At 57.6% G+C, this 54,670-nt stretch carries 54 protein-coding genes, 1 tRNA gene and 2 pseudogenes (1 of these 57 only partly in view); 17 read left to right on the top strand and 40 right to left on the bottom strand.

Annotated features, from left to right (window positions below; translation table 11 throughout):
• The 6 genes and pseudogenes from NKH91_RS13355 to NKH91_RS13330 all read left to right on the top strand — a co-directional run.
• Nucleotides 1-778: pseudogene (locus tag NKH91_RS13355) on the top strand (phosphohexomutase domain-containing protein); the annotation flags it as partial.
• 12 nt (nucleotides 779-790) lie between these two features.
• Entirely contained in the window at nucleotides 791-3,091 is a 2,301-nt protein-coding gene (locus NKH91_RS13350) for an AGE family epimerase/isomerase (protein WP_352885235.1), read from the top strand.
• Nucleotides 3,092-3,163: 72 nt separating this feature from the next.
• Nucleotides 3,164-3,358, top strand: a complete 195-nt coding sequence (locus NKH91_RS13345) for a hypothetical protein (protein WP_352885234.1) — start codon at nucleotides 3,164-3,166, stop codon at nucleotides 3,356-3,358.
• Complete coding sequence (locus tag NKH91_RS13340) at nucleotides 3,349-3,477, top strand: hypothetical protein (RefSeq protein WP_352885232.1); 129 nt, start codon at nucleotides 3,349-3,351, stop codon at nucleotides 3,475-3,477. The genes NKH91_RS13345 and NKH91_RS13340 overlap by 10 nt, the downstream gene beginning before the upstream one ends.
• A 417-nt stretch (nucleotides 3,478-3,894) precedes the next feature.
• Nucleotides 3,895-4,833 (top strand): PA3715 family protein, encoded by a 939-nt coding sequence (locus NKH91_RS13335; protein ID WP_352885231.1) that lies wholly within the window; start codon nucleotides 3,895-3,897, stop codon nucleotides 4,831-4,833.
• Nucleotides 4,834-4,957: 124 nt separating this feature from the next.
• Nucleotides 4,958-5,506, top strand: a complete 549-nt coding sequence (locus NKH91_RS13330; RefSeq protein ID WP_156948240.1) for a class I SAM-dependent methyltransferase — start codon at nucleotides 4,958-4,960, stop codon at nucleotides 5,504-5,506.
• Nucleotides 5,507-5,818: 312 nt separating this feature from the next.
• Here the strand turns inward: NKH91_RS13330 and NKH91_RS13325 are convergent, their stop codons facing one another.
• Both NKH91_RS13325 and NKH91_RS13320 read right to left on the bottom strand, forming a co-directional pair.
• The gene (locus NKH91_RS13325; protein WP_023721790.1) at nucleotides 5,819-6,085 is read right to left on the bottom strand and encodes a DUF6429 family protein; all 267 of its coding nucleotides are present in this window, start codon (nucleotides 6,083-6,085) and stop codon (nucleotides 5,819-5,821) included.
• A 118-nt stretch (nucleotides 6,086-6,203) separates the two neighbouring features.
• Nucleotides 6,204-6,440, bottom strand: a pseudogene (locus NKH91_RS13320) (inositol monophosphatase family protein); the annotation flags it as partial.
• 321 nt (nucleotides 6,441-6,761) lie between these two features.
• Here NKH91_RS13320 and NKH91_RS13315 point away from each other — a divergent pair.
• A complete protein-coding gene (locus NKH91_RS13315) occupies nucleotides 6,762-8,348 on the top strand; it encodes an adenylate/guanylate cyclase domain-containing protein (protein ID WP_352849689.1) in 1,587 nt (528 codons plus the stop codon).
• 251 nt (nucleotides 8,349-8,599) lie between these two features.
• Here the strand turns inward: NKH91_RS13315 and NKH91_RS13310 are convergent, their stop codons facing one another.
• The 15 genes from NKH91_RS13310 to NKH91_RS13240 all read right to left on the bottom strand — a co-directional run bounded on the left by NKH91_RS13310 (nucleotide 8,600) and on the right by NKH91_RS13240 (nucleotide 23,122).
• Nucleotides 8,600-8,749 (bottom strand): type II toxin-antitoxin system VapB family antitoxin, encoded by a 150-nt coding sequence (locus NKH91_RS13310; RefSeq protein ID WP_352549073.1) that lies wholly within the window; start codon nucleotides 8,747-8,749, stop codon nucleotides 8,600-8,602.
• 234 nt (nucleotides 8,750-8,983) lie between these two features.
• Nucleotides 8,984-9,772 carry a 3'(2'),5'-bisphosphate nucleotidase CysQ gene (gene cysQ, locus NKH91_RS13305; RefSeq protein ID WP_352549127.1) on the bottom strand — a complete coding sequence of 263 codons (789 nt, stop codon included), beginning with the start codon at nucleotides 9,770-9,772 and terminating at the stop codon, nucleotides 8,984-8,986.
• 10 nt (nucleotides 9,773-9,782) lie between these two features.
• Nucleotides 9,783-11,720 carry a sulfate adenylyltransferase subunit CysN gene (gene cysN, locus NKH91_RS13300; protein WP_352885229.1) on the bottom strand — a complete coding sequence of 646 codons (1,938 nt, stop codon included), beginning with the start codon at nucleotides 11,718-11,720 and terminating at the stop codon, nucleotides 9,783-9,785.
• Nucleotides 11,721-11,722: 2 nt separating this feature from the next.
• Complete coding sequence (gene cysD, locus NKH91_RS13295; RefSeq protein ID WP_352592078.1) at nucleotides 11,723-12,628, bottom strand: sulfate adenylyltransferase subunit CysD; 906 nt, start codon at nucleotides 12,626-12,628, stop codon at nucleotides 11,723-11,725.
• A gap of 378 nt (nucleotides 12,629-13,006) precedes the next feature.
• Complete coding sequence (locus tag NKH91_RS13290) at nucleotides 13,007-14,323, bottom strand: O-antigen ligase family protein (RefSeq protein WP_352885227.1); 1,317 nt, start codon at nucleotides 14,321-14,323, stop codon at nucleotides 13,007-13,009.
• Nucleotides 14,320-15,501, bottom strand: a complete 1,182-nt coding sequence (locus NKH91_RS13285; RefSeq protein WP_352950975.1) for a tetratricopeptide repeat protein — start codon at nucleotides 15,499-15,501, stop codon at nucleotides 14,320-14,322. The genes NKH91_RS13290 and NKH91_RS13285 overlap by 4 nt, the downstream gene beginning before the upstream one ends.
• Nucleotides 15,467-17,851: a GumC family protein gene (locus NKH91_RS13280; protein ID WP_352885223.1), complete on the bottom strand. Its 2,385-nt coding sequence runs from the start codon at nucleotides 17,849-17,851 to the stop codon at nucleotides 15,467-15,469. Before NKH91_RS13280 ends, NKH91_RS13285 begins: the two co-directional genes overlap by 35 nt.
• A 46-nt stretch (nucleotides 17,852-17,897) precedes the next feature.
• Nucleotides 17,898-18,686 carry a polysaccharide biosynthesis/export family protein gene (locus tag NKH91_RS13275; RefSeq protein WP_352885221.1) on the bottom strand — a complete coding sequence of 263 codons (789 nt, stop codon included), beginning with the start codon at nucleotides 18,684-18,686 and terminating at the stop codon, nucleotides 17,898-17,900.
• On the bottom strand, nucleotides 18,686-19,495 hold the full coding sequence (locus NKH91_RS13270) for a tyrosine-protein phosphatase (protein ID WP_352885219.1): 810 nt from the start codon (nucleotides 19,493-19,495) through the stop codon (nucleotides 18,686-18,688). The genes NKH91_RS13275 and NKH91_RS13270 overlap by 1 nt, the downstream gene beginning before the upstream one ends.
• Before the next feature lie 126 nt (nucleotides 19,496-19,621).
• Nucleotides 19,622-19,879, bottom strand: coding sequence for a hypothetical protein (locus tag NKH91_RS13265; RefSeq protein WP_352885217.1), 258 nt, complete (start codon nucleotides 19,877-19,879; stop codon nucleotides 19,622-19,624).
• Between the two features lie 139 nt (nucleotides 19,880-20,018).
• The gene (locus NKH91_RS13260) at nucleotides 20,019-20,507 is read right to left on the bottom strand and encodes a hypothetical protein (protein WP_352885215.1); all 489 of its coding nucleotides are present in this window, start codon (nucleotides 20,505-20,507) and stop codon (nucleotides 20,019-20,021) included.
• A gap of 277 nt (nucleotides 20,508-20,784) precedes the next feature.
• On the bottom strand, nucleotides 20,785-21,255 hold the full coding sequence (locus tag NKH91_RS13255; RefSeq protein ID WP_352885213.1) for a hypothetical protein: 471 nt from the start codon (nucleotides 21,253-21,255) through the stop codon (nucleotides 20,785-20,787).
• Nucleotides 21,256-21,292: 37 nt separating this feature from the next.
• Nucleotides 21,293-21,913: a class I SAM-dependent methyltransferase gene (locus NKH91_RS13250; protein ID WP_352885212.1), complete on the bottom strand. Its 621-nt coding sequence runs from the start codon at nucleotides 21,911-21,913 to the stop codon at nucleotides 21,293-21,295.
• 63 nt (nucleotides 21,914-21,976) lie between these two features.
• Nucleotides 21,977-22,906 (bottom strand): glycosyltransferase family 2 protein, encoded by a 930-nt coding sequence (locus tag NKH91_RS13245; RefSeq protein ID WP_352885210.1) that lies wholly within the window; start codon nucleotides 22,904-22,906, stop codon nucleotides 21,977-21,979.
• Between the two features lie 42 nt (nucleotides 22,907-22,948).
• Nucleotides 22,949-23,122 (bottom strand): acyltransferase, encoded by a 174-nt coding sequence (locus NKH91_RS13240; RefSeq protein ID WP_352885271.1) that lies wholly within the window; start codon nucleotides 23,120-23,122, stop codon nucleotides 22,949-22,951.
• Nucleotides 23,123-23,494: 372 nt separating this feature from the next.
• On the opposite strand from NKH91_RS13240, the gene NKH91_RS13235 reads away from it, so the two are divergent.
• Entirely contained in the window at nucleotides 23,495-24,403 is a 909-nt protein-coding gene (locus NKH91_RS13235; protein WP_352885208.1) for a hypothetical protein, read from the top strand.
• A 12-nt stretch (nucleotides 24,404-24,415) separates the two neighbouring features.
• On the opposite strand, the gene NKH91_RS13230 is transcribed toward NKH91_RS13235, so the two are convergent.
• From NKH91_RS13230 to NKH91_RS13170, 13 genes are all read right to left on the bottom strand, one after another.
• Nucleotides 24,416-24,757 (bottom strand): LbetaH domain-containing protein, encoded by a 342-nt coding sequence (locus NKH91_RS13230; RefSeq protein ID WP_352885270.1) that lies wholly within the window; start codon nucleotides 24,755-24,757, stop codon nucleotides 24,416-24,418.
• A 212-nt stretch (nucleotides 24,758-24,969) separates the two neighbouring features.
• Nucleotides 24,970-26,154, bottom strand: coding sequence for a glycosyltransferase family 4 protein (locus NKH91_RS13225; RefSeq protein ID WP_352885206.1), 1,185 nt, complete (start codon nucleotides 26,152-26,154; stop codon nucleotides 24,970-24,972).
• Nucleotides 26,151-27,359, bottom strand: coding sequence for an O-antigen ligase family protein (locus NKH91_RS13220; RefSeq protein ID WP_352885204.1), 1,209 nt, complete (start codon nucleotides 27,357-27,359; stop codon nucleotides 26,151-26,153). The genes NKH91_RS13225 and NKH91_RS13220 overlap by 4 nt, the downstream gene beginning before the upstream one ends.
• A 158-nt stretch (nucleotides 27,360-27,517) precedes the next feature.
• Nucleotides 27,518-28,927: an oligosaccharide flippase family protein gene (locus NKH91_RS13215; protein ID WP_352885202.1), complete on the bottom strand. Its 1,410-nt coding sequence runs from the start codon at nucleotides 28,925-28,927 to the stop codon at nucleotides 27,518-27,520.
• A gap of 96 nt (nucleotides 28,928-29,023) precedes the next feature.
• Nucleotides 29,024-29,914, bottom strand: a complete 891-nt coding sequence (locus NKH91_RS13210; protein WP_352885200.1) for a hypothetical protein — start codon at nucleotides 29,912-29,914, stop codon at nucleotides 29,024-29,026.
• Nucleotides 29,915-29,942: 28 nt separating this feature from the next.
• The gene (locus tag NKH91_RS13205) at nucleotides 29,943-30,680 is read right to left on the bottom strand and encodes an FkbM family methyltransferase (protein WP_352885198.1); all 738 of its coding nucleotides are present in this window, start codon (nucleotides 30,678-30,680) and stop codon (nucleotides 29,943-29,945) included.
• A 144-nt stretch (nucleotides 30,681-30,824) separates the two neighbouring features.
• Nucleotides 30,825-31,442: an rRNA adenine N-6-methyltransferase family protein gene (locus NKH91_RS13200; protein ID WP_352885196.1), complete on the bottom strand. Its 618-nt coding sequence runs from the start codon at nucleotides 31,440-31,442 to the stop codon at nucleotides 30,825-30,827.
• 154 nt (nucleotides 31,443-31,596) lie between these two features.
• Nucleotides 31,597-32,370 (bottom strand): glycosyltransferase family 2 protein, encoded by a 774-nt coding sequence (locus tag NKH91_RS13195; protein ID WP_352885194.1) that lies wholly within the window; start codon nucleotides 32,368-32,370, stop codon nucleotides 31,597-31,599.
• A gap of 21 nt (nucleotides 32,371-32,391) precedes the next feature.
• A complete protein-coding gene (gene gmd / locus NKH91_RS13190; protein ID WP_352885192.1) occupies nucleotides 32,392-33,486 on the bottom strand; it encodes a GDP-mannose 4,6-dehydratase in 1,095 nt (364 codons plus the stop codon).
• A 153-nt stretch (nucleotides 33,487-33,639) separates the two neighbouring features.
• The gene (locus tag NKH91_RS13185) at nucleotides 33,640-34,917 is read right to left on the bottom strand and encodes a sugar transferase (RefSeq protein WP_352549040.1); all 1,278 of its coding nucleotides are present in this window, start codon (nucleotides 34,915-34,917) and stop codon (nucleotides 33,640-33,642) included.
• Between the two features lie 40 nt (nucleotides 34,918-34,957).
• Entirely contained in the window at nucleotides 34,958-36,277 is a 1,320-nt protein-coding gene (locus NKH91_RS13180; protein ID WP_352885190.1) for a UDP-glucose dehydrogenase family protein, read from the bottom strand.
• Between the two features lie 146 nt (nucleotides 36,278-36,423).
• Nucleotides 36,424-37,083: a transcription termination/antitermination protein NusG gene (gene nusG, locus NKH91_RS13175; protein ID WP_352950974.1), complete on the bottom strand. Its 660-nt coding sequence runs from the start codon at nucleotides 37,081-37,083 to the stop codon at nucleotides 36,424-36,426.
• Between the two features lie 365 nt (nucleotides 37,084-37,448).
• Nucleotides 37,449-38,039, bottom strand: coding sequence for a biotin transporter BioY (locus NKH91_RS13170; RefSeq protein ID WP_352885186.1), 591 nt, complete (start codon nucleotides 38,037-38,039; stop codon nucleotides 37,449-37,451).
• 113 nt (nucleotides 38,040-38,152) lie between these two features.
• Between NKH91_RS13170 and NKH91_RS13165 the strand changes: the two genes are divergently transcribed.
• Complete coding sequence (locus NKH91_RS13165; protein ID WP_352885184.1) at nucleotides 38,153-39,061, top strand: MBL fold metallo-hydrolase; 909 nt, start codon at nucleotides 38,153-38,155, stop codon at nucleotides 39,059-39,061.
• Between the two features lie 12 nt (nucleotides 39,062-39,073).
• Here the strand turns inward: NKH91_RS13165 and NKH91_RS13160 are convergent, their stop codons facing one another.
• The gene (locus NKH91_RS13160; RefSeq protein ID WP_352885182.1) at nucleotides 39,074-39,859 is read right to left on the bottom strand and encodes a DUF1499 domain-containing protein; all 786 of its coding nucleotides are present in this window, start codon (nucleotides 39,857-39,859) and stop codon (nucleotides 39,074-39,076) included.
• An 83-nt stretch (nucleotides 39,860-39,942) separates the two neighbouring features.
• Nucleotides 39,943-41,571: a fatty-acid--CoA ligase gene (locus NKH91_RS13155; RefSeq protein WP_352885181.1), complete on the bottom strand. Its 1,629-nt coding sequence runs from the start codon at nucleotides 41,569-41,571 to the stop codon at nucleotides 39,943-39,945.
• Between the two features lie 177 nt (nucleotides 41,572-41,748).
• On the opposite strand from NKH91_RS13155, the gene NKH91_RS13150 reads away from it, so the two are divergent.
• Complete coding sequence (locus NKH91_RS13150) at nucleotides 41,749-42,135, top strand: hypothetical protein (RefSeq protein WP_352885180.1); 387 nt, start codon at nucleotides 41,749-41,751, stop codon at nucleotides 42,133-42,135.
• Nucleotides 42,136-42,260: 125 nt separating this feature from the next.
• Nucleotides 42,261-42,650 carry a DUF427 domain-containing protein gene (locus tag NKH91_RS13145; RefSeq protein WP_352885179.1) on the top strand — a complete coding sequence of 130 codons (390 nt, stop codon included), beginning with the start codon at nucleotides 42,261-42,263 and terminating at the stop codon, nucleotides 42,648-42,650.
• On the opposite strand, the gene NKH91_RS13140 is transcribed toward NKH91_RS13145, so the two are convergent.
• Both NKH91_RS13140 and NKH91_RS13135 read right to left on the bottom strand, forming a co-directional pair.
• Nucleotides 42,651-43,388: a polysaccharide deacetylase family protein gene (locus tag NKH91_RS13140; protein WP_352885178.1), complete on the bottom strand. Its 738-nt coding sequence runs from the start codon at nucleotides 43,386-43,388 to the stop codon at nucleotides 42,651-42,653. It abuts the gene before it with no gap.
• Between the two features lie 139 nt (nucleotides 43,389-43,527).
• Nucleotides 43,528-44,307: a glycosyltransferase family 9 protein gene (locus NKH91_RS13135; RefSeq protein ID WP_352885269.1), complete on the bottom strand. Its 780-nt coding sequence runs from the start codon at nucleotides 44,305-44,307 to the stop codon at nucleotides 43,528-43,530.
• On the opposite strand from NKH91_RS13135, the gene NKH91_RS13130 reads away from it, so the two are divergent.
• Nucleotides 44,306-44,713, top strand: coding sequence for a hypothetical protein (locus tag NKH91_RS13130; RefSeq protein WP_352885176.1), 408 nt, complete (start codon nucleotides 44,306-44,308; stop codon nucleotides 44,711-44,713). The two genes, NKH91_RS13135 and NKH91_RS13130, sit on opposite strands and share 2 nt — an antisense overlap.
• A gap of 385 nt (nucleotides 44,714-45,098) precedes the next feature.
• Here the strand turns inward: NKH91_RS13130 and NKH91_RS13125 are convergent, their stop codons facing one another.
• From NKH91_RS13125 to NKH91_RS13115, 3 genes are all read right to left on the bottom strand, one after another.
• Nucleotides 45,099-45,269, bottom strand: a complete 171-nt coding sequence (locus tag NKH91_RS13125; RefSeq protein WP_352484421.1) for a hypothetical protein — start codon at nucleotides 45,267-45,269, stop codon at nucleotides 45,099-45,101.
• 168 nt (nucleotides 45,270-45,437) lie between these two features.
• Complete coding sequence (locus NKH91_RS13120; RefSeq protein WP_352484420.1) at nucleotides 45,438-45,605, bottom strand: hypothetical protein; 168 nt, start codon at nucleotides 45,603-45,605, stop codon at nucleotides 45,438-45,440.
• 180 nt (nucleotides 45,606-45,785) lie between these two features.
• Nucleotides 45,786-45,968 carry a hypothetical protein gene (locus NKH91_RS13115; RefSeq protein ID WP_031194824.1) on the bottom strand — a complete coding sequence of 61 codons (183 nt, stop codon included), beginning with the start codon at nucleotides 45,966-45,968 and terminating at the stop codon, nucleotides 45,786-45,788.
• A 58-nt stretch (nucleotides 45,969-46,026) separates the two neighbouring features.
• On the opposite strand from NKH91_RS13115, the gene NKH91_RS13110 reads away from it, so the two are divergent.
• On the top strand, nucleotides 46,027-46,173 hold the full coding sequence (locus tag NKH91_RS13110; RefSeq protein ID WP_352885174.1) for a hypothetical protein: 147 nt from the start codon (nucleotides 46,027-46,029) through the stop codon (nucleotides 46,171-46,173).
• Between the two features lie 114 nt (nucleotides 46,174-46,287).
• On the opposite strand, the gene ppdK is transcribed toward NKH91_RS13110, so the two are convergent.
• Nucleotides 46,288-48,984, bottom strand: coding sequence for a pyruvate, phosphate dikinase (ppdK, locus tag NKH91_RS13105; protein ID WP_352885172.1), 2,697 nt, complete (start codon nucleotides 48,982-48,984; stop codon nucleotides 46,288-46,290).
• 192 nt (nucleotides 48,985-49,176) lie between these two features.
• On the opposite strand from ppdK, the gene NKH91_RS13100 reads away from it, so the two are divergent.
• The 4 genes from NKH91_RS13100 (at nucleotide 49,177) to NKH91_RS13085 (ending at nucleotide 53,869) form a co-directional block, all read left to right on the top strand.
• A complete protein-coding gene (locus NKH91_RS13100; protein ID WP_352885170.1) occupies nucleotides 49,177-49,515 on the top strand; it encodes a VOC family protein in 339 nt (112 codons plus the stop codon).
• A 121-nt stretch (nucleotides 49,516-49,636) separates the two neighbouring features.
• A tRNA-Gln gene (locus NKH91_RS13095) sits at nucleotides 49,637-49,711 on the top strand.
• Nucleotides 49,712-50,345: 634 nt separating this feature from the next.
• Nucleotides 50,346-52,535, top strand: coding sequence for a calcium-binding protein (locus tag NKH91_RS13090; protein WP_352885168.1), 2,190 nt, complete (start codon nucleotides 50,346-50,348; stop codon nucleotides 52,533-52,535).
• A 446-nt stretch (nucleotides 52,536-52,981) separates the two neighbouring features.
• A complete protein-coding gene (locus NKH91_RS13085) occupies nucleotides 52,982-53,869 on the top strand; it encodes a LysR family transcriptional regulator (protein WP_352885166.1) in 888 nt (295 codons plus the stop codon).
• Nucleotides 53,870-53,909: 40 nt separating this feature from the next.
• Here the strand turns inward: NKH91_RS13085 and NKH91_RS13080 are convergent, their stop codons facing one another.
• Nucleotides 53,910-54,158, bottom strand: coding sequence for a DUF2274 domain-containing protein (locus NKH91_RS13080; RefSeq protein WP_502898987.1), 249 nt, complete (start codon nucleotides 54,156-54,158; stop codon nucleotides 53,910-53,912).
• A protein-coding gene (locus tag NKH91_RS13075) for a hypothetical protein (protein ID WP_352885164.1) crosses the window boundary here: on the bottom strand, nucleotides 54,091-54,670 show its 3' portion. The gene runs 122 nt beyond the window's last position; 580 of the gene's 702 nt are visible here — the last part of the coding sequence; its start codon lies beyond the right edge, outside the window; the stop codon is at nucleotides 54,091-54,093. Before NKH91_RS13075 ends, NKH91_RS13080 begins: the two co-directional genes overlap by 68 nt.

Raw genomic sequence — 54,670 nt, 5'->3', positions numbered from 1 at the left:
CGCCATTCGCGACAAGGTGCTGGAAACTGGCGCCGATGTCGGGCTCGGCTTCGACGGCGACGGCGACCGCTGCGGCGTGGTCGACGGAAGGCAACGAGATCTTCGCCGACAAGGTCGGCGTCATGCTCGCGCGCGACATCTCACACCTCTATCCCGGCTCGACTTTCGTCGTCGACGTCAAGTCGACCGGATTGTTCATGACTGACAAGGTGTTGCAGGGAAATGGCGCGGTCACCGACTATTGGAAAACCGGTCATTCCTATATCAAACGGCGGGTCGCCGAACTCGGCGCTGTCGCCGGTTTTGAGAAATCGGGCCACTTCTTCTTCTTCAATCCGCCGATTGGCCGCGGCTATGACGATGGCCTGGTCACGGCCATCGCCATCTGCCAGATGCTGGACCGCAGCCCGCAAAGCAGCATGGCCGATCTCTACCGCGATCTGCCGCTGACCTTCGGCACGCCGACCATGTCGCCACATTGCGCCGACGAGGTGAAATGCGGCGTGGTCGCGAAAGTTGTCGGGGAATTCACGAAAATGAAGGCGGACGGGATCGAGTTCGCTGGCCAGCCGCCGGCCAATCTCGTCACCGTGAATGGGTGCGTGTCGTTGCCCAAGACGGCACCTGGGGTCTGGTCAGGGCCTCGTCGAACAAGCCGGAAACTGTTGTCGTCGTGGAAAGCCCTGTCTCGCCGGAACGACGTCGCGAGATGTTCGAGGCTGTCGATGCCGTGCTGCGCCGCAATCCAGAGGTCGGAGCCTACAACCAGACATTTTGAGAGGACTGGATCATGCCGGAGCGGATCGTCAGTTTTGTGATGAGCGGGGGCGTCGGGTCACGGCTGTGGCCGCTCTCGCGCGAAGACAATCCCAAGCAATTCCACGACCTTTCGGGCGACGGCTCCATGCTTGCGAAGACTGTCCGACGCCTCAAGGCGCGCTCGGACGGCGAGACGCCGATCTATCTGATAGCCTCCGAACGGCATGCCGACCGCGTTATCTCGGACATCGGTCCGCTCGGTCTGAACGGCGGCAGACCGATTTTCGAGCCCGTCGGCCGCAATACCGCCGCTGCGGTGGCCACAGCCACCTTGCACACGATCTCCGAATATGGCGGCGCCGCGCTTGTGCTCGTGGTCCCTTCCGACCATCAGATATCCACCGAAACGCAATTCTGGGAAACCGTCGAGGCGGGCATGCCTGCCGCCGAATCAGGCAGCATTGTCGTGCTCGGCATCAAGCCGACGCATCCCGAAACCGGCTACGGTTACATCGAGGTTGGGGCAACTGGTGACGGAGTGGCCGCCGTTTTGCACTTTGTCGAAAAGCCCAATGCCGAGACGGCCCGCAAATATGTGGCTTCGGGAAGATTCTACTGGAACGCCGGCATCTTCCTGTTTCGTGCCGACACGATGCGGAAGGCATTTCTCGAGTTCCGGCCAGACATCTGGGACACCGCGGAACGGGCCTATAAGGCTGCACGGACCGACGTCTTGGGCATCTACCTGCCCCAGGGCTTCTATTCGGCTGTCCCGTCGACGTCGATCGACTACGCAGTCATGGAGCATGCACGCGGTATTGCGATGGTTACGGCTTCCTTCCGCTGGAACGACCTTGGATCGTGGCAATCGCTGCTCGAAGCCAGCCCGACGGACCGCGACGGCAATGTCGTAATGGGCGACGTGCTCGCCATGGATTGCGGCAACTCCTATCTCAGAAGCCAGGGCAGACTGCTGACAGTCATTGGAATGAAGCATGTGGCGGTGGTGACGACACCGGACGCGGTATTCGTCGCTCCTGTCAGCCACAGCCAGAACGTGAAGAAAGTCGTCGAACAACTCGAGAAGAGCGGACGCCTTGAAACGAAGTTCACGGGGTCGGACGACCGGGTCATCATCAGCGGGTCATGGCGCAAGCGGGTCGAGCACTGGCTCTTCAACGAAACCCTGCCGCTGAGGTCCACTGCAGGTGTCGACGATGCGTATGGCGGCTTCCACGAGGCGCTCGGTTTCGATGCAAGGCCGTTGGGCAAACCCAAGCGCACGCGCACGATGGCTCGCCAGATTTACGCGTTCGCGGTGGCCAAAGAACGCGGCTGGATTGGACCGGCCGACAAGCTCATCGACCACGGCATCGAGTTCATCGCCAGACACGGCCGCACCGATCGCGGTGGCTGGGTGCGCACCCTTAATTGCGACGGCAGCGTGGCTGACCCGACGGAGGACGCCTACGACCATTCCTGCGTGCTCCTGGCGCTTGCCCATGCTCACCGATGCGGCCATCAGGATGCCCTGCAGCTGGCACAAGAGACGTTCTATTTCATCGACACCCATCTCGAGGACGTCAGCCTGAACGGCTTCCTCGAGACCCCCGGCTGGAAGGGGGTGCGGTTCTCGAACCCGCACATGCACATGCTGGAATCCTTCCTTGCCTGGCATGGCGTCACCGGCGAGCGTGCATATCTCCGTCGGGCGGCACGCGTCGTCGATCTCTTCCGGTGCCATTTCTTCGACCAGGAGAGCTGGACGCTTGGGGAACATTTCGACGTCGATTGGCTACCGTTGCCGGGAGACGAGGGACAGTGGACCGAACCGGGGCACCATTTCGAATGGGCTTCGCTCCTCGTCGAGTTCGCGCGGGCAAGCGGGCAGAAAGACTTGGCAGCCTACGCCAGGAAGCTCTATTCGTCGGCGATCGCCAGCGGATTGAACCGGGCCACGGGCCTGGCTTATGCAGCCGTGTCGCGGCAGGGAATTCCCTTCGACCGGCTCTCCCGCAGCTGGCCGCAATGCGAAGCCGTCAAGGCGGCTGTCGCCCTGGACGGCATCGGCGGGCCTGATCTGAAGCCCGAGATCGAAGCTCGTGTCGCCCGCCTCTTCAAATGGCATATCGATCCCGCACCGCTTGGCTTGTGGATCGACAGGATTGACGAGCGCGGAAGGTCACTGGCAACGGAGGTTCCCGCGAGCATTTTCTACCACCTCGTGACGGCCTTGATGCAGTATCTGGACAAGACCGCAGGGCAGGTCGAACCTTTCCCGCTGCCAGCTTTGGATACGAGCAAGAGCGTTGCGATGCAGGGTTACGGCTGACCCAACTGTCCACCATAGCTCCGTGTTGGAAGGATCAATAACTAAACTAGTACAAGATAGGGAGGAATACCCATGAAAGTGACAATACTGGCAAACTATCCGCCCCATGCCTATAAGGGATTGATACAGGGCTCAGACCGGGAAGCTGCAATCAAGGCGCTTTTTGAAAGCGTTGGCGGCAAGGTGTCCGGCATGATGTTTACTCGCGGCGCCTTGATATTGTCATCAATGCTGAAGTTCCGGACCAGGCCGATGGGATGGACCTAGCATTGGCGGTGCGGGCAAGCGGCTGGGTAAACGACCTCGTTGTCCTCGAAGAACTCGACATGAAGGCGGTGCTCGCAGTTGCCAAAAAGGCTGCCGGCGTTTACAAGCCCGCCGGCTGATTGGACTGGCTGTACATTGAAGGTAGCACGGTTCCGTTGAACGCGCCGTGCTGCCAAGTCTCAAGGAAAGACAAGCTGGGGTCTCGGAAAGCCGAAGCAGGCGCCGCATTGGTTCTGCTTCGGATACCGCGCCGACAGCGAACGCGCCCGGCTCAGGGGGTCAGAAACGGAGGTCATGCCGAGTTAATTTTGGAATGTACACCCTAGAAGCTGCGCCCGACGGTCCGGTTTTGAAGAGGTTTCTTGTCCAAGCGCTTCTTTATCTAGTCGGAGCGCGACAAGGCAACCGAGATCACATTGTCAGTATCTGTTTCAGGTAGCTCGAACAGCATTGGCAAAAGCCGCTCGGGCGGCGTTCTCATGGTCACCGTTCCTAAGCGAGCTCGGAGTTTACGACTTTCCAGGATACCTATGGTCATGACGCAGCGGGTGGAGCTGGCCGTCACTTCCCTACACCCTGTGCGCCGCCACCAATCTCGCGTAGAAGGGCCCTGGCCGAACCCACCCCTGCGACGCGAGAACTCCATGCGAATAGTGTTGCCTGTCCTGTTGCTCGGCGCCGCCCTCGCCAGCCTGTCGCCCGCCCTGGCAGCGGCCGGCGATTGCGGCGATGCCGCCGCCCTGGTGCAGCAGGCCTATCCCAAGGCCCGAAAGAGCGCCGACGGCGCCTCGTTCACGCTTGAACCCCATACCAGCATCGTCTCAACGCTCCCGGAGAGCGATGCGCCATTCGGCCTGGCCTGCAAGATCTGGCCGGCTCATGATGACCTGCTTTTGGTCGCGGTACCGCTGATCGACAGCGCTAACAGCGACCACCTTCATGTCGGCGATATCGAGCTACTGGTCGTCGATAGAAAGAGCCTGCGGGTGCGCCAGCGCCTGCTCCAGCCTGGACTGATGACCGATGATGCCATCGCGATCCGTAAGGTGGAATTCGACACCGGCCGCTATGCACTGGCCCCTGAGGTCACCGCCTTCGGCCTGCGCATCGAAATGGCAAACCATTCGCAGGCCAATCCCTTCACTGAAACCGACCTGCGGCTCTATGCCGTCGCCAGCGATGCGCTGCGCTTGGTGCTCGACGGCTTCGTGGTGGCTGGCCATGGCGGCGAAGGCGATGCCAGTTGCGCTGGATCGTTTCATTCCAGCCAGGTCAGCCTGGCGATGAGCCCGGCGCGCCACCACGGCTATCGTGACATCATTGCGGTCGAGCGGACGGATACCGACAATCCCTCCCCCGACAAAGATGGCGAATGCAAGTCCCATCCCGCCAAGTCTGTGAAGCGGACCTACCGGCTGCGCTATGACGGCAACCGCTATCCGGTTCCGGCGGCACTCAGGGTGATGGGGTTGTGACGCGGCCGCACACGTCCCTGCCTTGGTTCGTCAATGTGATCAATTCCAGTTGAATGGGTATCGACCATTAATTCTCTCGTGGTAGGAGGCGCTCAAGGGGGCTCTTCCCAAAGGAGCTGATGATTTGTGGTGGTCAAGATTCAAAAGGGGTTTTGCCGGAACGTGGGACGACAGACTGGACGGGCTATTCTCCGCAAAGGTCGACTACGCTGGAAAATCCATTCTCGATGTTGGCTGCAATATGGGTGTTGTCGCCTATGAGATATCCAAGCTGAAACCCAGTTCGATCCATGGGATCGACATTGCCAAGCCGCATATCGAGACTGCAAAGATGTTGTTGAGCGGCTCCCCGGTACATGCCCGGTTCGATCGCCTGAATCTTGGCAGCCGGCGCCTCGGCAATATCCTTCTACCGAAATACGATATCGTCCTGCTGCTGGCCGTCTATCAGCACATGCAGCGCAACATCGGCCCAGGCAAGGCGCGAAGGGTGCTTTCCAATATTGTGAGGCGCACCTCAAACGTTGTTGCCCGCGTTCCGCCTGGAACGGATGGCGAATTCATCGAAACGCTGTCCGACGAGGGATTCCAAGTTAAGAGCACTCACACATCCCCTCTTGGTAGTCATGTGCTCGTTCTTGAGAAACCTGCCTTCGGAAATCCGCAGCCATGATGACACATTCCTTGTGGTAGTCTGCCCACCAACATCCATGTGCCAGCAGCGGGCGCAGACCCGCTGCCTGCCTGCAGCTCGGCCCCGGGGAGCGCTGATTCGCCGGCAGAAAGCATCTTGCGAATGGGCTTCGCGCCAATACCGATGACATTGAGGGTTGCGGCTACGGTGTTGTCTGCTAGTGCCTTGACGGCCAGGATGCGCCCGTTGGCATAAGTAGCGGAAGAAGAATTTGGCCGCCACGGCGAGAGCATTGGCCGTCCCGCCTGCGGTCAGCGCGCCGCCACTGTCGAAATTCAACCATGTGCGCCATCATTTCTTAGGCGCCCGCCCAGCGCTCATGGCTCGTGGCGCCGGGCGGGTGAACAGGGCTCGGAATTGCTCCTCCGCACGCCGCAGTCCTTCATCTGTCAGAACCACTGACTTCGCCTTGTTTGCTGGATTCGCGATCAGCCCCTTCTCGTGCAAGCGATCCAGAGCATTCCAATCCAACCCCTTCCAGGCGCGCCTCTCTTCATGCAGCGTCAGCCAAAGCAGGCCCAAAACGGCTTCGTCGATCTTGTCGGTGTCGATCTCCATGCAAGCAGTCTAACACGCGAAAGGGCCTCTGCCACGATCCACACCGGATGGTTACTCCCTGCCACGAGCGTTCGCCTGAAAACAAGTGCCTCACTCAGGCGTCGCATCCGCGACGGCGTCATTGGGGGGACGAGCCGGGATGGGATCCGAGTTCATCATGGTGCCTAAGCGGCCGTGGCAGCCCTTGCCCGCTGGCAATGAAATGCGGATTGGCGAAATCCTCGTCGTCGCTCTGGTTGCGCTTACCGCAGGCGAGCGGCGCGCTATCCAGCGTGCGCGTTATGCCGCCGGCAGCGCGCAGCACCGCGTCACCCGCCGCGGTGTCCCATTCCATAGTGCGGCCGAAACGCGGATACGTTTGGCGGGACACTCTCTTTTCCGACGCGCTCTTCGGCCGCAGAAGTCTCAACCTTGCCAGAGGTGAATTTTGACCCCTGAGCGGTTATCGCGGAGCGCATTCCGGGCCATAACCGACTTTGCGACATCCCCTTCACTGATTCACTGCCCGTCTAGCGCCAGAATGCGAAATCCGCTGTGAGGGTCGGGTAGCAACAACCGTTCAAGGTCGGTCCGACGTTGCAGGGCTGACGTGTTTTCATCGGGCCAAGACTGACTCTGGTACCGTGCCGGGAATGAGCTATAGTTCAGATGCTAATGACGGGCGGGCGCTTGCACAATGGCTGGACTGGGCGAACAGATTGCGCGTCAGCAGCGCACCATGGGACCGCTCCTGGTGGCGGCAGTGGTCATCGGCCTTGTCGGTCTGCCCGTCGCAGCCTGGCTCGACCTCCGAGACCTATCGGAACGGATGCTGCGCAGGCAAGCCAGCGAAATCAGCCGGATCATCGACGAAATGCGCGGATTCTACGGCAGCGACGTCGTGGGACGCGTGCTGCAAGCTAACGGCGCCGTGACCGCGACGCACAACTATCGGGACGTGCCAGGTGCGATCCCTATTCCAGCAACCCTCTCGATCGAACTCGGCAAGCGCATCAGCGCTCATGACGGGTCGGTCAAATATCGGTTCGTCTCGGATCTGCCTTTCAAAGGTCGCGCGCCCCACCAGCTCGATGTTTTCGAGCGGAATGCAATCTTGGCTTTGCGCGCCAACCCGAAGGAGCCGATCATCGAAGTCTCGGGCTCACTGTTTGACCGGCAGGTCCGCGCGGCGGCCCCTGTCATAATGGGACAAGTGTGCGTGACCTGCCATAACTCACACCCGGACAGCCCCAAGACGGACTGGAAGGTAGGGGATGTCCGAGGGATCCAGGAGATATCAGTCAATCAGCCTATTGCTGCGAACGTGCTGACCTTCAAGTATCTGCTCCTATATTTCGGTTTCGCGGCGGCGGCGGGCCTGACGTTCATTCTCCTGCAGCGTCGGCAGTCCGCGTTGATTCAGGGCATCAACAAGGAGCTTTCCGAGGCAAACGACTTTCTGGCCGCGATTTCATTGAAGATCGCCAAATACCTTTCGCCTCAAATCTACAAAAGCATCTTCAGCGGCCAGAAGGACGTCACCATCGCAACCGAGCGCAAGAAGCTCACGATCTTTTTCTCCGACGTCAAGGATTTCACCGCGATCGTGGAACGGCTCCAGCCCGAGGACCTGACGCTTCTCCTCAACGAGTACTTCACCGAGATGTCGACGATCGCGCTCAAACACGGCGGCACCGTCGACAAGTTCATCGGCGACGCGCTTCTTGTGTTCTTCGGAGACCCCGAGACGCAGGGCGTCGAGGAAGACGCGAGAGCCTGCTTGCGCATGGCTGTCGACATGCAGCGTCGGCTGGAGCAGTTGAACAGGGTGTGGCATGACCGCGGAGTTGAACGGCCCTTCCGAGCTCGCATGGGCATCAACACGGGCTATTGCAATGTTGGGAACTTCGGTTCCGATGATCGGATGGACTACACGATTATTGGAGCCGAGGCGAACTTGGCGGCCCGGCTGCAGTCGATTGCCGAGCCCGGCGGCATCTGCCTCAGCTATGAGACTTACGCGCTCGTGCGCGACCTTGTCCGGGCGCGTCCATTAGCACCGATTGCCATGAAGGGGATCAGCCGGGAGGTTGTCCCCTACGAAGTCGAGGGCCTCCTGGGTGAACTCGCCCAGCGCCCTCAGGTCATCAGCGAGCATGCGACTGGTCTCGACTTGTTCCTCGATGTTGAGGCAATCGACGAGAACGGGGTGGAGCGAGCGAAGAAACGACTTTCGGAGGCGCTCCTGGCCTTAACCATCCGAAGCAAGCCCGCCGCATTTTAGGTTCTTGAACGTGATCCAATCTGGACCGTGGCCAGCCAAGTAAAGTCCGGTTCAACACCGTTCAGCCGCGCCGGATCCTGGCCAGGAGTTCGCGCGCATCAACCTCGTTGGTCATCAGCGCCGTCAGGGCCGAGGCGTCGATGAACATCAGTCATTCTCGTACAGGCTGTCGCGAAACGCCTTGTCGGCGGGCCTGCCGTGATCAGGCTTGCCCCGGGCTCGCCGATCACGGCAGAACCTGACGCCGATCTCTACCAGGGACGGTCTAGCCTGTTCGCCTGTTCGCGCTCAAGCTCATGCTTGAGCGCGGCATGCACGGCCTCTGTCAGACCAGTCCTCTTAAGTGCGGCGACCCGGCGGGCCAGTGCGTCGGTCTCGGGATTTTTGATGTGGGACGCCATCACTCGCTCGTATAGCCGTTCAAGTGTATCGGTATACAGCAATTTGGATACACCGTGTGAAGGCCCCGCAGCATCGACCGGACACGAAGCGAATCGGCCACGCCGACCCAACTATCGGCTGGATGGGGATCGTACCGCTGCGTTTACAGATTTCGAGCAGTATCTGAGGTCGCTTGCATAAGTCACTTGCAACACCCGCAGTTTCGTACGGGTCTGGAACTGCGCAATCACCGTCTAGTCAAATCCAGCAGCCTTGCCGCTTGCGATAAAATGCGGGTTGGCGAAATCCTCGTCGTCACTCTGGTTGCGCTTGCCGTAGGCGAGCGGCTCACCATCCAGCGTGCGCGTCATGCCGCCGGCGGCGCGTAGCACCGCGTCGCCCGCGGCAGTATCCCACTCCATGGTGCGGCCGAAGCGGGGATAGACGTCCGCCTCGGCGCCGGCGACAAGGCAGAATTTCAGCGACGAGCCGACCGAGACGATCTCGGCAGCGCCCAGCGCGCGGATATAGGCGTCGGTTTCCGGCGTGTTGTGGGAGCGGCTGGCAACGACGGTCAGCGGCACCATACCGGCCCTTGCCGAAATCGGCTGGCGATCGACGATCTCGTAGTCGTCATTGATCTCGATCGTTTCCGCTTTGCCCGGCCGGCCGGAAAAGAAGCGGCCGGTGCAAGGCGCGAAAACGACCCCGATCTCCGGCACGCCATGGCGTACCAGTGCGATGTTGACAGTGAAATCGGTCCGCCGGTTGACGAACTCCCTGGTGCCGTCGAGCGGATCGATGAGGAAGAAGGCGTCGCCGAGATCCGGCGCCATGATGCCGGCAGAGGCTTCCTCCTCGGCCACGCATGGAATCTCTGGAAATGCGACACGTAGCCCGGCAAGGATGATCTTCTCGCTCTCGCGATCCGCCTCCGTCACTGGCGAACTGTCCGACTTGCTGTCGACCGCACAGCCAGCACGAAAGACGCGCATCACCTCGCGCCCTGCCGCCAAGGCAAGGTGCTCGAAGACGGCGAGCATCGCTTCGTCGTCAGATACCGCCGCCGTTATCATATTGGTCTTCGGCAATGTCCCGCTCGTTCAGCCAGTGTTCCAGGGCGTCCACCATCTCCTCGGCCGATTTGCCGAGTGTCTTGAGATGGATTTCAGGTTTTTCCGGCACCTCATACGGTGAATCGACGCCGGTGAAATTCTTGATCTCGCCATTCAATGCCCGCGCATAAAGACCCTTCGGATCGCGCCTGGCGCATTCCTCGAAGGGGGTGTCGACAAACACCTCGACGAATTCGCCGTCGGCCATCAATTCGCGCGCCATGCGCCGCTCGGCGCTGAACGGCGAAATGAACGACACGATGACGATCAGCCCGGCGTCGGCCATTAGACGCGCCACTTCGGCGACGCGGCGAATGTTTTCGACACGATCGGCGTCGGTGAAGCCGAGATCGCGGTTGAGCCCGTGCCGGACGTTGTCGCCATCCAGAATGTAGGTATGGCGCCCGGTGGCGAAGAGCTTCTTTTCAAACAGGTTGGCGATGGTCGATTTGCCTGAGCCCGAAAGCCCGGTGAACCAGAACACCGCCGGCCGCTGGTTCTTCATATCGGCGCGGGCGCGCTTGCCGACATCGAGCGACTGCCAGTGGATGTTTTCGGCGCGACGCAGCGAATGCAGGATCATGCCGGCACCGACCGTGGCATTGGTGATGCGGTCGATCAGGATGAAGGCGCCGGTGGTGCGGTTTTCGGCAAACGGATCGAAGGCGATCGGCGACCGCGTCGAGATGTTGCAGATCCCGACTTCGTTCATCTCAAGCGACTTGGCCGCCTCATGGGCAAAGTCGTTGACGTTGACCCGATATTTCAGGTCGGTGACGGTGGCGCTGGTCTGGTCGGTCTCGGTGCGCAGGATGTAGGAGCGGCCAGGCAGTAGCGCATGTTCGTCGAACCAGACGATGTTGGCGGCGAACTGGTCGGCGACCTGCGGCCGCGCTGCCGGCGACACCAGCATGTTGCCGCGCGAGACCTCGACCTCGTCGTCGAGGACGAGGGTAATGGCCTGGCCGGCGACAGCCTGCTGAAGGTCGCCGCCATGCGAAACGATGCGCCTGACACGGGAGGACTTGCCCGATTTCGCGACGACAACCTCGTCGCCGGGCGCAACCGAGCCGGAGGCGATGGTGCCGGCGAAACCGCGAAAATCAAGATTGGGACGGTTCACATATTGGACAGGAAACCGGAACGGCAATTCGACCGCGGCCTCGTCGACCGAGACAGTTTCGAGATGTTCGATCAGCGTCGGGCCGGAATACCAGTCCGTCCTATCGGAACGGCCAGTAACGTTGTCGCCGTAGCGGGCCGACATCGGAATGGGCACGATCGTCTGGAAGCCGAGTTCACGTGAGAACTGCCCGTAATCCGCGACGATCCGTTTAAAGACCGCCTCGTCGAAGCCGACAAGATCGATCTTGTTGACGGCGAGCACGATGTGGCGAATGCCCAGAAGCGAGGCAATGATCGAATGCCGCCTTGTCTGGCGCAGTACGCCCTGACGAGCATCGATCAGCACGATGGCGAGATCGGCCGTCGATGCACCCGTCGCCATGTTGCGGGTATACTGTTCGTGGCCGGGCGTGTCGGCGACGATGAACTTGCGCTTTGGCGTGGCGAAGAAGCGATAGGCGACGTCGATAGTAATGCCTTGCTCGCGCTCGGCCTCGAGGCCGTCGACCAGCAGCGCGAAGTCGACGTCGTCGCCGGTCGTGCCGTGCTTGCGCGAATCGCGCTCGAGCGTGGCCAGCTGGTCCTCGAAAATCTGCTTGGTGTCGGAAAGCAGGCGCCCGATCAGCGTCGACTTGCCGTCGTCGACCGAGCCGCAGGTCAGGAAGCGCAGCAGCGACTTTCGTTCCTGCGCCGCCAGATAGTCGCGGACGCCGTCGGTCGGGGCGAGGCTCTTGGCCATGATGTGGCGCATACTCAGAAATACCCCTCGCGCTTCTTCTTTTCCATCGAGCCGGCTTCGTCACGGTCGATCAGGCGACCTTGCCGTTCTGAAGTGCGCGCCGTGAGCATTTCGCCGACTATCGCCTCCAGAGTGTCGGCTTCCGAGTCGATCGCGCCGGTCAGCGGATAGCAGCCGAGCGTGCGGAACCGCACCATCCGGTTCTCCACCGTCTCGCCGGGCCGCAGCTGCATGCGCTCGTCGTCCCTCAGGATGAGCATGCCGTCGCGCTCGACGACCGGCCGCTCCTTGGCCAGATACAGCGGCACGATCGGGATGTCCTCCTGGAGAATGTATTGCCAGATGTCGAGCTCGGTCCAGTTCGACAGTGGAAACACCCTGATCGATTCGCCGGCAGCGATACGGGTGTTGAAAATCTTCCACATCTCCGGCCGCTGGTTCTTCGGATCCCAGACGTGCTGAGCGTTGCGGAACGAAAAGATCCGCTCCTTGGCGCGCGACTTCTCCTCGTCGCGTCGGGCGCCACCGAAGGCGGCGTCAAACCCGTATTTGTCGAGCGCCTGCCGCAGGGCAACCGTCTTCATCACATGCGTGTGGGTGTTGGAGCCGTGGTCGAACGGATTGATGTTGTCGCGCACGCCGTCTTCATTGACGTGGACAAGGAGGTCGAAGCCGAGCTTTTGCTGCATATGGTCGCGAAAGGCGATCATCTCACGGAATTTCCAGGTCGTATCGACATGAAGAAAGGGAAAGGGCGGCTTGGCCGGATAAAACGCCTTCATCGCCAGGTGCATGAGCACGGATGAATCCTTGCCGACCGAATAGAGCATCACCGGCTTGGCAAAGGCCGCGGCCACCTCGCGAAAAATATGGATGGATTCGGCCTCGAGCCGCTGAAGGTGCGTAAGCGCGATGTTCATGGACTGTGAGCGTTCTTTCGTGCCATCCACAGAAGGGCCTGTATCATCAACGGACGCGATCTTCAGTCGCCCGGTTCAAGCTGCACTTTTGGACAAATCTATCTCTCGTGGTGGCGTTCTAGCAGATCGTTCCTGCTCAGAACAATGCAAGACAAGCCTGCGGCCGAATGGTTCGGGAATGAATTTTCCATACAGCCGGCATAATCGGGAAATTTCTGCCCAGCGACCAGTTGCGCTTGGGAGGGGCAGGAAAATATTGCCTGGGCTTGGAAGCACCAGAGCTGGCGGTTTTAGGGCGTTCGCCGCGGAACCTGTGAGTCGGCAAGCGGTAACGGGTCCCACCTCATTCAGGCGGTGCCAGTCGTGGCGACCGGATCACTAAGACGAAGTTCCGATGGGAACAAACAGCTTGTCGCCATTGTGGTCGATCTCGATCATCTCACTCTTGCGAGTCAAGCGTTCCGCAAACCCTTTATGGAAGATGATGGCGTTCATATAGGCAAAGGTCATCGCCAGCGCCCCGGTTCGCAGCGGATAGTCGACCAGCGAATGAATGAGAAGAAAAGATACTGAGAGAAGTGCGGCTTTCTGAAGCGGGTCGCGGCGAACCCTGGCCAATGCAGCCAAAAGCAATACGAAATAACCCGCCATCAGCACGATGGCCGGAATTCCACCTTCGAATGCTATTTCAAGGTATTCATTGTGGGCATGATTGACGTATTGCCTGAAAATCATGCCCCCCTTTTCGTAAATTTGATAGGCTTTTTGAAAATTTCCAAATCCGACACCTGTCGCCCAATTGTTCTTGATCCCCTCGATTGTGGTTCGGGCGAATTCTCCTCGCCCAAAAGCCGGATCGATTGCCTCCACGTCGATCTTGGTCCAGGCGCCGATCGTGTAGATCGAAAGCCCGACAAAAATCAGGAGAACGCTGAACCCGCTCGCCCTTGAACGAGCTGAGAGAAAGATCACGGACAATACGGTGATCGCCAACCCAATCAGAACACCGGCACGCGAACCGGCTGCCAAAAGCAGCAGCAAAAGTGTGACCAATCCAAGTAACCCGGACAAAAGGCGCCCACGGACGAGACCATGGTAAACGACGAAGGGGATCGACACAAAAAGCAAAGCCGCGAAATGGTTCCGGTTGGCAAAAAGCCCTGCATTGATCGTAAACGGCAACAGTCCCTCAATAGCGATGTCGTCTGAGAGCGAATATTGAATCGCTCCCGCCAAACCATTGCAGATCACGCCCATTAAGAAAAACGGAAGAAGCGCGCTGACCTGCTCGGCACGCAAACGCAATATGGCCAAAAAAAACGCCGCTGCAGCCAGCAGATAGAGCAAACTTTCGACCGTGCGGCCGACGCCAACGCTGATGAAGCGAAATCGGCTTTCTCCAACCCAGGGATCTCCGAGCAGAAGCTGCGGCCGCAACCCGGTGAATATGCCCGCTGGCAATGGGACGATTTGCAAAACGATCAACGCTACGGCGGAGATCAGCAGCCACAGAACTGAGTGGGGGCTTCTCTGGCCAGGGGGTTGGGAGAAGACGGCCGCAGCCGAGACAATTGCGACGACCTCGATCAAAGTGTCAGTATAAAGGCCGCTCGCAGTACCACCACCGATCAGCAGCGATATAAACAAGACCGTGCCGAGGAGATATTTATTCCATTCCGACGGCCGGTCGTTCAAGATGGAAGTCTCTCAATGCTTAATTTGTGCATTACCAATGTACCGACATATCGAAACCGCCAGCTCTCGGCAATGGCGGCGGTCTGCAGCGTCAGTAACTGCAGGGGACATGCAGTCGATCCGACCGAAAAATCCTGCCTCAGCTTTTGACGGTTATATGTGCCTTCAGGAATGTTGAATCGCGCTATTTCTCCCGCTGGGTCAACACATCTGATGGACCAGAACAATTCCTTTGGAAGCTTTAGGTTTCGTGCTGAGGCTATCAGGGAAATCTTGTACGAGCCTGGTGGCAGTTGAATATATTGCTGAAGCGCTGCGTTCTTGACAGGCGTGTTCAAGAACCGGACCGTTGCCCCGCCCTCGCCCTCTACCGCGTCCCGGGATGTTGCGAATGTAACTTCCAAGCCCGACTGATTGCTGACCTGCCAATCGAAGGGTTTGCCACTTGGCACCACTTCAAAGGTACTGTTGAAAATGTATTCGCCTAATTTCCGCTCTTCATCAGACAGGCTGAAAAGGAACAGCCGATAAGCTTGTTCATATTGCTTCTGACGAATATAGCCACTGATCACACCGGCCAGTTCGTTTGACTTCGGCGATGCGCTTGATCCGGTCAGGTCGAGCAGCAGCCGATTTGCGAAGTCGAGCCCTTCGGGAGTTTTGTTAAGAGCGACAAACAGGCTGCCTCTCCACGGGGCTTCCGCTCTAATGGCCGTCAGCACCGCTTGGTATCCAGCGGGATTTGAAAGAATTCTCGGCATGCCTTCGGCGATGGCCGAAAATTGCTCCGGCCAACGCCGCAGCAGTATATCGATCTCGCCAACGGCCTTTGACAAATCGCCCGTTTCCACTGCGCGGGTAATGGATCTCTGTAGCGCATGGATTTCGGTTTTGGACAGCTTTCGGGCTTGGTCGAAGAACTCGTAGGCCTCGTCCTTTTCGCCCTGCCGGTATTTGATCTCGCCAATCAGACTGTAGAGCCGCGCATCCGCCAGATCGAAGGCGAGCGCGCCTCTGGCCCTGGCAAGCAAGGCATCAAGATCGGGAGCATTGTTCGTGTCGTTCAGCTCGCTGGTGATTTCAGCTACTAACGCATCAACGTTGAACGGATCGAGCGCAAGAGAGACGGTTGGTGTTTCGGTCTCAAGAAATCGACTTAGCCCGATCGAGGAAGCCACCAACACTAGAACGGACGCGACGAACCAAACGCTTGAACGCCGTAGGTTTTGCATAAGCGGGCTGGCCTGCTCCATCATCGACTTTGCCCTCAATCTTCGGAGTACTCGTGTCCGTGCCGTAGTTGTAGTACTGATAGTTCATGTATTTGTAGGCGTAGTTGTAGTCGAATTTGTTCACCGCAAACTTTGACATCGCGGCTCCCACCACGTTTGCGCCAGCAGCTCGCAGGCGCTTCAACGCGGTCTTGGCCGACTTGCGTGTCACCTGATTTGTCGAGATGACCATCAACGTGCCTTCGGCAAGCCGGCTTAGAATAGGAGCATCCGAAAGGCCGACGATCGGCGGCGCGTCGATGATAACAAGATCGAAGCGCTTGCCGAGATTGGTTATGATCAAAGCCATTTTCGGTGAGGAGAGCAGATCGGCGGGATTTGGAGGAATCGTTCCAGACGTTAGAACCGTCACGTTGGGATATTTGGTCGCCCTGAAGATGCTCGCCAGATCCTCTTTGCGAACGGTGTTTGTCAAAAGATTGCTTAGCCCGATCGTATTGTCGAGACCAAACAGGCGATGAAGGTTCGGTTTGCGAAGATCGCCGTCCACAATGAGAACCCTTGCGCCGAGCGCGGCAAAATCTTGGCCGAGTTTGTACGATGTGGTCGACTTGCCTTCCGAAGGCTCCGAACTCGTGACGACCAGTGATCGTGGCGCGCCTTCCGCACCGGAAAACTGCAGCGATGTTCGAAGCGAACGATAGGCCTCCGACAGGCCGGATTTCTGATCGGCAATACTGGCCATGAGTTCCCGGTCATCGACCAGCGGCAAGATGCCGAGCATCGCCAAGCCGAGCTCCTTTTCAACCTGCTCGGGATTGGTGAAGGTGTTGTTCAGCAGTTCAATGACATAAATGACCGACGCGCTCAGAGCCATGAAAAGGGCCAACGCAATCGCAAGATTGATGGTCAAGCGTGGGGAATATGGGCGATCCGGCACTGCCGCGAAATCGACGATTGCAGCACTTTGCGTCTTGAGTTCGGAGCTGACACCAACCTCGTTCAGCTTGGCGATAAGATTGTCATATTGTGACCGGTTCGAATCAACCTCGCGCTTGAGGATCGTGTATTTGATGTTCTTGTCATTGAAGATAACCTGCTGCTTTTCCATCTCAGCAAGTTTAGTCTTGAGGTCGGCCTCCTTGTTCTGCGCCTCCTGATATTTCAGCCGGAGTGAATCGGTTATAGCAAGCACGCCGTTGTTATAGAGCCGTTGCAACTCCTTGATCTGTGACTGTAGCTGCTGCATTTCTGGAAAGCCGGGCTTGAGAATGCCCAGCTTCTGCTGGTACTGGCTGGTCAAATCCGCCAGCTTTTCACTGAGCTTCTGCAGGCCTTCGCTTTCCAGGACGGGGGCCAAGCTCGAACCGCGGCCTTTATCTATCTGGTCCACCACACGTCCGGCATCGAGACGATCCTGAATGGCCGTCGCAAGGGCGGTATTCAGCGCCTCGATGTTCGACCCTATTAGCGACTTATCGTCACCGGTTATCGTGATGCCGGCATCCTTCGCATACGCGACCAGTTCTTCTTCCGATTTCTGAAGCTTCTGCTTTACCTGCAGGACCTGTTCCTGGATGAATTGCCGCGCCAGGTCGGATGTTTCGCCGGTCTGGTCGAGGCGTTGGTCAATAAAGCTTTGCGCAACCTGGTTGGCTACATCACTTGCATATTTTGGCTTTTGGTCAACGAACGTGATCGACAGCAGGCTTGTGCTGGTGACCAGATTGACCGTGAGGTCGTCCAAAATGCGCCTGATCGCAATTTCCTCACGCTGCTCCGGCGTTTTCTCCTCAATGGAAGGCGATTTGGAAACGCCGAACGCGCGATAGAAGATATTGCCGAGTGAGAAATTCGGCGTGGGAAACAGGAAGTCCGGTTTTTCGCTGAGACCTAGTTGAAATACAACACGCTGCGCTAACGCACGGCTTTTAAGCTTTTCACGGGCAGTGAGGAAGGCCCGCACGTCGGCATTTTCAGAAACGACCTCTATGTCTTGGAAGACCTTGGCCGAAGGGACCAGCACTTCCAATTGCGTCGTTGCCTGGTATTTCGGGGTCTGCATCATCGTTATAATGACACCGGCGACAAGCCCGGCCGCCATCATAATGACGAACAGCCACCGATACTGGACGACGTAGAAGAATAGCTTGAGTGGATTGAAGCCTTGTTCCTGCTCCGAATAGTCGCGGCCATAGGGGCTATAGTTTTGCCCACCATCATAATAGAGATCGGCGGACAAGGCTTGGCCATGTCCTGGACCTGCAATTTGATGCTGCCTGTTGCGATCGAGCATGGTGCGAGGTGATCCTAGATTCGACTATATTCTGACCGGCTGCGACCTATAATCCCGGGACCACGGCAATTCGGGCCGCACTTGAGGCGACACCGAGGGCGTCCTTGAGATTGTTCATGGCAATTTTCGATTTTGAGGCGAAGACGACAATCGTGTCGCCGCCATAGATGCGTGGATTGCCGCTCTTGCCACCACGAATCGCCTCAACATTGTAATTAGCTACCAATTTGTTTGGACCGATATTGCGATAGACAAAGACCTTTTTTGCATCGCCAACATTATTGAACCCTCCAGCCAGAGCAATTGCATCGATGAGAGACGAATTGCTCGACACCGGATAGAGACCAGCCTTGTTGACTTCCCCATCGACCGTTATGCGCTGTCCAATCGATTCCTTTACGAAAATCGTTACGTCAGGCGACTGCAGGTATTTGGCGCCGTAGGAGGTTTCGACTTCCTGCTCCAACTGACGGACGGTTTTTCCTGCCGCGGTGATGGTTCCGATAAGCGGGAGCGAAATCTGCCCGCCAGCATCGACTTGAACCGTTCTGTTCAGATTGTCGACCTGAAACACATTCACCTCGAGCACATCGTTCGGAGACAATGGCTGCTCGCTGCCGTTCTGGGTATTTTGGGGCGCGGGCAAGTCCTTCACCACCTGCAGAGCACCGCCACCCGCAAGTGGCGTCGATGACGACGTCAATTGAAGCGCATCGACCGAACTCGATGAAGATGGTGTCGTCGACGAGGTGCTCGTGCATGCCGATATTGCAAGTGAAGCAAGCAAGACGAGTATCGTGTTTATGTGGCCTTCTGCAAAACGAAAAATTCCCATTACGCTGTCCCGCCCTTAAACAAGCGGCCCAAACCTCCAAAGCGGCCAGCATTGCCGGCGTTTGTTTTGTTCGGACGTGCTTTTCCGACCGCTTCGATGGGCCGGTTCGCCAATATTTCGCCTGGACGTTTCAACACCATGTTGCGGGCCTCGTCTTCCCCGCATCGCTTAGCGGCAGCAGCAACCGCCTGCGAAAGCCCAGGACGACGGCGGGTAGCGCTATGCGTATCCGATGCGATGATATCCACCCTGCCCTCGTCAATCAGCTTTTCCGAATAATAAAGCGCCGTGCGTCCAAAAGCACCAACAATCGAGTCTGCGGTAAGCTGGATAAGGCAGCCCACTGCATTCAACCTCTCGATAACGTCGTAATTCGTTTTGATCCAGGTCAAACGCTCGGGGTGAGTAAGAATCGGGATGAACCCGGCGTTTATAAGGCGTATGGCAAGATCCTCCATTCGTGGAGGCAGGACATGATGAGGCGGTTCGAACAGAAAATAGCGGGACCTGTTTAAGGTCGGGACGCTGCCAGAGGCCAATTGATCCGGAAGATTCGGTGCTATGTGAACATCGGCGCCGACGTAGAGAGCAAGTGGTATGGCGGCGCGGCGCAGCGCCTGGTGCAACTCTTGAACCGCCCGGACAATGTTCGATGTTCCGTTTTCGTATACGCCGGGAGTCACGTGCGGTGTGCACGCCATGTGGGTCGTTCCGTCGGCCACCGCCAATCGAGCCATTTCCAGCGATTCAGCAAGACTGGGTGAGCCGTCGTCGAGGCCGGGCAAGATATGGGAATGCAGATCGATCATGGGCGTTTGTGACTGCAACAAAGCAATGTAGCGACGTCATCCCAAAAACACATAAATGCGTCACCCGCCGTACAGCGAGTGGCGCATGTGTCAAGCTCATGCGATGCGATGAAGCCTAGGCTCCAGCTACTGGCTGAGAGAGTTGTCATCACACAGGCTGACAACGGCGCCACCCAACAGAGTTGGCGCAAGGCGAAGTCCCGATGTGTCCAGCGCTACGCACATGCCGCCTTTCCCGGGATCGACTTTAACCGCCGCCGGAATGTCGAAACTGCAATTCGCACCGACGCATAACGGCGAAACGGACGATTGCGATTCGGCCATGTTGGCTGGATAGATCGGAATTTCGCCCTTCATCCCGGCATGTTCGCTAGCCTCAGACATCCGCGTGTCACCTTGGCCTAAGCGATCGGCTGATACACCGGCTACGACACCAGCATACACGCCAGGTCCTGTCGCCAACAATAGACACGCAGCAGAAACGCCATGCGCCTCTGCTGCCATTGCCCTATTTACGATCTACTTAGTCGCTAACGGCGTGGCCGTGATCTTTGTCCGCCGTCGCAGCCAGAACACCGGCCCCAAGAGCCAGGCCGCCAAAGATGAAGAGCGGCGTATTGTTATTGGAAGCCCCCGTCGAATTGCCCGTTTGGGCGGTGTGCTCAGAACCGAGAACATTGAGGCAAATCTTGTTCTCGACGCGGGAGATATCAAGGGTCGAATTGGCCGGCACGCTCAAATTGCAGCTGCCAACATTAACCGAAGCCGACCCCTTGCTGCCAACTACGACGCGGCTGCCGAAATCGAGCGCACCGCCCGCTTGCGCCGGGCCATAGCCAGCCACCTGGGAGACCATTACGTTGCCATTGACGTTCCCGATAGATCCAATCGGATTTACGCCTTGATAGGCAGTTGCGCAGGTGCACGACCCATCCTGCGCGAAAGACGACACCGGAGCGAAGCCGGCCAACACAACAATTCCGGCCAACGCACTTTTCACAACTAGGTTCATCCGCATCAATCCTTCTGTCCCACGTTACCTGAGGCCCACCCAGCCATTAAGGTACTGATAAAGCGCGTAACAGCTTTCTGCGCTGATTCCAACCCGTTTCGCAGATGCGAGATAATTTTTGGTTTCGGTGTGGTTGATTGAACACACCATTAGAATGTCGAAATGTATCATCTTTACAGCCGGCCGCAATAGAGCCGGTTGCCAGCGAGCCAATCTGGCGTCCCTAGCGGCGATGGCGTCGCCATCGTTTCGGCGCTTTGCGCAGGGTCCGCAGGAGCTACGAGCCTGGCAAGCAAGACTTGTAGGTCGAGCCCGCTTGCGCGGGCTGTCCGCATAGGATGCCGGCCTCGACGAGCTTTGCAGCCAGATCCGTACCGTCGGACGTGAGGCACTGCACCACGACGGCGTCACGAAACTTTGGCGCGACGTTGCCGTCGCAAGGCGTCCCCGAGCCTACGGGCTTGCACGTCAAGGCGAGCCCCTGATACCGGCGCGCTTCCAACGTTAGCGCCGGCCGCATGGATTGAGGCTTGCTGAAAGTCACGCCGCACAGCACGATCTTGCGGGGGCCGACGCGGAGGTCGTCGAGGGAGAGAACATAGAGCTGGCCGTCGAATGGTGCGAGTATCTCGCGTGGTTTTGGACCCGGCGGGCGACGGAGTGTTCCCATCTCTATGATAATCACAAGAAAAACAACAACAAATAGCAGGATCGCAAGCGCGAGCAATCCGATCACCCTGAGCGACAAAGCCCCTCTCCCTGGCAGTTGCTATCTTGTAGCGTATTTACTTAGGCTTTTGCGCGATCGCTATCATGCTCTTCGCAAGCGAAGGGATACGCCCCACCCGTTCGAAACGTACAACCTCCAGCCCGACCTCGTTGAGCAGCGCGCTAAGGGTTTGGATTGACCAAAATTTGATATGGCCACCATCCCACAACGCCCAGAAATGTGCATCCATACGGCCAGTTACAGCCAGAGCCAAATTCTTGATGTAACCGTGATACGGCGTAGAAATGACCGCTACACCACCTGGATTGAGGAGTTCGTAGACGTTCCTAGCAAATGCCCTCGGATCATAAAGGTGCTCGACGACTTCGAGACTGAGGACCATGTCAAATGTACCATAGCGGGCTCGCAGGTCATCGTATGCAGATCCGTTCTCAATCCTGATGTCTGGATAGGCTTTATTGGCGATCGCCACAGCGGATTTTGACGGATCTATCCCCGTTACCACACACCTGTCGCTAAGGTGTTTAGCAACACTTCCGTTTCCACAACCTAAATCAAAGATAGTAGAGGGAGAAAATTCCTTCACGATTTTGTCAACAGCAGGCAATAATATATTGTGAGAATCATTTGTCTCATGAGAGACATAGAGATATTCGGCATTTAGTTCTTCGCTCATGCAACTCTCCTAGAACTGCTACTTTACCGTTAAACAATCGATGCGATTAAACTAAGATTTACCCTAACCATCGTCTACGATAAATCCGGTGCGATCTTTGATGGCGCTCACTATGGACGTATTTTTCTGCTCGGCGAGTGCTTCTATCTCAAAGACCTTGGCGTCAACCAAACCTCGATACCATAGCCCTTGCAAGAAGTGGAAATAGAACCCGGGTTTGCCGTCGAGAAATCCTAGGCGTAACAAATACCGATACATGAAGTAAGCAATTGTTCGAGCGCCGGCTGGGGTCCGTAAATAAATTTTTTCCTTAAGAAAACGGCGCGCACGCGCTTGACGGCTAGAACCCGAAGCTGGAAGTTTATCTGCTTTTAAAAATTGGAATTTTGCGTTGAGCAGATCGATGGCCTCTCTGGAGGCGTACTGATTGTGTTTCGTTGACCACCACGTTAAGGAATTTAAATTGATATCTGAGATTACTATCTCCGACTTTTGGACATTCCCATTTACGATGACATGTTCATCCATCCAACGCTGCTCGCAGCGCCCACGGCCATTACGCCAAAGCCGCAGTTGCCAACTGGGCTCAATTGCTCCGTGCCTCATCCGTCGGCCAAGGAAATATATTCGGCGCCGCACTAGGACGCCGTCGCAATCGGAGCCAACTTGCGACACAACTTCGTTAAGCCGACTTGGTGTTGCTGGATCTAAGACCTCATCCGCGTCGATCCGAAGGAGCCACCCGCCTTTGGCGGCAAGTGCGGAAATGCCGAAATTCAGTTGGGTCGCATAATTTACCCAAGGATGGTGAATTACCTCTGCGCCAAGCCTTTCAGCTATCTCGACCGTTTCATCGGTGGACCCGCTGTCAATAACAGTGATGCTTTCGACCTGATCTTTAATACTCGTTATGCAGCGGGCAATATGGATAGATTCATTTAAGGTGAGAATCACGCCGTGGATTCCCGCCGTAGGCTTGTCATTGCCGATCATGCTGGGGACGCCATTAGTAGCTTGAACAAAAATTGCAACGGACTACCGGGACGCTATCTGACGGGAAGGGTTGCCGACTACGATAGCTCTATCAGAGACGTCCTTTGTGACCACCGAACGCGCCCCTACTATTGCCTCACGCCCTACACGCACTCCGGGGCCAATGAACGCATCAGCCGCTATCCACGCCCCTGCCTCAATCCAGATCGCTCCCACGACAAGGGGGAACGCAGGATTCCGATAGTCATGCGTCGCGGCGCAGAGATGTACACCTTGACTCACGGTGACGTAGTCTTCAACCGTAATCGGCCCAACCGAGTAGCAAATCACCCTAGGCCCAAGGCTGCTCACGGCACCAAGACGCAAGTTCCACGGCGCCCAAATACGTGCCGATGGGTATGGATGAGCTCCCTTGGCTACGGTTGCGCCAAAGAGTCGCAATAGGAAACGGCGCCAGCCGTGAGCCGGAACGGGAGACCATCTGTACAATGTAGCTTCCACAATTTGCCAAATCAGTCGTCTTGATTTGTCTTTGAAGCCCGGCGTGGGAACCGTTTCTAACGTGAGGTGTCGTGGGGTCAATTCGGCATGGCCTATTCTGATCGGGTGACGATGAATCTGAAATCAAAGGTTCGAACCATGCAGGGCTCACTATTGCAAAGATTTTCAACTTGGCGACGCCAACTGCTGAGGCTCTCGGTCCTGTTTGTGACGTGCATAGCCGCTACCTCCTTGCCGACAACGGCGCAGACCCCCGTCCCATTTAGGCTGTTCGAGAACCTGTTTTTCTCCGGCGGACCACGCGAATTTCAGTCGTTCGGGTTCGAGCACCTCACCATCGCCGATCCTCACGTTCTAGGATATAATGTTCCCATGATTGACCAGGTGCGAAAAGCTCTCGCCCTTCCGAGAGAAAACCAATATTTGGCCATCGATATTGAACACTGGCCGCTGACAGGCACCGAAGCGGATCGTGACTCGTCGATCGCCAACTATCAGGCGACGCTCAGTGCCATAAGGCAGGCAGATCCAAACCTCAAGCTTGGGCTCTATAACGTCCTGCCAGTTGCAGACTACTGGCGTGCGATCGGCGCGCGAGGGGAGGATGGACTCAAGGAATGGAGGTCTCGAAACACCGAGATTGCTTCCGCCCTCATCCCCCATGTCGATATGCTCTTTCCGTCCCTCTACACCCCGTACGGCGACCAAGACGCTTGGGTGACCTACGCGCAGGCCAACATCGAGGAAGCGCGAAGAATTTCACAAGGAAGACCGGTCTACTGCTTCCTATGGCCCCAGTTTCCAAAAACCCTTGCTTTTCTGCCTGGCGAATTCTGGTATGCCGAACTGGATACCTGCAGGAGACTGGCTGACGGGATCGTCATCTGGGGAACGAGCGCCCCGGGGCCAACATATCGCCCGATGCAGTGGGACGAAAACGCCGAGTGGTGGCAGGCCACTTTGAGATTCTTGCGCGAATTAGGCAAGGTCCGTTAACGTCGGCTTTGTTCAGACTATCCGAGAAGCAAATTTTCCTAAGCGCGCGGGTCCGCGAAGCAGCTCCGAATGTCTTGTTCCCTCCTCGTTAGAAAATCGGCAACCGATAACTTTTGCAGGCACCCCCCCCACTATTTCATATGGTCGAACATCATTTACAACTAAGGCACCGGCCGCAATAATAGCGCCTTCACCAATGGTCACGCCTGCAAGTATGGTTGCCCGAGACGCTATCCAGACGTCGTTCCCGATTAATGTTCTCTCCGAAGGAGGCCTCCCGGAGAATATTACTGGGACTCCTATCCTGTCATAGTTATGCTCTTTGCCGACGATAGCTACATCGGGGCCAATCATAACATACTTTCCCATTTCCACAGATCCGCAAATTCTGGCCCGTGGCCCTATATAGCCATAAGGGCCCATCTGAAGATCACGGCTAATGTCTGAACCCGCGGCCAGATAGCTGGTTCTTTCTACGGAAAACGCGCGATACCTCATTCGATTGAAGCTCATACGGAGTTGCCGAATAAACGGCCGTACGCGGGCAGCAAAAAACCCTCCGCTCATCAACGGTCTCCGGAGGCCAGGGCGCACTCGATCATCAGAACTTGTGACCGGGGGGTATACCGATCCTCGATCGTTGCAATGGCACGCAATCTCTCTTTCCTCGTGCGTGGTGTTTCCATCCATTTCGTCAACACAGCCGCCAAGCTTTCGACGTCGTCTTCCTTGAAAAAATCACCAGTAATTCCTGGCTCAATCGCTTCCACCTCTGGCATCTGATTGTCAAAATTTCCATGCGTGATTATTGGAATCCCGTAGGCTAGTCCGTGCATCGCCGTAAGACCAACCTTCCCCGGAGAAACCATTGCTCGCGCGTGATAGACAATGTCTGCGATGCGTTGCTCATCATAGATGGCGCCGTTGAAGACTACATTCACGTTTAGCTTTCTAGCTAAATCCTCCAATTCATCTCGTAAGAGCCCATCTCCAATCAACTGCAACACAATACTTTTGCCCGTGTTTCGATAGACAACATTCAGGGCCTCGATGGCCTGATGGATCTTCAACTCCCTGGTTAAGCGAGCAACACAAACTATGTAATCGCTGAGGTGCGAACCATCGTTATCCTCACGCTCAATTCTAATTCTCTCTGTCTTTTGCGACTCATAATTGAGAGAGTTGTAGATTACGTGCATATTCCTTTCCTTAAATCCAAATCCGGTGCCAATGCTCTTTGCTCGAACTCCATATAGCATCAATCCGTGCGGTATCCTGTAGTATAAATTGCGCAACACGCGGCGTAATTTACCTTCTGCATTCAGCCAGCCGTGAGTCCAAAAGTAAACTTTACAACCCGTCCAGCGTGCGAGTAGCGCATAAGGCCAATTTGTTAAAATATAAGGATTGCCGAGAAATATTATGTGTGAAAATTTTCCCGCCAGGAGCTTTCTCATTAATCCAATCTGAATCGTGAAAGGTCCAATGACCATTTGATTTACGAGAATAATTCCACCTAATCTTGTCCCAGATTTTAAGTCATATCTGTTCTTTGATCCGACAAAAAACGTATAGCTGTATTTTTCGCTCTTATTCAGCTCATTGAATATCGCTTCTCTGTAGTGCGGAAAATGTGAATACACTACCGCAACACGTTCTCGGCTGCCCATATTCGTTGTCACTTTACCGTCAGAGACCACAGCTTGAGTACCTTTGACCCTGCTGCCTCGCAAATTTCGAAATTGAATCATTGGTTAACCAAAGGCTGCGCCGATCTCGGAATAAGCAGCGGGCGAATATACCTGTAGGGAAACCATCTCTGTTGGAACAGAAGCGAGACCATAGAAAGAGATGCCCACATCGTATACGAGGTGTACAACGATCCGGAAAATTGTGCTCCGACCAGGTACTGCAGAAATATCAGACATGCCCAGGCATTTGAGTCGCCTGCCCGCAGCAGTTTCCAACATTGAAATGAAATTCGGAATAGAAGTACAATAAAGGGGACCCCGCCGAGTATACCAGTTGCCATTAGGCTCTCAATCACGACATTGTGCGGATAGAACAGCGTAGTCCGCTCCTCGAGAGCGTCTCCAACGATCGGATTCTCTAAAAACTGATTGTAAGCGGAATGAGCACTTACCTGCCGTTGCCTGGCAGATATGTCAAGCTCGTCGGAAAACGAGGCGGAGACACGGCTTAGCCCCACAGAGTCCAACAATTGATTGTCAATGACACCCATTTGCATGAAGATGATGCCGACGGATAGCGCGAATAATGATGCGACAATTAGTTTGGACATCCGCAGCGACGCCAGACAAAAAAGCGAAACCACAAGCAAAGCTGCAAGCGGACCTCGCGAGTCCGCTTTAATGAGCACAATGGTGCCAGCTATCATCGCCAAGACCGCAATTCCCTTCGATATCCAGCCCGAGCCACGAAGGTATGCCTTGAAAAACATCCAGGCACCCAGCAAGCAAGAGGATGCTCCAACGTGTCCAACGAAGATCGGGTTGAGGGCTGAAACGTTCAGCCTTCCGCCGTCAACGACATCTCCCGAACTCGTAACAAAGTCGAAGTTCCCTTTTGCCAATATGAGCACGCTGCAAATTGCGCCGGCATAGAGCAGCACAACTCCCAGGGCATCGAATTTAACCCATTGCCGAGGGAGAATAAGGGCTAAAGCTGGAGCAAAACAGACGCCGAATGCCCAGACCCAATAGAACCACCGTGGTCTGCCGAGTGGAACGTCCTGCAGAATAGTATCATTAAGAATGCGGAAGAAATAGACGACCCAAAACGCCATAAACAATGCAATATCGACGTTGAATATAGCGTTTTTTCTGAAGCGGTATCCACCCCAAATAACAAGTATTGAGAGTGCTAACACGAATCCGCGAAAAATTATCGATACACTCGCGTTACCGGGACTCACAAACTCCATCGTCGCCGCCAAGAGTGGAAACCCAAAAATGCCCGTAAGGCATAGCAGGATATATGGGTCTTTTAAGTTAACCACTTTCGCTCTCGGCTAAGAGTTTTCTGCTCGTGTCCACGACCGCCCGTCATCTTTCATACAAAATGACTATGGCTACTTTTGGGAACGCGCGCATCTCACCGCCAGGCCACCACACACAAGAAACCAAGCGAGCCAATGAACACAGCCAACGACAGCAGCGACGATCGTGTCAAAGGCACGAGATTAACGTTTAGCCCATAAAGGCGCAGATTTCCAACGATCCCGACCAGGGAGCCGAAGGCGACAGCGGCCGCAACCCCAACTGCAACATAAGCACCGTAGCCGGCTTCCCCAGCTATGTACCCGAAGATGACGCTTCCTGCCGCGATAGCCCACTGGCCAGCAATGTTCCAGCGCAGCATCCCTGCTCCCTGCGCATACAATTGGATCACATTACCAAGGGTCGAGATGTACCATCCAATGCTAAGCACAGCGACGTTAATGATGAAAATCGATGATATCTGCGACAACACAAAATAGGAAACCAAGGGGGCACAGAGACAGGTCATACCGAAAGCCAAGGCAGTCAAAGCGGCAAACTTCGGAAAGACCGTATTCACAAGATTCTTGCCGGCTGCCCGATCATGTATATAGCGCCTTGAGAATTCTGGGATGAGCGGCATCGAAGCTGACACTATGAGCATACGAGTGTACGCTGTTATCTTGTAAGCAAGATCGTAAATACCAAGGACCGACAGCCCTCCGAAGTGATTGATCATAATTCGAGACAGCGGATCAAACACTAGCCCTGCTAGTGATGTAACCTGCAACTTTATTCCATAGCTCATCGTTTCCAAAAACGCTTTGCGTGAGAACTGCATTGGAACAAAGCCTAACCCAGATATCTTCGCGACCAAAACAGCCCTTGCTAGCACAAGAACAAGAACAAACTGTGCTACTTGTGACAACGCCATACCCTTTACGCCGATATGCGGGATAAGCGCGTAGCTCAATAAAATGAATATAAGAAATCCGCAGATTTGAATAATTGATCTGATGTCTGATCTATGCAATCCATCTAGAGCGCTCAGCTGACTACTAACCATGACATTCAAGAAAAGCGACATAGAAGTGGCAACGACGAGCCATTGCCCGATTTCGTGAAATCTATCTTCGATACTTGCAACTACCATTCTGCTGAATGGAATTAAAGTAGCCAATATGATCGCCGTATATAAAATCGCTGTAGCTATTGTAACGGTGTCAATGTAAACGGCAGCACTTTCACTATCGTGATCAGCGATGGCTACCATCCTCGACAGACCTGCTCCGCCCGAGACATCAGCTAGTCGTCCGAATGCCACAATCCCAACAGTCAGTGACCAGAGGCCCAATACTTCGGTCCCCGCTTCGGCAATCAGTAGGCGGTACACAAGAAAATAGCAGATTGTTCCGACCGCGCCTTGGGCGAACGACAGCGCCGAATTTCGCCCAAGCCCTTTTCGCAAAATGCCGCTCGGGGCCTCACGCAAAAGCCGAACAGCATTTTCTAGATACTCACTCAAAGCTGCGATCCATCTGCAGTCTGGCTGAAGCTCCTCGGGCGGACGTCATCCAAACTAGGGACGTCAAATCAATCAGCCCGATTTGCCTCACGCCCCTCATTGCGGGAATTGTCTCCTGACATGGTCAATAAACAAATCAGGAAGCGGAATGTTGTCGAGGAAGCTCGTTTCGCAGGAGGGATCGTCGTTCACTGTTACGATCGCCTGGCCTGGGTAAGTAATCCGCGGAACCTGCGAAAAAAAGGCAGCCCACAGATTGAAGTTCGAGCCAGCTCCGATGATCGCACTTGCCTGAGCCATTTCAAGCATATGCGTGACCGATTCCGCATCATCTGCTCGCCGTACGTCCGGCAGACCAAGCAGCCGAAGAAGTTCGGAATCGCTTCCATCAGAAAAGACGCGAGCTGGTATGTTTGTTCCCAGTCCCTCGCGAAGCGCGGTAAGGCTATCGCAATACCATTCGATTGGAAGCCGGTTGTTGTGCGTTCCCGCCTTGACCCTGCTCTGATCGAAGCGGGTAAAGTCGCCAAGTCGCACATGGACGGCCACGAAAGGTGTCACCGGCGCGTGCGGCAGGTACTTTTTGCGGGTGATCCGGCGAAATGCTTCGTACAGCACGCGCCCGTGGCCGCGGACTTCATGGAAATGACTTTCGAAGTTCGAGGTCCCTGTGTTCTTGAAGACCACAACGGTGTTCCTCCCCGTATATTCCGCAGGCTCAGCGGCATCTGCCGGAATCTTGCGCGCCGTCGCGAGAAGCACCGTGCGCCACGGCTCTCCCACATAGCCATCATTGGTAAAAAGCTTGAAATATTCGCGCCTGTCCCGTTCACGGCGCAAATAGGGGCCGATGCGCGGGCGCAACCAGCGCGGCCCGAGCATCCGCGCATTGTTGTTTCGACACCATATCTCGCAACGCGCCCAGGCTAGCATGCTGTGGCCGAGACCGAAGCGGCCGATATCCGGATATCCATAGAGATGTGTCATGACCGCCTGCCTTATCCAAATCGGCGCGTCAGTCAATATTCGGTAGATAGATGGCATCAGCCCAGGCCAGTTGGCCAGATTGATTATGATGTTGGTTGTATATCGCATGCAGTCGATAATTGAATCGATCTAGATATGCTGTCACCTCATGAAATTGGCAGCATCCTTCGTATATCTTCATAAATAAAACCTCAGAATATATAAGCTTTATTCGCTTCTCCTTGATTAGATGCTCTGCGCTCTTCAAGATGTTTAGCTCGGACCCTTGCGCATCCATCTTTAGCAGGTCTATGTCTTTTATGCCCTTCTTTTTGCAATATTCAGCCAAGGTCGTAACGTTCACTTCTACCACGTTCTCTTCTAACATATATTTGTCAAATGTTGAACCGGTAGATCTCGGACTAAAGAGGGAACTGGCGTCTGGCAGCGCGGTGACATGGAAGGAAGATATTCCTTCCTTTGAAGAGACGGCCATGTTGACCGGAACGATTCGCGGCTCACGCTCAGCGACAGCGCTAAGTTTCGCAAAGTTTTCTGGCAATGGTTCGAAGGCGTGAACTGTCGCCTTAGGGCATCTGTTTGCATAGGTGCTCGTGTCACGTCCGTCGGCAGCGCCAACTTCAAAAATCGTGGACACTGCGTCACCTACGAGACGCAATTGTTCCTCCATAGAGTCATCGATGTGAACGCCGCGATCAAGCTTTCTCAAATGGTAGCCGAATAGACCGAAAAATCGCTGCGCTGCGATCGCCAGATTCACCCTCATGAAATGGTTCCTTGTTTGCTACCTGTGAGTTGAATTGCTGAACGCGCTATCACGAAGAGCATATTTGCCCAGGTCGCTCCACGGCGTTTGGATACGCACTGACTCCGACCTGTTTTGGATGCGACGAGATGCAATGCTCGCTCGTCATTTTGCCGATTTTTTACGGACTGCTATGAACTGATCGTTCAGGACGCTGTGAGCCCATTCGCTCGTCGGCAAAACATCTTCCAACTTCTGCATCACTTCGGCTTTTCGCGGCCATCCGGGCTCGACGCCAAACAGACGGAAATCGTCCACGATGACCGCACAGAAGTGGTCCAAGTTTGCCTGGATGAGATCCAGTTCCTTCAATACAGGCTCCGGTTCGTCACCTTGACCGGTAAGGCCGCCACTAAAATGACCGTCCAGAAAAATAAGCGCTGTTCGCACCCGCGCAGCTATTTCTGGAAGCAGCTTTGCGCCGTCCCCCAGCAGCAGCTCCACGTTTTTCCGCCTCGCACAGCGCTTGCTGGCCTGCTGGTAAAGAGCTTCGTCAATCTCTACCGAGATCACCTTATCGAAAAGGTAAGAGAGACGCTTCGTTGTGATCCCTTTGTAGGAGCCAATCTCTACCGCAGTCGTCGCGCCTGTCATGTCCCTGCACGTTTTCATATTGTGAAGCTTCGTCAGCGAGTGCGGAACAAACTGCCGGTTGCGCAGTTTTGCAACGACATCAAGGACATAGCCTCCGATCGGCTCGAAGATGCTCTTTGGCTCATTCATGATCGAGGTTCTGCAATTTGGGACATTGTTGATTGTTCAATTCATGGCCATTCATGGTTGAGGATCCATATAACGTGTTGGACTCCATCGCTAGGCATTGCTTCAGGACGGATCGAGAAACCGGCCGCCTCGCAAGGAGCCGAACTGTCGCCTTTCAAGCGGAACGATTATTGCTTCGACGTGGTTTGGACAAAAACTGCCCTAGCTTCCGCGCCGGCTTGGCAACAAGCGCGTAGTCGAGAGGACCTGACCCCAGCCAGCGGCGGCGCGACCGAAGCGCTTCCAGATTGTGCCTGATATGCGAGACAAGGCTTCGCGTGCTGGCCCCACCAACCATCATGTCCACCAGCACATGGCTGGTGGCATCAGTTTGGAATCCGTGGAGTTCAACAGCTCTCAGCATCCAATCATAGTCCGATGCAACTTTGAGGCTGAGGTCGAATGCACCGACCGCGTCGGCAACATTGCGCTTGACGTAGAATGTTGGATGGGCCGGCATCCATCCGGTCCGAAAGCCCTTGCCGGGTCGAGCCGCAGCACGCCAACGGCGCACGATCCGCTTGCTCAGATGGTCTTCGACAAAATCCAGGTCGCCATGCAGGATATCGGCCTTTGCGAGGCCTGCGGAGATCCGTCCCAGCGCCGTATGATCATGAAAGCAATCGTCTGAATTCAGCACGCCTACCGCGTCTCCGGTATAGAGGCGCAGCCCCTTATTGAGGGCATCATACATTCCGCTGTCGGGCTCGCTGACCAGCCGGATCTGGTCCTGCGGGTAAGACCGGACAATTGACAACGTCTCGTCCGACGAATTGCCGTCAACGATCACTAGTTCCTTGTCGCCATGATCCTGGACCAAGAAGCTATCGATGGTATGCCCGATTGTCGCCGCTGAGTTCCAACAGACGGTCAAGACCGAGATTTTCATGTCCAGGCGGCCCAACCTTCCTTATTGTGCCGCAACACGCATCCGATCTTCGTCAAGGCGCCGGTGCTCGGATTCCCGCTTTACCGTTTCGAGGTCGGACTGGACCATTTCCTGGACCATTGTCGCCAGCGACGTCGTCGCCTTCCACCCGAGAACGCGCTCCGCTTTCGAAGCGTCGCCGATCAGAAGCTCAACTTCGGTCGGTCTGAAATAGCGCGGATCCACCTTGACCAGAACGGCGCCGGATTTCGCGTCGATGCCTTTTTCATCGATGCCGGAACCAACCCATTGGATCTCGGTTCCGACCTCATTGAATGCAAGCTCGACAAAGCGGCGGACCGAGTTCTTCACCCCGGTTGCAAGGACATAGTCGTCTGGCACGTCATGCTGGAGAATTCTCCACATGCCTTCGACATAGTCGCGGGCATGGCCCCAATCGCGTTCAGCCGACAGATTGCCGAGATAGAGCTTGTCCTGAAGGCCGAGGCTTATCGCGGCCGCCGCGCGCGTGATCTTGCGGGTGACGAACGTCTCGCCGCGCATAGGGCTCTCGTGATTGAATAGGATGCCATTGGAAGCGTGGATATCGTAAGCTTCGCGGTAATTCACGGTGATCCAATACGCATAGATCTTTGCGGCCGCATAGGGCGACCGAGGATAGAAAGGCGTCGTCTCGCGTTGCGGGATCTCCTGCACTTTGCCATAGAGCTCGGACGTCGATGCCTGATAGAAACGCGTCTTTTTTGTCAGGCCAAGCAGCCGGATGGCTTCAAGGAGGCGCAATGTGCCGATCGCGTCGGCATTCGCCGTATATTCCGCGGTCTCGAAGCTCACCTGAACATGCGACTGCGCGGCAAGATTATAAATCTCGTCGGGCTGCACTTCCTGCACGATGCGGATGAGGTTGGTTGCGTCGGTCATGTCTCCATAGTGCAGCGACAGCCTTACGTTCTTTTCATGCGGATCCTGGTAGAGATTATCGATACGGCCCGTATTGAAGGACGACGACCGGCGCTTGATGCCATGGACATCATAGCCCTTTGCCAAGAGAAGTTCCGCCAGATAGGCGCCGTCCTGGCCGGTGATGCCGGTAATGAGCGCGGTCTTCCTAGTCATTGTGCTTTCTCCGAGATCGATACGACGCGATCTTCAAACGCCGATCAGCGTAGCTTTTGAACAGATGCCCATTTTCCAAGAGTGGTGCTTATCCCACCCGCGAAACTCGTGAGCGGCGGCAGGGCTGCGTGGACTAGATCTTTGTCACCCTTGTCAACGTGCGCCAAACCCTGTCAGCATGGTTCGGATGGTTCGAAATACAATCAGCACATCGAGCCAAGGAGAAAAGTTCTTGATGTAGTAGAAGTCGTAGTGAAGCTTTTCCAGGACGTCGTCAACAGCCGCAACGTGGCCCTGGTTGACTTGCGCCCATCCGGTAATCCCAGGTCGAACAATGTGCCGGTACCGGTAGAATGGCAGTTCGGCCTCGTACCACTTCGAAAGTACGAGTGCTTCCGGCCGCGGACCGATCCAGCTCATCTCGCCGCGCACGATGTTGAAGGCCTGCGGCAATTCGTCGATCCGGGATTTTCTGAGGAACTGCCCCAAACGGGTGATGCGTGTGTCGCCGGCCTTCGTGATGGCCGCTTCCTTCTCGTCGACAGCCGTGTCGCTGAGCTTCATCGTTCGAAACTTGTAGACCTCGTAGGGATGCCCTCCGTAGCCCATCCGCTTCTGTCTAAATAGTGCGGGTCCAGGCGAATCGATCTTTACAGCAATCGCCACAAACAACAGCAATGGCGAGAAAACAACAAGCACAAATAACGCAGATGCCCAGTCTACCGACTGTTTTATTTTCAGGTAAGCCTGGTTTGGATTCAAGGAGCCTAGAGTGTTTTCAGAAAGATGCTCGATCTCCACTCTGCCTGTGAGCGATTCGCTGATTTGCTTGACGTGATAAACTGGTGTTCCCGACAGCGCGCGGTCCGCAATATACCGCTCCCATTCATCTGAAAGATCGGCCCTAAGATCGGCCACGACGCCGCTCGCGTATTCGACAACCGTATCGGGCGAATGGATCCTATGCCAGCTCACACCCGGTATTGTCTCCAGCCTGTCGACATCTCCGCCAGGAATTATCGCCAGGCGATATGCATCGAGCCGTCGCGTGGCCAGGCTCAGGCCAAAGTACCACAATGTTGACTGGATGAAGCTCGCGGCGGCCTGGAATCGGCTGTAGTCAAATCTGAAGAAGAAGATAGTGACGAACACAAGGCCATAGGTCAGCGCGAAAGTTGGCAGAATGTAGCCAGCCGCCGCGACGCCTGGGAAATTGCCGATGCGCTTGTAGAGGAAGTAGCCTGTCGTGTGAGCGATGATTGCCGCGACGATCGTAACCTGCAAGTTTGAGTACAGGATAACCTGTTGATCAAACGACATGCGGATCAGCGCAGGCAGCAGGATAGCGAATGTCAATCCGCCAAGCAGCTGAAAGCGCATCCGGAGCAGCAGATGCCTTCGATTGGGCAATTGGACAGTGGTGGTGCTCAAATTGAATCCCGCAACCCGGGTCCCATGGAAACCTGGACGTTCACCTTACAAGGTGCCGCTCTCGACCAACGCTCGAATAGGCGATGCCTTCCTTCACGACGTCCTCGCCGCGGTAGACGTTTCGAAGGTCGACCATTACCGGTGTCGCCATAATTGCACGGAGCCGCTTCAGATCCAGCGACCGAAAGGCGTTCCATTCTGTGACGATGACGATCGCATGCGAGCCGTCGGCCACCGCGTAGGCGCTTTCCCCGAATTCAATGCCCTCTATCATCTTGCGTGCCTGCTCCATGCCGACCGGATCATACGCCTTGATCGAAGCGCCTGCGTCCTGGAGTGCCTGAATGATGGCCAATGAGGGGGCGTCGCGCATGTCGTCGGTGTTGGGCTTGAACGTAAGGCCGAGGATACCGACAGTCTTGCCGCGCACAGAGCCGCCGCAGGCCACGACCACTTTGCGCGCCATCGCCCGCTTGCGCTGGTCATTTATCGAGACCGTCGTCTCAATAAGCCGCACGGGGCTTGCCGCGTCCTGCGCGGTCTTGACCAGCGCCAGCGTATCTTTCGGGAAACAGGAGCCGCCGTAGCCCGGCCCGGCATGAAGAAACTTTGCGCCGATGCGATTGTCCATGCCGATGCCGCGCGCGACGTCCTGGACATCGGCTCCCAACCGCTCGCAAAGATCGGCAATCTCGTTGATGAAGGTGATCTTCATGGCAAGAAACGCGTTGCCGGCATATTTGGTGAGTTCCGCCGTACGCCGGCTCGTATAGAAAATCGGAGCGACGTTCAGCGAGAGCGGGCGGTAGATCTCGCCCATCACCGCTTTGGCCCTTTCGGCATCGGTCCCGACAATGATGCGATCGGGCCGCTTGAAGTCCTCGATCGCCGATCCTTCGCGAAGAAACTCCGGATTGGAAACCACCGCAAAATCGGCGTCGGGATTTTGCTCGCGTATGATTCGTTCCACCTCATCGCCGGTACCGACGGGGACGGTCGACTTCGTCACCACGACCGTAAATCCTTTGAGCGCGCGGCCGACTTCAGCGGCCGCGTCGTAGACGAAGGACAGATCGGCATGACCGTCGCCACGCCGCGACGGCGTGCCCACGGCGATGAAGACGACATCCGATTGAGAAACCGCATCCGCCAGATTGTCGTCGAATCGCAAGCGACCTTGCAGGGTGTTGGTCGTGACGAGATCGTCGAGCCCTGGCTCGTAGATCGGTATCTTGCCAAGCTTGAGCATGGCAAGCTTTTCCGCATCACGATCGACGCAGCAGACCTGATGGCCAAAATCGGCGAAACAGGCGCCCGAGACGAGCCCTACATAGCCGGCACCAATCATTGTTATTCGCATATTGCGTACTCTCAATCAGCGCCGATGAGGCAACTTCGCCACACAGCGCGTATCCCCATTAACGACGGCTACCGCACTCCCGGGTGAAAACCCGAGAGCCGATCCTACAACAATTTACATCGCCTCGCCGCGCCTTACGCTTGCGACTACGCGATGGCTACTAGATCCCTGGCATCCAGATCGACAGGGATCTCGCCATTCATGATGGCAACCAGAACCCGAGCCCTTCCGGCTGGATCGAGCCGGTCAAGGCGACCGATCATTTCCGCGAAAGGGCCTGACAGGATCCGGACCGAAGCGCCGGCTGCGAGGCTGTCGCTGAAATCAAGCAGCCCGTCCTTACCGGTCAACGCAATGAAACGCTCTACCAGACCCGAGGGGACCGGCAAAGGCCGGTCGCCTTGCGTGACGAGGGAACGCACACCGAATGTTCCATTGACCGAGCGCCAACGTTGCAGCGCAACGTCAAGTGCGATGAACATATAACCCGGGAAATACGCCGCAGACCGGGTTTCGAGCCGCCGGGCATGTCGGACGGTTTTCTCGTAGCGAGGCACAAACGGCTGAAATCCCTGGATCCGGAGATGCCGTTCGGCGACATGCTCCTTTCCAGGAAAGACGCTGGCCGCGTACCAGCGGGTTGCCGGCGCGACTGTCGGCTCTTGCGACAGGATGGTCGCCTTACTCGTTGTTTTTTCCGCGCTAATCACGTGTCTCCCTCTCAGGGCGGGCATATCGGCGCCAAGGGTTACGACAGTGTGTCGATGCCAGCAAGCACCCATGCCGCGTGAATCAGGGTGGTTCATAGAAAAATTACCTGCAAATTGTTCATGAAATTAGCTATGCCTAAATAATCATCGGGCCGCTTTCTTTTTCAGCTGCCCGACATGCGATATCGGGCAATTCGCTGTGACGCGTAGCTCTTTGGTTACATTGGCGCGGCGGTCCCCGGTTGTTCTGGTGCTTAGTCCACCGACTTGAAGCTAATGTGACGGGTCGCCAGCATGTCGTTGCGCCGCAGATGCCCGCTGGCGGCAGGATTACCTGCAGAGCCATTCTAGTTTGCTATAAAAGCTGATTCGAAAGGCCGTCACTTAGATTGCCGGTAAGTCACAGGTCAGGTCATGGCACTTAACCGGCTTCTGCCTTCGCTTTATCTCCTTGACCGGATTCACGAACGCTTCAGCAGCGACCAGATGGCGGGCACCAGACTCGCGGCCAGCGCAACCTTGATCAGATCGCCGACCATAAAGGGCACCACCCCGAACTGCCAGGACTTTTCCGGGCCGATCAACAGCGCCAGCCAGGCAAAGCCCATCGCCATCATGACGATCTCGGCCACCAGCATCGCATTGAAGAGCTTGATAGGATGGCGATCCCAGCCACGGTCGGCAGCCCAGCCGACGATCGCCGCCATGACGACGAAGCCGGCTAGATAACCGCCGGTCGAACCGAGCATGTAGGCAATGCCGATGCCCTTTTCCGGCGTGCTCTGGAAGACCGGAACGCCCCATGCGCCCTCGGCCATATAGAGAAGCAGCGTGGCGACGCCGAGGCGCATTCCGAAGGCGGCGGCGATCAGAAAGACAGCGAGCGTCTGCATCGAGATATCGACCGGTCCGAGCATAACCTTCGTCTTGGCCGACAAGATCAGCAGCAGCGTTCCGGCGATCGCCAGCAAAAGCTGTCCCGCCAGCCGGGCCGCGCCCTTTTCAGGCAGAGCGAGAGAAATAAGCGGACGCATCGTCGTTGAAATAGCCATGGTCTTCCCCGTTCCGGATTGCCGCCGAACGCGGCCTTGCGTTTTCCTATATTGGCTTCCGTGCTATGCGGCAATCGGTTTTGCCCTCCCCCAAAAAAGGTCGCGACGTCGCTATGGCGCTGAAATTCGATACCAGCTTCGACCCGGCCTATGGTCGGGGCGTGACCGTTGCGCCAGACGTGCTTCGGATCACGGCCCCGAACCCAAGCCCGTTCACCTTTCACGGAACCAACAGTTATATCGTCGGACGCGAGACGCTGGCGGTGATCGATCCGGGTCCGGATGACGACGCACATCTTCGAACGCTGCTCGAAGCGATCGGGACCAGGCCGGTCAGCCATATCTTCGTCAGTCACACGCATCGCGACCATTCGCCACTCGCGGCGCGGCTGAAGCAGCACACCGGTGCGGCGGTTCTGGCGGAAGGCCGGCATCGCCCGGCGCGGCCGTTGCGCACCGGCGAGGTCAATCCGCTCGATGCGAGCGCCGACATCGAGTTCGTTCCAGACGTCGCGCTGCCGGATGATATGGTGATCGACGGTGATGGCTGGGCGATCCGGACGGTGCTGACGCCCGGCCATACCGCCAATCACGCGGCCTTCGCGCTGGAAGGAACCGGCATCCTTTTCTCGGCTGATCACGTCATGGCGTGGTCGACTTCCATCGTCGCGCCGCCGGACGGCGCCATGGCCGACTACATGACATCGCTCGATCGGTTGATCGAACGCGACGACCGGCTGCTGCTGCCCGGCCATGGCGGGCCGGTGACCGAGCCGCGCAACTTCATGCGCGGGTTGAAAACGCATCGCAAAATGCGCGAACGGGCGATTCTGGAGCGGATCAATAGCGGTGACCGGACGATCAAGGACATGGTGGAGGCGATCTATCGCGACACCGACCCGCGTCTGCATGGCGCGGCCGGCCTGTCGGTGCTCGCCCACCTGGAAGATCTGGTGACGCGTGGCTTGGTCCGCACCAATGGCGCGCCGGCCATAGACGGCATGTTTGCGCCGGCAAAGTAATAGGATCAAATATCATTCCGCCGGCGCCACGCCCACCTGGCCGGCGACTTCCTGGTCGAGCTCGGCAAGGAAATCGATGATGCGCGCTGCATTGTCGCCAAGGTCATAGCGGCCGTAACGGGAGGCCGAGCGCATATCGACGATGACCGCGTCGCCATCGTCGGTCACGCGGATGGCGACATCGGCGGGAAGGCCAAGCAGGAAGCTCTTGGCCAGCCCATCGACCGTCACGTCGCTCTGCCCTGCTGCGTCGGGAAATGGCGCCGCGAGCTGCCAACCCCGCCGATCGAGCACGGTTTTGACCGCCTCCAGAACGCGATCGAAAGGCAAGGTGTAGCTGCGTCCGGTAACAAGCGGATAAGCTTCGGTTTGCAGGCGCTGCTCGCCGGGCGTCAGCGGCAAAAGCTCGTTCATATCCATTGTCCGGGTAGAAATATCGAGCGCCGGCGGGTCGTCGAAATCCGTCGAGATGTCGCGCAGCGGCGGATAGGTCGCTGCCCAATAGGCCGCGACGGCGTAAGGGATGAGCACCAGAAGCGCCAGCAAGGCGCCGGCAGTCAGGTCGTGGCCGCCGCGATCACCGAAATTCCACAATCGCGCAAAGGCAAACCCGGCGAACAGAAGCGCAAACGCGGACAGCAACGCGACAATGCCGAGCACCCACAGGAATGTCGGCGTCTCGACGAGGTCATATCGGTAGCCGATGAGCACCGTCAGCAGCAGGACCGCCGAAAAAGCGCCGGTGCGCCGCGACCAACCGGCAGCCCTCGATGTCTGTCGCTCGGCAATTACCGTCATTGCTTTCCGCGCTGCCCCAACCCGAACAAAGGCATAGTGCCTTTCAGCGGCGGCTTGAAGGCGCAAAGACGCCGCATCTCCGGTCAATCCGTCGGCAGATGATAATCCCGGAACTGCTGACGCAAGGTAATCTTCTGGATCTTGCCGGCAGCGGTGTGTGGGATTTCGCCGACAAAGGCGACGTCGTCCGGCATCCACCACTTCGCCACCTTGCCGTCCATGAAGGCGAGGATGTCCGTCTTGGTCGGCTCCCTACCCGGCTTGCGGACGACCACGAGCAAAGGCCGCTCGCCCCATTTGGAATGCGGAATGCCGATGGCGGCGGCCTCCGCCACGTCCGGATGGCCGACCGCGAGGTTCTCGAGCTCGATGGTCGAGATCCATTCGCCGCCCGACTTGATCACGTCCTTGGCGCGATCGGTGATCTGCATATAGCCGCCGGGGTCGATATGCGCGATATCACCGGTATCGAACCAGCCGTCTTCATCGAACTGTTCGGATCCGATGCCGCCATAATAGGCGCGCGCGACGGCCGGCCCGCGGACCTTGAGTCGGCCGAAGGTCTTGCCGTCCCATGGCAGTTCGTTATCGTCGTCGTCCGTTACCTTCATTTCGATGCCAAACGGCGTAAAGCCCTGCTTCTGCTGGACGGCGAGGCGGGCGTCGCCCTTCAGCCCGGCATAGTCCGGCTTCAGGGTGCACAGCGTGCCGACCGGCGACATCTCGGTCATGCCCCAGGCGTGGACGACCTGGACATCGTAGTTGTCCTGGAACTTCGTCGTGATCGCGCGTGGACAGGACGCGCCTCCGATGACGACTTTCTGCAGATAGGGTAGTTTCTTGCCGGTCTCTTCCAGATGCTGGAGGAGCATCATCCACACCGTCGGCACGGCGGCGCTGAAGGTCACCTTCTCGGTGTCGAGCAGCTCGTAGATCGAAGCGCCATCCATCTTGCAGCCGGGCATGACCAGCTTGGCGCCAATCATCGGCGCGCTCTGGGCAAGGCCCCAGGCATTGGCGTGAAACATCGGCACGACCGGCAATATGGTATCGCGTGACGACAGGCCCATGGCGTCGGGCATCGCGGCGATCATGGCGTGCAGCACGTTCGAACGATGGCTGTAGAGGACGCCCTTCGGGTCGCCCGTCGTGCCCGAGGTGTAGCACATGCCGGCGGCGGTGTTTTCATCGAATGTCTTCCAGGCGAAGTTGCCGGCGGCTTCAGCAAGCCATTCTTCATAGGCGACGACCTTGGGTAGCGCAGTCTCCGGTAAATGCGCCTTGTCAGTCAGCACGATAACCTGCTTCAGCGATTTGACCGCGCCGGCGATCTTTTCGAGCAGCGGCAGGAAGGTCAGGTCGACGAAGATCGCCTTATCCTCGGCATTGTTCATGATCCAGGTGATCTGCTCGGGAAAGAGCCTTGGATTGAGCGTGTGATAGATCGCGCCGACACCCATGATGCCGTACCAGGCCTCGATGTGGCGCGCGGTGTTCCAGGCCAGTGTGGCGATGCGGTCGCCAAGCCCGAAGCCGTCACGCTCGAGCCTCTCGGCGACCTTCAGGGCACGGTGATGGATTTCGGCATATGTGGTGCGCACGATCGGCCCCTCGATCGAGCGCGACACGATCTCGCGTCGGCCGTGCTGCCTCTCGGCGTTGTCGATCAGCTTGTGGCAAAGCAGCGGCCATTCCTGCATCAGCCCGCGCATTTTGTTCCTCCCGTTATTTTTTGCGCCATTGTGGAACGAACCGGCGGATTGTCCAGCCATGACCGGGCTGGAGCGGTGCATAGACCGAAATGAGGCCGAATTCGCCACAATCCGGCCATGCTCGGCGTTAACGTTGATTAATAGGTGGGGCGCGATTGGCGAATGAAAGAGGTTCGCATGGACGCGCAGCTCGACGACAAAGCCCTCGAAGATACGCTTGCCGAAAGCCTGGCTGATCTGGTGGCGACCGATGTGGCGCCGGCCGATCTGGTGCCTGACGCCAAAACCGTTTCCGAAGATGAATTCGTCGAGGTCGTCGGCGGCGCCCTCGAAGCTGTCGGCGGCACGCTCTTGTTCAAGATGTGCGTCGAGAACGAGGGCGAAGCGCAGCACGTTGCCGCCGCATCGGTCGGCGATGGCGGCAATCGCCAGTTCCTGTTGCTCACCTTGCCGACCAACGGTGGTGCTTTGAAGGTCGAGACCACCTCGAAAAGCACCAATCCGGTGGCCGGCATTGCCGCCGCCTATGCCGGGCTGATGGACGCATTCCAGGCCGCCGCCTGAGTTTTCGGCGAAGCGGAAGAAAGAGGCGAGACTTCCCCCCGCGAGCGACGCCCGCCTGGTGGCAGGCAGGTCTTGCGCAAGGCTCTTGCCAGACACATCTTGGGGTTGAGGCAAGGAGATTCGACATGGACCAGATCGCAAACCCGGCACCCGGCTTTCAGCGCAATCCCGGCAAGATCATCACCGTCGAGCCTTACAACGGCACCGTGACGGTGCGCGTCGGCGGCCTAGTGATCGCCTCGTCCAGCAAGGTCAAGGTGCTGACCGAACCGCCCTACCCCCCTGTTTTCTACATTCCGTTCGACCACATCGACTTCAAACAGCTTGGCAAGACCGAGCTCTCGACCCATTGCCCCTACAAGGGCGATGCCAGCTATTGGAGCGTGCTGCCCGCCGGCGATGCTGGCAAGGATGCGATGTGGGCCTATGAGCGGCCCTTCGACGAGATGGCGGAGATCCGCGATCACGGCGCGTTCTATCCAAACAAGGTGACCATCGAGGCCACGCCCGGCTGATCAGTCGGTGGTGCCTTCATCGCCGATGCCGTCGACATCGTCCAGCCGCACGAAGGTGAGACCCTTGCGCTTCAGCGCCAGGAGGCCTTGCACCACGCCTTCGCCGGCCGCATGGGTTGGCTGGTTGATGTGAGCGATGATGACGTCGCCGTCCTTTGCCGCGGCAATGCGCCGGGCGGTCTCTTTTGCACCGAGCAATGAGCCGCCGTCGCCGTTGATCGAGAATCCGGCGATCTTGAAGCCAAGCTTGCGGATCATCGCGATTGCCGACGGGCTGTATTCGGCGGTTGCGCCGCGAAACCATTTCGGCGCCGGTTCGCCGGTCACGGCAAGAGCGGCGGCGCCGGATTCGACTTCGGCCAGCACGGCCTGCGGGCTGCCGGCACTGCGAATGCCGTAGATCTTTTGCGGCGTGTCGACGGCTGGGACGTGGCGGCCGCCATGGTTTTCCAATTCAAACAGTTCGGGATGGGCCCGCATGATCTCGACGGCGGCGGCATTGTGCTTGAGCCAGATGCCGGTGACGAAAATGGTGGCGGGAATCTTGTTTTCCACCAGCGCCGAGAGAATCCGCGTGTCGGTCTTGCCGCCGCAGGCATCGAACGTCAGCGCGACGCGGCCGCTGCCTGCTTCGGGCTTGATGTGCAGCGTCGGTTCGACAAGCAATTGGGCGTTGCCGGGAGAGACAGCCCACAGCGATATCGCAACTGCGCAAAAATGCTTTTGGAACAGGCGCATTGATTATTTCCAGGTCGGCCAGATCAAGAGTGAAGCGGCGACCCCAGGACCCGCATCAAGGCGGAAATCGGGACGATGCCCCTGCAAAAGCGTCGGCAGCGGCAATTTACCGCCGGCCTGACCTTTGGCAAGCGCGAGGTCACAATGCGTGCTCCACGTCCTTAACCGTACGTGAAAGGATCGCGCGCACCGCGTCGACAACCGCTTTGACCTCTAGCCGCCAGACGCTGCAAGCCTTGCTCGGATCGGGCCGGCGCCACAGGTCCTTGGCTATGCACTCGCAAGGCATGGAGGGCCGCAGCGTAACATTGGCCACGCCGACAGGACCCCACACGGCCGGGTCGGTCAGGCCGAAGAGGCCGACAACCAGCGTTCCCGCGGCGGCGGCCATGTGCATCGGGCCACTCTCGTTGCCGAGAAACAGGCGTGCCTGTCCGAGGACCGCCAGCAGCCTTGCAAGCGACAGCGCCCCGACCATGTTGACGATCGGCGAAGCGGCCTTGGCGATGACGCGCTCGGCAGATGCCCGTTCATCGGGGCCGCCGACAAGCAGGAAGTCCAACCCGGTCTGCCGCGAAATCTCGTCGATCGCCAGCGCAAAACGTTCCGGCTGCCATCGCTGCCCCCCGAAGCTCGCTCCCGCATGAACGGCTATGAAGGCGTTACGCCGATTATGATCCCGGTCGAGAAGCGCCAATGCCCTGGCGGTCTCCAACGGCAGCGGCTCAATCGTTGGGACCTGCGCACGCAACTCCACGCCAAGCGCCTCAAGCGGCGAAAGATAGCGGTAGAGATAATGCTGGCGACCAAAGCCAAACGGCTTGGCTGCAACGTTTGCGGGCTGACTTTCCAGCCAGCGCAACGGTTTTTCGGGAGGATCATATCCGACGCGGGTCTTGGCGTTGACGAGCCTGACGATGATGCGTGAGGTTTTGGAACAGGTCGATGGTCAGGTCAAGCCGGAAGCGGCGGAGCGCGAGCACCATCGCGTAAAGCTCGCGGCCTCGCTCCAGAGGGGTACCACGCATCCGTACGCGCCGGAAAGCCACCACGTCCGAGGCGAGGCCATGAGCCACCAGGAAACTGGCAAAGCTCGCCTCGCAAAGGAACACTGTCCTGGCCCTTGGATATTGGAGGCGCAGGTTACTGGCGAGCGCGGAGGCGAGGACAAGATCGCCGATGAATTTCGTCTGGAGGATGAGAATCGAGCGGACGTTTGTGCGCGGGTTCTGCAACATCTGTTTTCTGGCACCGGGGGTTCGGGAGCCGGAAACTGGGCAGAAACGATGTCGGGATTTGGAGCCGTCACGCGCACGTTCGCGTGAATTTGGTTACAAATCGGTAAGGTCAGATACTGGGTGGATTCCAACGCATACTGCGGCCGTTCTTTGCAGCCTGCGCAGCCGATTGCGCGGCACATCTGTTCCGGATCGAGCAGATCAAAGTCGACGCGGCGATCCCAAAAGCGCCATCAAAGCGCAAGGTAACAGTGCCTGCTTCGCGTCTTTACCGGCACGTGAAGGATCACGTCCACCGTGCCAGCAACCGATTAATCTCAAGCAGTCAGATGCAAGCTTTGTTCGCACCCGCCCGCGGCACACTTCGTGGAACACACATACAAAAGATTGGTCAAAGCGGTCTCACGAAGACTATTGCCACCCGATGCTTCCGCCGTTGTGTGCGCCCCCAGGGATCAAGCTACATGACCCACTAGTGAGAGTTGCCCTGTGGCTTTTCCTGGCCTTGAGACTTCGACCACCAGACAAAATACAGCGAGCCCATCTTCATCACAGGCACGCGGCGGTCGCGTTCCCTGGCTCGCAACTCACGATAGGTCTTCATCTTCAGAGTGCCGCCAGGCAACCTGATACGCACTGCCATCGGTCCAACTCCCGTTGTGCAACGCAGCAATCTTCGTGCAATGCGGTAAGTAGAGACCTTCCGTCACGGAAGAGTCAACGGCAGCGTCATCAACTTATTTTGCGAGCTCGCCTGCAGAGGCTCCGCGCGGCCTTCCCAGGCGCATGCCAGGCCGGAAGAATTGCTGCGTCACCCCGGCGACTGATCGTCAATCAGGCGCTGGCGGTTCGACCACCAGGTGAAATAAACCCGGCCGATCTTGACGACGGGTATGCGGCGGGCGCGCTCGCGATCGCGCAATTCGCGATACACCTTCACCTTCAGCGTGCCGCCAGGCATCCTGATACGCACCGCCATCGATTCCGTCGCCCCATTGTGCAATGCAGCACAAGAGACCTTCCGTCTCGGAAGAGTCAACGCCTGCCCGCTGACTATTTTTGGGATCTGGCGAGCGGTCTTCGGAGGTTTCGGCGCGCACGGCGGTTCCTGATCCTGCACCGGGGCGTCATGCCCAGCCGGGATCGTCGGGTGCGGGGGCTATTTCCTGGGCGAGGACTTGTTGGGCGAGGATGGGCGATCGGACATGCCGCTCGGCCACCAGATGACGAAATAATTGCCGACCTGCCAAACCGGCACCTCGCGCTTCTGCTCGCGACGCCGCAGCTCGTCCCTCTTCTTGATCTTCAAAGTCCCGCCCGGAAGCCTGATTCTTATCGTCACGTGTCCTCCCCCTACCCCCCAAGGTACGAACGATAGAACCGCTGCGGCCCGCTGGACGGTGGAGGCCGAACTCCGCGCGGTCGGCCGCGACAAGCCGCTGCTGCTGGTGCTGGCGGCGATCCTCTGCCTCTATTGCGCATTTGTCGCCGGTCCGATCGTCTATGTGGTGCTGGCCATCAACAGCATTGCGGATTTCTTCAAATGAAGCCGGTTCCGGCGATCTCGCTGTGGTCCGGCGCGCTGCGTCTACCGGCCCCGAAATTGCTCGACCTGGACGAGGCTCGGCGCCAGGCAGCAAGAATTTCCGTGGTCACCGTGCTTATCTGTCCGAATCCCTTCGATCAGATTTGGCTTTCGCAGCCAGTACCGCCGCCTGCGCGGCAGCCAGCCTGGCGATCGGCACCCGGTAGGGCGAGCACGAGACGTAGTCGAGGCCGACCTTTTCGCAGAAATGGATCGACGCCGGGTCGCCGCCATGTTCGCCGCAAATGCCGAGCTTGATGTCGGGCCGCGTCGCCCTGCCCTTCTCTGCCGCCATCCGCACCAGCTCGCCGACGCCGTCTATGTCAAGCGACACGAACGGATCCTGCTCGATGATGCCTTTTTTCCGGTAAGTCTCGAGAAACGAAGCCGCATCGTCGCGCGAGATGCCAAACGTAGTCTGGGTCAGATCGTTGGTGCCGAAGGAGAAGAATTCTGCCGCCTCGGCGATGACGTGGGCGCGGATCGCGGCGCGCGGCAGTTCGATCATCGTGCCTGTCAGATAATCGATCCTGACGCCGGTCTCCTGCATCACGCTTTTGGCGACGGCGTCGATGCGAGCCTTGACGAAGTCGAGTTCCTTCACCAGCCCCACCAGCGGCACCATGATCTCCGGCACCACCAGCGCGCCGGCCTTCCTGCCGGCCTCGATGGCCGCCTCGAAAATGGCGCGCGCCTGCATCTCGGCGATCTCGGGATAGGAGACGGCAAGCCGGCAACCGCGATGGCCGAGCATCGGATTGAACTCGTGCAGCGCCTCGGTGCGGCGCCGGAGCTTGTCCGGGGACACGTTCATGGCAGCGGCCACCTCGGCCACCTCCTCTTCGGATTTTGGCAGGAATTCGTGCAGCGGCGGATCGAGCAGTCGGATCGTCACCGGCAGCCCGGCCATGATCTCGAACAGTTCGAGGAAATCCGAGCGCTGCATCGGCAACAGCTTGGCCAGCGCCGTTCGCCGGTCCTTTTCCGTATCGGCGAGGATCATCTCGCGCATGGCAATGATGCGATCGCCGTCGAAGAACATGTGCTCGGTGCGGCAAAGCCCGATGCCTTCGGCGCCGAAGGAGCGCGCCATGCGCGCATCGACCGGCGTCTCGGCATTGGTGCGCACCTTCATGCGGCGCGCGCCGTCGGCCCATTCCATGATGGCGGCGAAATCGCCCGAGAGTTCGGGCTGCAGCATCGGCACGGCGCCCTTCAGCACCTGGCCGTTGGAGCCGTCGATGGTGATGATGTCGCCCTTGCGGAAGGTCGCGCCCATCGCCATCAGCGTGCCGGCCTTGTAGTCGACGCGCAGCGAGCCCGCGCCCGAAACGCAAGGCTTGCCCATGCCGCGCGCCACCACGGCGGCGTGGCTGGTCATGCCGCCGCGCGTTGTCAGGATGCCTTCGGCCGCATGCATGCCGTGAATGTCCTCGGGGCTGGTCTCGATGCGCACCAGGATCGCCTTGCGGCCTTGCGCCTTGGCCTCCTCGGCGTCATTGGAGGAAAAGACGACCTCGCCGGTGGCAGCACCCGGCGAAGCCGGCAGGCCGACGCCTATGATGTCGCGCGCCGCCTTCGGATCAATCGTCGGATGCAGCAACTGATCGAGCGAGGCCGGATCAATGCGGGCGACGGCCTCCTCCTTCGAAATCAGTCCATCCCTGGCCATGTCGACGGCAATCTTCAGCGCCGCTTTGGCGGTGCGCTTGCCGGACCTGGTCTGCAGCATCCATAATTTGCCGCGCTCGATGGTGAATTCGAGATCCTGCATGTCGCGGTAGTGCTTTTCCAGGCGGTCGGAGATACTGACGAAAGCCTGGAAGGCGTCCGGCATCAGTTTCTGCAGCGACGGCTTGTCGGAGCCGGCCGCAATGCGCGCCGCCTCGGTGATGTTTTGCGGCGTGCGGATGCCGGCAACGACATCCTCGCCCTGCGCATTGACCAGGAACTCGCCATAGAGCTGCTTTTCGCCGGTCGACGGATTGCGCGTGAAGGCAACGCCGGTGGCCGAGGTATCGCCCATATTGCCGAAGACCATGGCCTGGACATTGACCGCAGTGCCCCAGCTTTCGGGAATGTCGTGCAGGCGCCGATAGGTGATCGCGCGGTTGTTCATCCAGCTGGAAAACACCGCGCCGATGGCGCCCCAAAGCTGCTCGTGCGGATCCTGCGGAAACGGCTTGCCGAGCTCCTCCTCGACCTTCGCCTTATAGAGCGCAATCACGCCTTGCCATTCGACGGCTGTCAGCTCGGTGTCGAGCTCATGGCCAAGCCCGCCCTTCTGGTCTTCGAGGATTTCCTCGAACACCTCATGGTCGAGGCCCATGACGACATCGGAATACATCTGGATGAAACGGCGGTAGCTGTCATAGGCAAAGCGCGGATCGCCTGAATCGGCGGCCAAGGCTTCGACCGTCTCGTCATTCAGGCCGAGATTGAGCACGGTGTCCATCATGCCTGGCATCGAGGCGCGCGCACCTGAGCGAACCGACACCAAAAGCAGTTTCGAGGGATCGCCGAAACGGCGCCCGGTCAGCCGACCGACATGTTCGAGCGCGACCGCAACGTCCGCTTCGAGCGAAGCCGGGTACGTGTGGCCGTTGGCGTAATAGGCGTTGCAGACTTCGGAGGTGATGGTGAAGCCCGGCGGCACCGGCAGGCCCAGGCTGCACATTTCGGCCAGGTTGGCGCCCTTGCCGCCGAGCAGATTGCGGTCGCCGGCACGGCCTTCCGCGGCGCCGTCGCCAAAAATGTAGACCCACTTGGTCATGCTTGCTCCCCGGTTGCAGGAGATTGGAAATACTGGCAAATCGAGCGATATGATGCTGCAGTGCGAAAGGCAAGGCATCGACCAAGCCGGCCGGCCTCTACAATCGATTAATGAAAAGCGGCGTCGAAAAGACTTGCTTTTTGGAAGGCTTTGTTGTAGAACATAACGAGAACAAAGGGCAGAACGACGAGAATGACCGGCAACCTCGATTATCTGGAAATGCCAGCGACAGGCGGAACGCTGGACAGCTTGAAGGCTTTTTACAGCGCGGCCTTCTCATGGTCGTTCACCGATTACGGGCCGACCTATTCAGCTTTTGCCGAAGGGCTGGACGGCGGTTTTCAGGCGGATGGCCAAGATGCGCCGGCCAAGCCGCTGCCCGTGCTCTATTCCGAAAGGCTGGAGGAAACATTAAGCGCCGTCGAGAATGCCGGCGGCACCGTCGTCAAGCCGATCTTTTCATTCCCCGGCGGCAGGCGGTTCCATTTCGTCGATCCGGCCGGCAATGAAATGGCTGTCTGGGGTGAATAGGTCCGTCAAAGTGACGATTGCAAAACTGGTGAATCGGTCGCGCATAGTCGATATGTCGGCATTGAGCTTTCTCCCGGCTCGTCCTATAAGGCCGCGCGCACAGCGGGCACGCTCCGGCTGTTGGGGCGTCGCCAAGTGGTAAGGCATCGGTTTTTGGTACCGACATTCCCAGGTTCGAATCCTGGCGCCCCAGCCAGTTCTCCAATTCTGACGATCCCCCGAGTCGTAATCTCAGTTGCAGACACCTTGGTCGCGGACTGGGATCTGCGGTATCTGTCCACAACAAATTGGTGTCTCCGGCAGAGAGCGCGATCCGGCTGGCATCTTAGTTAATGTCGGCTCAATTGGCCGGCAGTCAAATGCATCTTGTGGAGAAAAGCAGTTTTTCTACCCCGGCTTGGCGTTCGATCTTATAGTTTAGACTTTTATAATCCAAAACATCAGATTTTTTCGTTTTTCTGAAGAGTGTCAGCACCTCCAACACGTCTTCATTGATAATATTCATAGTCGTCAAGTAATTTTAATAAAAATTTAAATTGTTGTGTTAAATAAACTATTGAGTATAATTGTGTATTATCCGCGATAGATAAGATGTCATAAAAACATCGACAAGCATCCCTCAGAAACAACGTGAGCATGACTGCAATTAAATTCGTTTTTTATCCCACAAGGCCGACTATCCGGAAATATATTTTTCGCCGCAATGTGACAATCCTGCCACCGATCAACCATTCTATCAGGGCGTGCAGGTATGTGATTTGGCGCTAATATACACCTTCTAGTAGGCAGACATTCGCGGGGCGCTATCGAATCAAAATGAGGGATTATGGATGGCGACTCTCCATTACACGTCGGGCGGATCCGGCACGGACATTGCAAAAGCCGGATTCAATCTGGCTAGCGTGCAATATGTTGACCAAGTCAACGAGCTGCCAGAGGGCATGAAAGGCTTGGTCTACCTCGACGAGGCCAACGGGGTAACCCAATCCTTTATCGACAAGGTTACTCCTTTCCTCGGCAATCCGAACGTATTTGGGTTCTTCCTGGTTGACGAGCCGGATCCCACCGGCCAATGGGGTACCTACGCCTCCGCAGCGAATCTGAAGGCCGAATCCGATTGGATCCATGAGCATTTCCCAGGCGCCAAGACCTACATCACAATGATGAGCCTGGGGACGTCGGCGAATCCGGATTTTAGGGGCACGTACAATCCCGCCAATACGGGTATCGATTACTACGGCATAGATGTCTATCCCGTCCGCACGGATGGCCCGGTCGACTACAACATGATCGATAAATTCGTCGCCGCCGCTCAGGCATCGGGCATCCCGACGAGCCAGATCGTTCCGGGCTACCAGGCGTTTGGAGGTGGCGAGTATAACACCGACATGGGTGGCAAATATGTCGTGCCCACCGCCGCCCAGATGCAGACCATGATGGAGCACTGGGCCAAGCTGGTTCCGTCACCCGCCTTCGACTACGCATACGCCTGGGGTTCGCAGCGAGGCGACACAGCGTTGGAGAGCTCTTCGGAACTGCAGGCCGTTTTCCGGCAACACAACCTCGCAACTACTGGGACAACTCCGCCTCCCGTCGACACAAGTGACACCCTGTACGGCACCAGCGGCGACGATGTGTTCCACGGGGCCGGCGGCCACACAATGATCGGCTATGGCGGCAATGACACCTATTATGTCGATGACATCCGCGATAAGGAGATTGAGGCGGCGGGCGGCGGTACAGACAAAGCACTCGCCTCCGTAAGTCATGCGCTTGCGGCCGGCTCCGAGATCGAGCTTCTCGCCACCAACAACCCGTCCGGGACCACGGCGATCAACCTGACCGGTAATGCGTTCGCCCAGACCATCCAGGGCAATGCCGCGATCAACCTTATCGATGGTGGCGCCGGTGCCGACACGATGACCGGCTATGGCGGCAATGACGTCTACTTTGTCGACAACGCCGGGGACAAGGTAAATGAGGTGACGGGCGGGGGCGCCGACAGGGTGCTCAGCAGCGTGAGCTATGCTCTTTCGGCTGGCTCGTCGGTGGAGCTTCTCGTCGCCAGGGACCCATCCGGCACGACGGCAATCAACCTCACTGGCAACGAGTTCGGCCAGAGCATCTTCGGCAATGCTGGCGCTAATATCATCAACGGAGGCGGCGGAGCCGACTTCTTGACCGGTAGAGGCGGCAACGACACCTACTATGTCGATAATGCCGGCGACAAAGTATTTGAGGTGGTGGGCGGCGGTACAGACAAGGTACTCGCCTCCGTAAGTCATGCGCTTGCGGCCGGCTCCGAGATCGAGCTTCTCGCCACCAACAACCCGTCCGGGACCACGGCGATCAACCTGACCGGTAATGCCTTCGCCCAGACCATCCAGGGCAATGCCGCGATCAACCTTATTGATGGTGGCGCCGGTGCCGACACGATGACCGGCTATGGCGGCAATGACGTCTACTTTGTCGACAACGCCGGAGACAAGGTAAATGAGGTGACGGGCGGGGGCGCCGACAGGGTGCTCAGCAGCGTGAGCTATGCTCTTTCGGCTGGCTCGTCGCTGGAGCTTCTCGTCGCCAGGGACCCATCCGGCACGACGGCAATCAACCTCACTGGCAACGAGTTCGGCCAGAGCATCTTCGGCAATGCTGGCGCTAATATCATCAACGGAGGCGGCGGCGCCGACTTCTTGACCGGTAGGGGCGGTAACGATGCCTTCCTCTTCAACAGCGCTCTTGGAGCCGGCAATATCGATAAGGTCACCGACTTCAACAAGCTCCAGGACAAGATTCAGCTCGACGACGCCATTTTTGCCGGGCTTAAGCTGGGAGGCCTTTCATCCGATGCTTTCTTTGCCGGTACGACCGCGCATGATAGCTCCGACCATATCATCTACAACAACTCAACCGGAGCGCTCTCTTTCGACAGCGACGGGATCGGCGGCGCAGCTCAAATACAGTTCGCCACTCTCTCTCCAGGTCTATCGCTTGGAGCAGGTTCGTTCCTTGTAGTCTGAACGACCCGGAACGGCGGACCTTCGAGCTGGTCCGCCGCTCCGTCTTTGTTCAAGCACCGGATTTTTCAAACGAAGTGACCAGTCTGAGTTGTGCTCTCCTCGTGGATTGCGACGTCCCCTCCATAAGGCTCACCCGAAAAATGGAGTGATATCCTCTGGTGAGTGTCTTCCGGGGATTGTCGTTGCGAGCATAGCCTGCCAAAACGAGCTCGCTTCATTGGCTATGCGAGCCCCCCACGAGCGGAGCCCACGTGTTCCGTCGCAGCATGTTCCGATTATCGCGGGAAGTCTTGCTGCACGCCTCTTGCGTCCTTGTTCTCATGATCCTGTTTAAAAGAGGCCTGGATGGTTTCACTCCATGTCAATACCGAGATCTGGGGATAGCCCGCCGGCGTCAAAAGCGCTCAAATCTCTGCGATTTGTTGCTACCTTGACCTTGAGCAGAGATGCGGAGCTCCATTCAACTCGCGACACTTAATTATGCGCTTGTGGTCGCCGAGGAGGGCAGCTTTCTGCGCGCGGCGCGGCGCGCCGGTATCGATCACTCCGCGCTCAGCCGGCGCATACGCGATCTCGAATACGCGATGGGAACGAGGATATTTCATCGCCATGCTCGCGGCGTTGGCCCAACCCCGGCCGGCGAACGTTTCCTGGGTCGTCTGCGCTCCGTGCTGCTCGAACTGGACAATACTCTCACGCTGGCCAGGACCGGCATTAAAGATGAACAACAAAGGCTTTCCATCGGCTCCAACGGACTCATCCTCGCCGGGCGAGCACTGGATGCGATTATCGAGTTCGGGAAATGTCATCCAAATGTGACCGTCAGCTTGGTCGAGGGGCCTCACCCCGAGCCCAGGGCTGCTCTGGGCGGCACCGAGCTCGACGTCACCGTGACCTCCTCCTCGCGCTCCAATGGCGGCCCATTCGAACTAATGTTGTGGAAGAATACTCTGGCCGTCGTTGTTGCTTCAAATCATTCTCTCGCAAGCCGCCCCGTGATCGAGTGGTTGGAGCTGGGCCAAGAGACGCTGCTCGTGCGTAGGGGCGAAGCATTTCTGCTCGCCGACGCTGTTGGAAATGGCGTGCAGCTTCCCGCAATTGTCGAACATCACGTCAGTGCGGGCACCCTTCTGTGCCTTGTCGGAAACGGCCTTGGAGTCGCTCTGGTCCACGATGGAGACACCAACAGCGTCCCTGACGGCGCCGTCTGCCGCAAGCTGCGGATCGGGGGCAAGCCGATCCAAATCTTCAGCTTTGCCCGTTGGCGTCCGGACAATGCCAATCCTGCCCTGACGGTCTTCATCGCATTCTTGCGCGATAAGTATTGGTCCTGACAGCCGTCCGACCGCAATGACCCGAATAGTCATCCCGGCTTCAGGGTTCTTCGGCTCTGGCAAAGGCTCTGTCCGTTGTCATACACCGGGTCAGCATCGGCGCTATCAGCTTTGCCGGATCGGTGACTATCTGTCCGTTCTCGCCGCCGAGCAATTCAGCATAGGCGACAAGATCGCGATGAGCGGCGCCGGGCAGTTCGACCGTGATCTTGACCGGACGGTCACCGGGAATGGCGGAGAGTTTCAGCTTGGTCCTGACGGATCCTTCGGCGCCGCACCCGGTCAGCACCCAAGCCTTCGGCGATGCGCACCAGATCGCGGAGCGCTGAGCGGATTTGCGGCCAAGGAAACTCGGAGCATTCCTCCCAGGCTTCGCCCTCGCGCAACACGGCATCGAGCTTGCCCGCCACACCGGCGAGAGTCGTAGCGGGGGTGATTGAGAAGGCTTCCAGAAGATCCTTCGTCCGCTCGCCAGCTTCGCGTTCGGCTCTGAGGGCAGCAATGTAACCGGTCTTCTCGGCAGCCGCATCCCAGCGTGCCTGATGCGCAGCAAACTCAGTTTCGGCCTTCTCTCGGAGAGCGGCCGTATCCGGCCCGTTGCCGAGCACCTGATTGAGCGCCTCGATCGAGTAGACTGTCAGTTCCTCGCCACCGGGCAGGCGGACGTCTACACAGGGAAAGCCGACACATTCGACAAGCCTGGTCTCCAGGCGCTGCTGCCGACGGCAAAGCCGATTGGTCAACTTGTGGGCTGTCTGCCATTCCCGCCGAAGCGCCAGCGCTGGGTCAGAAGGCACATTG

It is taken from the genome of Mesorhizobium sp. M0894 (assembly GCF_040319725.1).
Lineage (GTDB): Bacteria > Pseudomonadota > Alphaproteobacteria > Rhizobiales > Rhizobiaceae > Mesorhizobium.
Note: the sequence above shows the minus strand (reverse complement) of the source record. Positions and strands in the feature narration are given on the sequence as shown.

Coding starts and splice junctions, on each gene's coding strand:
- NKH91_RS13350 (WP_352885235.1), top strand. CDS start 791: ATGCCGGAGCGGATCGTCAGTTTTGTGATGAGCGGGGGCGTCGGGTCA.
- NKH91_RS13345 (WP_352885234.1), top strand. CDS start 3,164: ATGAAAGTGACAATACTGGCAAACTATCCGCCCCATGCCTATAAGGGA.
- NKH91_RS13340 (WP_352885232.1), top strand. CDS start 3,349: ATGGACCTAGCATTGGCGGTGCGGGCAAGCGGCTGGGTAAACGACCTC.
- NKH91_RS13335 (WP_352885231.1), top strand. CDS start 3,895: ATGACGCAGCGGGTGGAGCTGGCCGTCACTTCCCTACACCCTGTGCGC.
- NKH91_RS13325 (WP_023721790.1), bottom strand. CDS start 6,085: ATGGAGATCGACACCGACAAGATCGACGAAGCCGTTTTGGGCCTGCTT.
- NKH91_RS13315 (WP_352849689.1), top strand. CDS start 6,762: ATGGCTGGACTGGGCGAACAGATTGCGCGTCAGCAGCGCACCATGGGA.
- NKH91_RS13310 (WP_352549073.1), bottom strand. CDS start 8,749: ATGGCGTCCCACATCAAAAATCCCGAGACCGACGCACTGGCCCGCCGG.
- cysQ (WP_352549127.1), bottom strand. CDS start 9,772: ATGCTCGCCGTCTTCGAGCACCTTGCCTTGGCGGCAGGGCGCGAGGTG.
- cysN (WP_352885229.1), bottom strand. CDS start 11,720: ATGCGCCACATCATGGCCAAGAGCCTCGCCCCGACCGACGGCGTCCGC.
- cysD (WP_352592078.1), bottom strand. CDS start 12,628: ATGAACATCGCGCTTACGCACCTTCAGCGGCTCGAGGCCGAATCCATC.
- NKH91_RS13280 (WP_352885223.1), bottom strand. CDS start 17,851: ATGCTCGATCGCAACAGGCAGCATCAAATTGCAGGTCCAGGACATGGC.
- NKH91_RS13275 (WP_352885221.1), bottom strand. CDS start 18,686: ATGGGAATTTTTCGTTTTGCAGAAGGCCACATAAACACGATACTCGTC.
- NKH91_RS13270 (WP_352885219.1), bottom strand. CDS start 19,495: ATGATCGATCTGCATTCCCATATCTTGCCCGGCCTCGACGACGGCTCA.
- NKH91_RS13265 (WP_352885217.1), bottom strand. CDS start 19,879: ATGTCTGAGGCTAGCGAACATGCCGGGATGAAGGGCGAAATTCCGATC.
- NKH91_RS13260 (WP_352885215.1), bottom strand. CDS start 20,507: ATGAACCTAGTTGTGAAAAGTGCGTTGGCCGGAATTGTTGTGTTGGCC.
- NKH91_RS13250 (WP_352885212.1), bottom strand. CDS start 21,913: ATGAGCGAAGAACTAAATGCCGAATATCTCTATGTCTCTCATGAGACA.
- NKH91_RS13245 (WP_352885210.1), bottom strand. CDS start 22,906: ATGATCGGCAATGACAAGCCTACGGCGGGAATCCACGGCGTGATTCTC.
- NKH91_RS13235 (WP_352885208.1), top strand. CDS start 23,495: ATGGCCTATTCTGATCGGGTGACGATGAATCTGAAATCAAAGGTTCGA.
- NKH91_RS13230 (WP_352885270.1), bottom strand. CDS start 24,757: ATGATTGGCCCCGATGTAGCTATCGTCGGCAAAGAGCATAACTATGAC.
- NKH91_RS13225 (WP_352885206.1), bottom strand. CDS start 26,154: ATGATTCAATTTCGAAATTTGCGAGGCAGCAGGGTCAAAGGTACTCAA.
- NKH91_RS13210 (WP_352885200.1), bottom strand. CDS start 29,914: ATGACACATCTCTATGGATATCCGGATATCGGCCGCTTCGGTCTCGGC.
- NKH91_RS13205 (WP_352885198.1), bottom strand. CDS start 30,680: ATGAGGGTGAATCTGGCGATCGCAGCGCAGCGATTTTTCGGTCTATTC.
- NKH91_RS13200 (WP_352885196.1), bottom strand. CDS start 31,442: ATGAATGAGCCAAAGAGCATCTTCGAGCCGATCGGAGGCTATGTCCTT.
- NKH91_RS13195 (WP_352885194.1), bottom strand. CDS start 32,370: ATGAAAATCTCGGTCTTGACCGTCTGTTGGAACTCAGCGGCGACAATC.
- gmd (WP_352885192.1), bottom strand. CDS start 33,486: ATGACTAGGAAGACCGCGCTCATTACCGGCATCACCGGCCAGGACGGC.
- NKH91_RS13180 (WP_352885190.1), bottom strand. CDS start 36,277: ATGCGAATAACAATGATTGGTGCCGGCTATGTAGGGCTCGTCTCGGGC.
- nusG (WP_352950974.1), bottom strand. CDS start 37,083: ATGAACCACCCTGATTCACGCGGCATGGGTGCTTGCTGGCATCGACAC.
- NKH91_RS13170 (WP_352885186.1), bottom strand. CDS start 38,039: ATGGCTATTTCAACGACGATGCGTCCGCTTATTTCTCTCGCTCTGCCT.
- NKH91_RS13165 (WP_352885184.1), top strand. CDS start 38,153: ATGGCGCTGAAATTCGATACCAGCTTCGACCCGGCCTATGGTCGGGGC.
- NKH91_RS13160 (WP_352885182.1), bottom strand. CDS start 39,859: ATGACGGTAATTGCCGAGCGACAGACATCGAGGGCTGCCGGTTGGTCG.
- NKH91_RS13155 (WP_352885181.1), bottom strand. CDS start 41,571: ATGCGCGGGCTGATGCAGGAATGGCCGCTGCTTTGCCACAAGCTGATC.
- NKH91_RS13150 (WP_352885180.1), top strand. CDS start 41,749: ATGGACGCGCAGCTCGACGACAAAGCCCTCGAAGATACGCTTGCCGAA.
- NKH91_RS13145 (WP_352885179.1), top strand. CDS start 42,261: ATGGACCAGATCGCAAACCCGGCACCCGGCTTTCAGCGCAATCCCGGC.
- NKH91_RS13140 (WP_352885178.1), bottom strand. CDS start 43,388: ATGCGCCTGTTCCAAAAGCATTTTTGCGCAGTTGCGATATCGCTGTGG.
- NKH91_RS13130 (WP_352885176.1), top strand. CDS start 44,306: ATGATGCGTGAGGTTTTGGAACAGGTCGATGGTCAGGTCAAGCCGGAA.
- NKH91_RS13125 (WP_352484421.1), bottom strand. CDS start 45,269: ATGGCAGTGCGTATCAGGTTGCCTGGCGGCACTCTGAAGATGAAGACC.
- NKH91_RS13120 (WP_352484420.1), bottom strand. CDS start 45,605: ATGGCGGTGCGTATCAGGATGCCTGGCGGCACGCTGAAGGTGAAGGTG.
- ppdK (WP_352885172.1), bottom strand. CDS start 48,984: ATGACCAAGTGGGTCTACATTTTTGGCGACGGCGCCGCGGAAGGCCGT.
- NKH91_RS13100 (WP_352885170.1), top strand. CDS start 49,177: ATGACCGGCAACCTCGATTATCTGGAAATGCCAGCGACAGGCGGAACG.
- NKH91_RS13090 (WP_352885168.1), top strand. CDS start 50,346: ATGGCGACTCTCCATTACACGTCGGGCGGATCCGGCACGGACATTGCA.
- NKH91_RS13085 (WP_352885166.1), top strand. CDS start 52,982: ATGCGGAGCTCCATTCAACTCGCGACACTTAATTATGCGCTTGTGGTC.